The sequence below is a fragment of the Parasphingorhabdus sp. genome (assembly GCF_041748495.1).
Lineage (GTDB): Bacteria > Pseudomonadota > Alphaproteobacteria > Sphingomonadales > Sphingomonadaceae > Parasphingorhabdus.
On the sequence record NZ_JBGTDD010000123.1, the window covers coordinates 1 to 48,707 of the forward strand.

Here is a 48,707-nt window from a genome sequence, read left to right on the forward strand (position 1 = left end):
GCTTGATCTGCGGGACAGTCCTATCCTGTCCACCATCCATCTTGACGCGCCAGAGGCCTTGAGCCATGCGCTGCCGATGCGATTTTTCTCTGACAATGCCGCTTCGGTACACCCGCGACTTCTGGACGCAATTGCCCAGGCGAATGCGCCGGATAGCGCCTATGACGGCGACGCGCTGAGCATGCAGCTGAACGCGGCCTTTTCCGATCTGTTCGAAACCGAGGTCGAGGCGCTCTGGGTGGCGACCGGCACCGCCGCCAATTCGCTGGCGCTGGCCGCGATGTGCCAGCCGCATCAGGGCATCATCTGTCACCGGGAAGCGCATATCGAACAGGACGAGGCGGGCGCACCGGGTTTCTTCACTGGCGGTGCCAAGCTGATGCTGCTCGACGGCGACGGGGCAAAGCTCTCGCCGGAAACCGTGGAAGCGCATTGCGCGGCAATCCGCGACGATGTCCATCAGGTGCAGCCCGCCGCCGTTTCGATCACCAACGCCAGCGAATATGGCATGGTCTACCCTCCGCACGAAGTCGCCGGTCTGGCCGAAATCTGCAAGGCGCGCGGGCTCGGCCTGCATATGGACGGTGCGCGCTTTGCCAATGCCGTCGCCACGCTCGGCTGCTCCCCGGCCGATCTGACCTGGAAGGCGGGAGTCGACGCGCTCAGTTTCGGCTTTGTCAAAAATGGCGGGATGAGTGCCGAAGCCTTGATCTTTTTTGACAGGAAGCTGGCCGCCGACACCCATTATCGCCGCAAACGCGCCGGCCATTTGCAGTCAAAGGGCCGGTTTCTTGCGGCCCAGATCCTGGCGATGATCGAGAATGATCTGTGGCTCGACAATGCGCGGGCCGCCAATGTCGGCGCACAAAGCATCGCCGCTGCCGCCGGTGACCGGCTGATCTACCCGGTCGAGGCCAACGAGATCTTCCTCCGGCTGTCAGCGGACGAGGCGGCCAGGCTGCGGGGTCTGGGTTTCGACTTCTACGATTGGGGCAAGGGGCAGGCGCGGCTGGTGACCAGCTGGAACCAGAGCGCCGAGGATATCCGCCCGCTTGCCGATGCGATCACCGCGCTGTGAGCGACGAGGAGAGCGCTGAAGTCAGCCTGCTCACTCCCCGCATCCTGATCCCGTTCCTCTTGGTCTCGCTGATCTGGGGTTCGACCTGGCTGGTGATCAAGGACCAGATTTCCGAAGTCCCGCCCGGCTGGTCGGTCAGCTACCGCTTCCTGATCGCCGCTGCTGCGATGTTCGGACTGGCAGCGTTCAAGCGCTTGCCCTTCCGGCTCGACCGGACCGGCTATCTGCTGGCGCTGATATTGGGTGTCTTCCAGTTCACCTTCAACTTCAACTTTGTCTATAATGCCGAACTGTTCATCACCTCCGGCCTGGTCGCGGTATTGTTCGCGCTGCTGATGGTGCCCAATGCGATATTGGGACGGATTTTTCTCGGCCACAAGATCAGCGCACCCTTTCTCGGCGGCTCGGCGATTGCCGCGGTCGGCATCGCCATGTTGTTCTGGCACGAATATCGTGCCTCGCCGGCGAGCCTGGAACAGGTGCTGCTCGGTGGTGCGCTGACCTTTGGTGGGATACTGTCGGCCTCGGTTGCCAATGTCATGCAGGGGGGCGAGCGGCTCAAAACCTATCCGATCATCACCGTCCTCGCCTGGGCCATGCTGTTCGGTGCCCTGATCAATGTCATATTATCATGGATGACCGTCGGTCCGCCGGTTTATGAAATGCGCGCCGCCTATTGGGCCGGGATCGTCTATCTCGGCGTCATCGGCTCGGTCGTGACCTTTCCCCTCTATTTCGCCATGATCCGCGAAATCGGACCGAGCAAGGCCGCCTATTCCAGCGTGCTCGTGCCGGTGGTGGCGATGATCCTGTCGACAATATTCGAAGGTTATATCTGGACCTGGCTGTCGGCGGGTGGCGCAGCGCTCGCGATGATCGGATTGCTGGTGGCCTTGCGTGCCCGCAAACCGAAATTGCCCCGTATCCCGGCCTAGGGGTTCAGCCGAGCAGCGCCTGCAGGCCCGCCTTGTAATCGGGATAACGCGGCTCCCAGCGCAGCAGCCGCTTTGCCTTGCCATTCGCCACCCGGCGGTTCTCCTCATAAAATCCCAGCGCCGCCTGCGACAGATCGGCTTCTTCCAGCGTCAATAATGGCGGCACGTCCATGGCCAGAAGCCTCGCCGCATGGGCAATGACCGCATGCTGCGGCGCGGGCAGGTCGTCGGCAATATTGTACACGCCCGCCGGGCCCGCGAACGACGCCAAAACAGCCGCGACGATATCATCGACATGGATCCGGCTGAATACCTGCTCCGGCATGTCCACTCGCGTGGCCTTGCCGTCGCGCACCCGGTCGAGCGGGCTTCGCCCCGGCCCGTAAATGCCGGGCAGGCGAAAGACATGCATGTCGCTGCGCAGTTCCTGCCAGCGCTGATCGGCTTCGCTGCGCGCCTTGCGCCGGCCCGACCCGATCGGCGCGCTTTCGTCGACCCAGGCGCCATCGGCATCGCCATAGACCCCGGTCGATGACAGATAGCCGCTCCATCGCAGCGAGGCGGACTGGATCGCCGCGCCATAATGATCGAGCACGGGCTCGTTGCCGTCGCGGGCCGGCGGCACCGATGACAGGACATGGGTCGCGCCGGTCAGCGCCGACAATACCGATGGCTTGTCATCAAAGGCGATCGCGCCATCCTGCGCGACCCGCCGCGTCCCGATCACTTCCCAACCTTCGGCGCGCATCTGCTCCGCCAGTCGCGAACTGGTATAACCCATTCCGAAGATCAGCATGCGCGGCGTCATGGCTATTCCTGCTCCAGTTGGCCCGGATTCATCATTACCGGATTTTCAACATTGTCCGCTTTCCACTGCATCGCCATGCGCACCCGGGTTGCGCCGGAGGGATGATCAAAGAACAGCATTTCTTCCACCGTACCCGGTTCGATCTTGCGATATTCGGATAGTCGCATAGCCACTTTGGCAAAGCCGTCCGGTTTCCGCGCGGTATCGAGACCGAAGCGGTCGGCATCGCTTTCGTTGATCCGTATCAGACTGTTCAGCACCGGAGTCGCGGCAAAGAAATAGAGCGTCAGCAGGAGGCTGAGCAACGGGATCGCAGCAGGATCGGCGACGCTCCGGACTCCCCATCTGGCACCATGGCGTTCGATCAGGCGCGGGGCAAGACGTGCGACAATCCACAGCCCGACGGCCACGATCAGCGCCAATATCAGCACCGTGCGCCAGGTATGGCCGAGCACATAATGGCCCAGCTCATGGCCCATGACCGCCGCGACTTCGTCCGGACCGGTGCGTTCGAGCAGATTGTCATTGAGCGAGATCCGGATCGTCGGGCCGATGCCGGAAACATTGGCCGATATCCGCTTGTGCTGCCTGGACTGGTCAAACACATATATATGGTCCGCCGGAATATCATATTCTGCGGCCATCGCGACGATCCGGTCGCGCATTGGCCCGTCCGCCATTTCACTATAGTCGTTGAACAGTGGGGCGATGAATATCGGCCCGAGCAGCAGCGCGATAAACAGGAAACTTGCGATTACCCCGGTTCCCCAGATCCACCAGGTCTTGGGCGCGCGCCGGATCACTGCAAAAATCGCCATGACGAGCAACGGAAAGACGATCAGCGAGATCACGAGGCCGATCATCTGTTCGCCGAACCAGCTACCAAAATCCTGGCTCATCAGGCCATATTGCTGTTCCCGGAAAAAGTTGCGGTAAATCGTCCAGGGCAGGGTGAGCAGGAAGCCTGCAAAAATATAGGGAAGCGCATAAAGGCCAGGCTGCAGCCATTTTCTGCTGGTCACCCGTTCTGCCCAGTCCCGGAAGCGGGCCGAGAAGCGCGACTGGAGGATCAGGAAATCGACCAGGACACCAATCAGCGCCCCCCAGAAGATCAGCCAATAGCCGCCCTCGAAATAATTGTTGGATTTTTCAAGCTCTGCGCCCTGCAAGCTGTCGATATAGGCGCGGCTGGCCTGTTCGACATCAAAGCCCGAAGCAGCGGTTTGTGCGCCTACACTTTCCGTCGGCAGAACGACGATCAGCATGGCGGCGATAAAGAACAGCAATATTCTGGACATGACCCACTCCCTTGCCGCCAAGCCATAAACGCAATTGCGCGGGGTGCAAATGGCTCTTATGGCATGGGCCATGTTTGATATTCAAAAAACCACCAATTCCGAAATGGCTGATGCCGCGCCAGCACCCAAGGATCCCGCAACCATTCGCCGCGAAAATTATCGTCCACCGGCTTGGTTCATTCCGGAAGTGGAGCTCGATTTTGATCTCGATCTGGCGCGGACTCTGGTCCGTTCCAGACTCGATGTACGGCGCTCAGAAAGTGCGGCCGCAGACGAGCCGCTGGTCCTCCAGGGAGATGATATCACGCCGCTATCGGTGAAGGTTGACGGCGCGATCCGCAATGACTGGACGCTGGTCGAGGGTGATCTGGTCCTGCCATTGAGCGGGGCGTCGCACATTGTCGAGATCGAGGTCGAACTCGATCCCTCGACCAACACGCAGTTGATGGGCCTCTATGGCTCCAACGACATGTTGTGCACCCAGTGCGAAGCGGAAGGCTTTCGCCGGATCACCTTCGCGCCTGACCGGCCCGATGTGCTGAGCCGCTATCAGGTGCGGATGGAGGCCGACAAGGCGAAATTCCCGGTGCTGCTGTGCAACGGCGACAAGGTCGCCGAGGGCGAGGGCGACAATGGTCGCCACTGGGTGCAGTGGAATGACCCGTGGCCCAAGCCAAGCTATTTGTTCGCTCTGGTCGCGGGGGACCTGGTCGCCAACAATGACAGTTTCACGACCCGTTCCGGCAAGCCGGTCGAGCTCAATATCTGGGTCCGCGACGGCGATCTCGATCGTACCGGCCATGCGATGAAGGCGCTCAAGGATGCGATGCGCTGGGACGAGGAGAACTATGGCCGCGAATATGATCTCGGGCTGTTCAATATCGTCGCGGTCAGTGATTTCAACATGGGTGCGATGGAGAACAAGGGACTCAATATCTTCAACTCGCGCTATATTCTGGCCGATCCCGAGGTTGCCACCGACGCCGATTTCGACGGCATCGAGGGCGTTGTCGCGCACGAATATTTCCACAACTGGTCGGGTAACCGGGTAACGTGCCGCGACTGGTTCCAGCTCAGTCTCAAGGAAGGCTTCACCGTCTACCGTGACCAGAGCTTTTCCGCCGACATGGGCTCGGCGGCGCTGAAGCGGATCGAGGATGTGCGGATATTGCGCGCCGCGCAATTCCCGGAGGATGCTGGTCCGCTGGCCCATCCGATTCGCCCGGAAAGCTATCAGGAAATATCCAATTTCTATACCGCGACCGTTTATAACAAGGGCTCGGAAGTGATCCGGATGATGGCGACTTTGATGGGGCCGGAGCGGTTCCGCAAGGGTACCGATCTTTACTTCGACCGCCACGATGGCGAAGCAGCAACCTGCGAGGATTTTGTCACCGCCATGGAAGCGGGCGGTGAAATCGATCTCGGTCAGTTCCGCAAATGGTATGAGACACCGGGCACGCCGCGCGTGTCGGTGAAGCTGTCACACGATCCCCAGAGTGGCTCGGCGACTCTTCATCTCACCCAGAAAATCGCCCGGAATGGCGAGAAGCCACAACCGTCTGATTTGCTCATTCCGCTCCGCACAGCGCTGCTCGATCCGGAAACCGGCGCGCATGACGGGGAGCAGTTGCTGCTACTCGATCAGGCGGAACAAAGCTTCGTGCTCGAAGGGCACAAGGATCATCCGATTCTGTCGATCAACCGGGGCTTCTCGGCACCGATCATCCTCGAAAGCACCCAGAGTGCGGAGGAACTGGCGTTCCTGTCGGCGCATGATGACGATCCCTTTGCGCGTTTCGAGGCGATGCAGCAGCTCATGACCCGCTACTTGACTGCCAAGGTTTCAGGCACCCCGGTCGATCGCGACATCATCCTGCTGGCGGTCGCCAAGATACTCGCCGACCCCTCGCTCGATCCCGCCTTTCTTGCAGAGATCATCCTGCTGCCCAGCGAAGCCTTTCTCGGCGACCAGATGGCCGAAGTCGATCCGCAGGCGATCCACGACGAGCGTGAAAAATTGCGGGGCAAGATTGGCGTGCAATTCGAAAAGCAGTTCCGCAAGCTCTATAAATCCTGCGCGCCTGGCGAATTTTCGCTCGATCCCGAGGCACGGGCAAACCGCAAGTTGCGCAATGTCACGCTCGGCTATCTCGCCGCCTCCTACACTGAAAATGCGGCCGAGACCGCCTTCGACCAGTATCGCGAAGCTGACAACATGACCGCCATGCAAGGCGCGCTAAGCGTCTTGTCCCACGTCGAAGCCGAAGAGCGTACATTTGCGTTTGAAGATTTCTACAAGAGATTCAAAGCCAATCCTCTGGTTCTCGACAAATGGTTCAGCCTGCAGGTGATGTCGCAGCGGCCCGATACGCTGAAGCGCGTCGACGCCCTGTCGCGCCATCCCGACTTCACCCTGTCCAATCCCAACCGCGTGCGGGCACTTTATGGCGCATTCACCGGCAATCAGGTCCGCTTCCATGATCCGTCGGGGAAGGGCTATCAGCTGATCGCCGATATGGTGATCGCGCTGGATCAGCATAATGCACAAACCGCCGCTCGCTTCATCCCGCCGCTCGGGCGCTGGCGGCGCTATGAACGGGGCCGGTCCGGACTCATGCGACTGGCGCTGGAGAAAATTGCAGCACGGCCAGGCCTGTCAAAAGACACCGCCGAACAGGTGCACAAAAGCCTTGCTTGATATCGTCACGTCTCCTCTGCTTGCTGGCGTGACCCACGGTTTTCTGGGCCGGGCAGGGGGCGTTTCGGAAGGCATTTATGCGGGGCTGAATATCGGTCTGGGCAGCGATGATGATCGGGCGGCGATTATCGAAAACCGTCACCTCGCGGTCGCTGGACTGCTGCCGGAGGGCGAACTCGTCACCGTGCATCAGGTCCATAGCGCCGATGTCGTCACCGTCACCGCACCAATTCCCCTCGACCAGCGGCCGCAGGCCGATGCGATGGTCACCGACCAGCCAAACCTCTTGCTCGGCATATTGACCGCCGACTGTGTGCCGGTGCTGTTCCACGATCCCCATGCAGGGGTCATCGGCGCGGCGCATGCCGGCTGGAAAGGCGCGCTGGCCGGCGTGACCGACAATGTTGTCGCCGCAATGGAAGCGCTTGGTGCGGACCGCGACGATATCGCCTGCGCCATCGGCCCCTGTATCGCCCAGCCCAGCTATGAAGTCGACGAGGCCTTCCGCTCCAGATTTCTTGCCGCAGATCCGGCCAATGACCGGTTTTTTGCCATTGGCAAACCAGGCCATTATCAATTCGATATCGAAGCCTATGTCGCGGCGCGCCTTGATGCTGCGGGCCTCGCGAAAATAGCCAGACTCGACCTCGACACCTATGCCCATGAAGATCGTTATTACAGCTACCGCCGGTCTTGCCATCGCAATGAACCCGGCTATGGTCGCCAGATATCGCTGATCGGCATCGCTGAATAATATTGATTTCCCGGAGCACCCCAGCGAAGGCTGACGGCTGAACCTATCAGGCTGCTAGGAACGGACAATCGGTTTGGACGCCAGGCTTTGCTGGCATGACGGGGGCGACAGGAGGGGGCATGACAGCAGCACGGATCGGTTTGGTGGCGGGGCTTGTCCTGTTCATTGGCATGCTGCTGCTACCCGCGCCGGAATCGATGAGCGTCCAGGCCTGGCATGTCGCCGCGCTGACCATATTGATGGCGACATGGTGGATGACCCAGGCGATCCCGCTGACTGCGACCGCGCTGCTGCCGTTTCTGGCGCTGCCGACCATGGGCATCATGACCGCCGCCGACACTGCCAGTGAATATTATTCACCGATCCTGTTCCTGATCCTCGGCGGTGCCTTTCTGGCGCTGGCGATCGAGCGTGTCGGCCTGCACAAAAGGCTTGCACTGGCGATAATCGGGCTTTCGGGTAAAAGCGCCTGGGGCATATTATTCGCCTTCATGATTGCCACCGCTTTGCTGAGCATGCTGATCTCCAACACCTCTTCTACGCTGATCATGATCCCGATCGCCCTGGCGGTGCTGGCAGCCGGTGGCATCAAGCATGGCGAAACCGAAGGATTTTCCGGGGCGCTGATCATGGGCGTCGCCTTTGCTGCGTCGATCGGCGGGCTGGGCACGCTCGTCGGCAGCCCGACCAACGCCATTGCCGTCGGCCTGATCAACAAGACATTGGGCATGCAGATCGATTTCGTGGACTGGCTCAAATTCGGGCTACCGATTGTGGTTGTCGGTGTGCCGGTTTCAGCCGGGATATTGATATTCGTGCAAAAGGTTGCCCGGAACAGCTTCGATGGCGTCAAAGCCCGAAATGTGATCGGCTCCGCCGGGCCGTGGAGCCTGCCGGAAAAGCGGTTGGTGCCGGTCGTGGTCTTCGTCGTGCTCGGCTGGCTGCTCCTCCCGCAGATCGAGACTTTCTTTCCCGATGGCGCGCTGCACGACGGCAGCATCGCCATATTGGGCGGGCTGCTGCTGTTCATGCTACCCGACGGTACGGGACGAAAGCTGCTCAACTGGGATGAAGCTGACCGGGCACCCTGGGGCGTGATCATGATGTTTGGCGGCGGCCTCGCGCTGGCCGCGGGCATAATTGAATCCGGTCTGGCCGACTGGCTCGGCCTGATGCTGGAACCATTGAAGACCGTGCCGGTAATTGTCATCGCCATCGCGCTGGTCGCCCTGGTCATCCTGATTACCGAATTTGCCTCCAATGTTGCCACCGCCAGCGGTGTGATGCCTGTGGTCGCCAGTCTGATACTGGCCACCGGCGTCGATCCGGTACTGCTCGCGGTGCCGGCGGCCATGGCTGCCAGCTGGGGTTTCATGTTACCCTCCGGCACCGGACCCAATGCGATCGCCTGGGCCACCGGGCATATCGAACTGCCAAAAATGCTGAAGTCGGGCTTGCTGCTCGATCTTGCCGGAATTCCGATCATAATCGGCTGCATCTGGATGGTTTCCGTTGTAACCACTTAGCTTTTCGTCCATGGATTTGGCCGGTCTTACAGAGGTGGAGAAAATTATATGTCCGAGCATGATGATGACGCGGTAGCGATCCCGATCACCCGCCGGATGCCCAAGGCGCCAATCGAGGAAATTGCCGGACGCAGATTGAAACCGGCCACCCTTATGATGGGCCATGGCTATGATCCGGTCCTTTCCGAAGGTGCGCTCAAGCCCCCGATCTTTCTGACTTCAACTTTTGCCTTTGAAAATGCCGCTGCCGGAAAACGCTTTTTCGAGGGCATTACCGGCAAGCGCCCCGGCGGCGCTGATGGCTTGGTCTATTCGCGCTTCAACGGCCCCAATCAGGAGATACTGGAAGACCGTCTCAGCATCTGGGACGAGGCGGAAGACGCGCTGGTCTTCTCCAGCGGCATGTCGGCGATCGCGACGGTGCTGCTTGCCCATGTCAACCAGGGCGATGTCATCGTCCACAGCGGGCCTCTCTATGCCGCGACCGAAACCCTGATCAACAAGATATTGGGTCGCTTTGGCGTCACCTTTCTCGATTTCCCTGCGGGAGCGGCCCCAGGCGAGGTGGCCGTGATGCTCGAACAGGCGAAGCAGCAGGCTGCGGCAAATGGCGGCAAGGTCGCGCTCATCTATCTGGAAAGTCCGGCCAATCCGACCAATGCGCTGGTCGACATTGAAGGCGTTGCCGATGCCCGGCAGCAGGTATTCGGCGACGACGGTGCGCCGCCGATCGCGATCGACAATACGTTCCTCGGACCGCTCTGGCAGCAGCCGCTCAAACATGGCGCGGATATCGTGATCTACAGCCTGACCAAATATGTCGGTGGGCATAGTGATCTTGTCGCGGGCGGCGTCCTCGGCAGCAAGGCTTATATGGACCCGATCCGCGCGATCCGGAACACGATCGGCACGATCTGCGATCCCAATACCGCATGGATGCTGATGCGCAGCCTCGAGACGCTGGAACTGCGGATGACCCGCGCCAGCGAAAATGCTGAAAAAGTCTGCGCCTTCCTGCGTGACCATCCCAAGGTCGAAGGGCTTGGCTATCTCGGATTTATCGAGAACGAGAGCCAGAAGGATATTTACGAACGCCATTGCAGCGGCGCCGGTTCCACCTTCTCGGTGTTCATCAAGGGCGGCGAAGCGGAAGCCTTCCGCTTCCTCGACACGATGAAAATCGCAAAACTGGCGGTCAGTCTCGGCGGCACCGAAACCTTGGCCAGCCTGCCCGCGGCAATGACCCACCTCTCGGTGCCGGACGAACGCAAGGCCGCGCTCGGCATCACCGACAATCTGGTCCGCATCTCGATCGGCGTCGAGGACCCGGACGATCTGATCGCCGATTTCGACCAGGCGCTGGCGGCCGTCTGAGGGCGGCGCAGGAGTCGCGAACGAGTGGTTCGCTCAAGGAGCTTCTAGGCGGGGGCCAATGAATCGATCACCCGGGACAATTTGTCTCGAACGGTTTCGGCAGCCTTTTTCAGTTGCGGATTGTCGATGGCTTGCATGGACGCGGTCGGATTGATCGCGGCCACCTCCATCTTTCCATCCTCCTTTTGCTGCACCACCACATTGCAGGGAAGCATTGTCCCGACTTTGTCTTCCAGTTGCAACGCTTCGAAAGCCAGCTTCGGATTGCAGGCACCGAGAATTGTGTACGGCCTGAAATCCATATCGATTTTGGTCTTCAGCGTCTGCTGGACATCGACGCGGGTCAGCACCCCGAAACCCTCGCGCTTCAACGCCGCTTCCGTCAGCGCAATCGCTTCGTCAAAATCGGTCTCCAGTGTTGCGGCCATGTAATAGGTCATTATTCCCTCCTTTCCTTGTTCCTCGACAGATCGTGTCAACTGCCGCGCTCTGTCTCCGGATGTTCCGTTGCGCTGGCCGCACCTTAATGCTGCGCCCGCTATGGATCTGCAATATCCGAATTCCGGATCCACAATCAACCGGCGGTCCATTGGCGATCCACCCCGGCACCCGCGAATGCTGGCCTCGGGTCACACCGATTGGATCGATGTATGGCAGCCTCATCATTTCCCCTTTCCTACACCCCGCCTCATCGCTTATCCTCGCAACCGCTCCTTCGACAAGTTCAGGACAGGCTCTTTGACATTCTGGCTATAGTGGGGTCGTCGTCGCCCACGCGTCAGGAACCAGACCGTATTTGCCACTCCACTGGAAAGGTCACGCTCGGCGCCAGTCTGTCCCCCAGCAAAGCGTGAAATTCCGCGCCTCTGCAGCAAAGGTCACAGAAAATAAAAACGCGCTTTGGTGTCAACAGCCTGGCGATCCACGGCCACGGTTTTTGATCGCTTGACCGACTTGGGGCAATCCGGCCGCCCAGCGGAGCTTATGGCTGCGATCCCACTTCGATCGACAGGATTTCAATCGCATCCTCTCGATTCGCAAAATCACCGATATCTCCCGGTGCCAGGCCCATCAGCGCTCGGCTGATCGGCGCGGAGAAGGAAACCAGCGCCCTGGCCGGATCGGCTTCGTCATCCCCGACGATGGCGAGGATATTCTGCTTGCCATTGAGCAGGTAGGTCACCCGGGTACCGAATTCGACCGTCTCGCCGCTCGGCACCGGCAGCAGCTCGGCGGTCGATTGCCGCGTGTTCCAGTAACGAAGGTCGCGCTTGGCAATTTTCAACGCAGTTTCGTCGGTCAGCGCCGTGATATCGGCCTGTAACGCAGCGACACGTTCCTTGATCAACCGCAGTCCGCGCGGCGTTACCAGATTGGGACCCACGGGAATCGGATGCTCGAACTTGGGCTCAAGATGCTCGTCATCTCCCTCTCTGCGAAACGCTACGCTCATCGGTCAGGTCCCGACCTTCGGTGTCACCCAGATATCAACCGGTGCAACAAACCGGCCATGTGCCGGTGTCCCGACATCGATCCGCTCGGCGGTGACCCGCTCGCCGCTCTCGAGGGTGAAGGATGCCCATCGCTTGGGCATGCGGTTGAAGGTCATTTTCTGGATCGGCGCACCGGTGGCGCTGTTCATGATGGTGGCGATGATGCTCATGGCCAGCCGCTAGTGCCAGATGACCCGGACTGTCAACCGTGCGAGAGCGATGGCTGGCAGCGGATCAGCGCCAGTCGACGATTGGCCAGCCCCTCTGCTCGGCCAGCCGGCGCATTTTGGGGGTGGGAGTCGTCGCGATCGCCTCGTCGGCAAATTCCAGCATTGCCTGATCGCTGACATGATCGGAATAAGCGCGGACATGGCTTGCGGAACGCTGCCAGGCCTGTGCGGCAAACAGCGCCTCGATCCTTCCGATCTTGGCATCGTCATAGCAATTTTCGCCGATGATCCGGGGCCTCACCCTGCCTTCATCGTCGACCTCGAGCTCGGTGCCGATCAGGTGATCGAAGCCCAGGCGCCGGGCGATCGCCTCGGCATATAGTTCGTAGGAGGCGGTGACCAGCACCAGCGTCCGGCCGGCCGCGCGATCCGTTTCGATCTGGTCGAGCGCTTTCTGGTGGCGGTTGGAACGCAACACATGCTCGGCGAAACGCTCGATGTGCGGCTGCAGGTCGGCCAGTTTCGGGCCGCTGCCCATCAGCATCCGCTGGTTGAACGTCTTCAGCCGGCCGCGGCTGATCAGTTTAAGGCCGTAGCCGATAAAGCCGAATGGCAGCAGCGGCAGAAAGATCAGCCGCCACGGTGCCCGCGCAAACAGCAGGTGGAACAGGAAGGGCGTGTAGGTCCCGCGTACGGTGATCGTCCGGTCCATGTCGTAAAGCGATATCTTGTGCATGGCGTCCCGCGATTGCCGTTCGAGCGGTCCCATAGCACTGGCTGTGCAAAAGCGCCAAGTATTTGAGCGGTTTAATCGCTTGAGCTTTGCCGCATTTTCGGTCAATTATAGGGGCGATGGCAATACCCAGCGATTTTGTTGAAGAGACAGGCGAAGACGGTGCGGTCATTCTGCATTTTTCCGGCGACCTTTCGATCGCCAGCCTGGGAGATTTGCCGGAGCGACTGAGAGAATATGACGGCGATGCCAGTCGGCTCGATATTGCCAACACCGGCTATATCGATACGGTCGGTGCGTGGCTGATCCACCGTACGGCGCGGGATTGGGATGCGGAAATTGTCGGGGGCGATGACGATGCCCAGCGGTTGATCGCAGCTGTCGCTGGCGCCGACCAGCCGGCCGATATCCGGCCCGAGCCGGCAACCCCGGTCGTGCGGATATTGTCTGAGATTGGCGAGTCCACCACCATTGCCTTCACCACCATGGCGGGACTGATCGGCTTTTTCGGTGCGATCATCGTCGGCTTTTTCCATCTGGCCCGACACCCCCGGAAAATAAGATGGAACGCAGTGATCCAGCGCTTTGATATCGTCGGCGTTCGTGCGCTCGGTATCGTCGGGCTGATGAGTTTCTTGATCGGACTGGTGATTGCGCAGCAGGGCGCGGTGCAGCTGCGGCAATTTGGAGCAGAAGTCTTCACCGTCAATCTCGTCGGTCGACTGACATTGCGCGAACTCGGCGTGCTGATGACCGCGATCATGGTCGCCGGCCGATCCGGTTCTGCCTTTGCCGCGCAGATTGGTACCATGAAGCTCACCGAAGAGATTGATGCCATGCGGACCATTGGCGTATCGCCGATCGAGGCGCTGGTGCTGCCGCGTTTTATCGCCGCAGTCGTCATGCTGCCATTGCTCGGTTTCTACGCCTCGGTCGTCGCGATCATTGGCGGCGGTCTCTTGAGCTGGGTGCAGTTGGATATCCCGCCAGCGACATTTTTCTCCCGGATCCGCGAGGTAGTGCCGCTGACCGATGTCTATGTCGGGCTGGTAAAGGCCCCGGTATTTGGAGCGATCATTGCGGTTACCGGCTGTTATCAGGGTATGCAGGTCAAGGGCAATGCGGAGGATGTCGGCAAGCGGACCACGGCGGCCGTTGTTCAGGCCATTTTTCTGGTGATCGTACTCGATGCTTTTTTTGCGGTCTTCTTTAGCTGGATCGGATGGAATTGATGCTCGATTCACAGACCATTGCATATAATCCCGATTATGAAGGCCCGGTGGTCAGCGTCCATGGCCTGCGCAACAGCTTCGGGGATCAGGTGGTACACGAAAATCTTGATCTCGATGTCCGGCGCGGCGAAATCCTCGGCGTGGTCGGCGGCTCTGGCACCGGAAAATCGGTATTGATGCGTTCGATCATCGGGCTGCAGATACCGGACGAAGGCGAGATCAAGGTATTTGGCGAACAGATACTGGGCAAATCTGACGCCGAGACAATCGAGATGCGCAAACGCTGGGGCGTGTTGTTTCAGGGCGGCGCACTTTTCTCAACGCTGACCGTTGCGGAAAATGTGATGGTGCCAATCCGCGAATTCTATCCAGATATGGATCGGGATTTTCGGCGGGAAGTGGCGAAATACAAGGTCTGTCTTTCTGGCCTACCGGCTGACGCCGCTCCGAAATATCCGTCTGAATTGTCTGGCGGGATGCGTAAGCGCGCCGGTATCGCGCGGGCCCTGGCGCTTGATCCGGAACTGCTGTTCCTCGATGAACCGACCGCCGGTCTCGATCCGATCGGCGCTGCCGCTTTCGACAATCTGACCAAGGAATTGCAGCAGACTTTGGGACTGACGGTGTTCCTGATCACCCATGATCTGGATACATTGCACGCTATTTGTGACCGGGTCGCGGTACTTGCTGATCAGCATGTGATCGCGGTCGGCACGATCGACGAACTGCTCGCACTCGATCATCCGTGGATCCAGGAATATTTCAACGGTCCGCGCGGCCGGATGGCATCTGCCGGAAAAAAGTCGCTGGGATGAGAATGGCAAAGCGAAACAGAGAATTGTTGCAGGTGACGGCATGGCCCGTCATAGAGGTGAATTAGATGGAAACGCGCTCCAATCATATCCTTGTCGGTGTTGTCACTTTGGCGATGCTGGCCCTTGTCGCGGCCTTTCTGGTCTGGATCGTCCGCTTTGGCGACGGTACGACAAAGGAATATGATATTTTCTTTTCCCAATCGGTGGCTGGATTAGCCTCGGGAACCGGCGTAACATTTGCCGGCGTCCCGTCCGGGCAGGTGACCAAGGTCGAATTGTGGAAAAAAGATCCAAACTTTGTGCGTGTCCGTATTGCCGTCAGCGAAGACACGCCGATCTTGGAAGGCACCACCGCCAGCATTCAGAACGTCAGCTTTACTGCGCCACCCAATATCCAGCTCGATGGTGCCAAAAAGGGTGCGCCACCGATTACCGATCTCGGGCCCGAAGGGGTGCCGGTGATTCCGACCAAGCCGGGCGCACTGGGCGAATTGCTGAACAGCGCGCCCATGGTGGTCGAACGGCTGGCGACGCTGACGGAACGGCTTACTACGCTGCTGTCGGACGACAATCAGAAATCGATCAGCGGTATCTTGGCCAATACCGAAAAGATGACGGGAAGTCTGGCGCAGCAGGCGCCGGAACTGAAAGCCTTGATGGAAGAATCGCGGATTGCTATTCGCAATGCCGGGCAGACCGCAGAGAAACTCTCGCTCGTGGCCGACAATGCCAATGATTTTCTGACCAGCAACGGCGAGCCGCTCGCCAAAAACCTGGCCACTACCCTCGATGCTGCTGCCGGGAGCCTGCGCGCGCTCGAAGGCGTGTTGAACAATGCCCAGCCGGCGGCAGAGCGGTTTTCCAACAAAACATTGCCGGAAGTGGACCAACTGGTGGCAGACATGCAGGCGCTGACCAAATCCATGACCAGTGTGACCGAACGTCTGGATCAGGGTGGGGCCGGGTCATTGTTGTCATCACCCAAGCTGCCCGACTATGAGCCAGGACAATGAAGGGGCACATATGATACGCAATTTTCGACTGATGAAAGCGATTGGCCTGCTGGCCGCAATCCCGGCACTGAGCGCCTGTGTTAGTTTTGGCGGGGCAGAGCCGCCGCCGTCGCTGCTTTCGCTGTCGCCCGATCAGAAACTGGCGGCCGGAGCCATGCAGAGTGGCCCGCAATCCGGTTCGCTGGTGGTGGCACTGCCCGCCGCTCCGCAGAAGCTGAATACCATTCGGGTACCGGTGCAGACCAGCGGCGGTACCGGTATCGCTTATCTGAAGGACGCCGTCTGGGTCGATAAACCGGCCCGCCTGTTCCAGAATCTGCTCAGCGAAACGATCGCCGCGCGCAACAACCGGCTGGTGCTGACAGCCACCGAAGCGGGTGGCAATGCGCAAACCTATATCACGGGTGAATTGGTCAATTTTGGTCTGGACGGTCCCAGCCTGACCGTGACCGTCACCTTTGATGCGGTGAAGATGAGCACGGATCAGCCGGTCGCGAAAAAGCGTTTCGAGGCCAGTGGCCAAGTCTTTGCGGCAGAACCGGGCGCCGTCGGCGAGGGTCTGAACAAGGCAGCCAATGAAGTGGCGGTCGCCGTCGCCGAATGGGTCGGCTAACGGTTTAGCAATTCCTGCTAATCCTCACCATAGCTGAACCCCTCGGGTTCCGGCCAGTCGATCGCAGTCGCCGCCATCACCCGAAACAGGCACCCCATTTCATCGATATCTGTCAGCCGCTGATGCGCCGCCCGGATCATGTCGGCTTCTTTGGGAGACGCCGCGATCAGCGCCGCAGCGCGTTGATCAATGCCGAGTGACTTCAGCCATTGGCCCTGTTCCGCAGGTCCGTGCACGGCGAGCAAGCATGAACGGGCGATATTGGCTAAAGTGTGAAAATCAACATGGGCGGTCAGATCAGACATGCCCGGGCAGTCGAACGGACTGATCGGCATATGATCCTTCACCGCCTGCAGGGTGCTGCCGGTGCCCGGCTTCGTATAGCCATAATCGATGATCAGCAGAGTACCCCCCTGTTTTGCCAGCCGGCTGGCCAACTGGCCAACCCATTCCACGCTGACCGGCGAGCGTTCCAGAATCGTGCCGTCCGGAAAGCGGTGGGCGGTGCTGCCCAGATGATCCGCTGCGGCTTCGCTACTGGGCAACGCGATAAATTTACTGCGGTCCCGGGCCACCATCTGCCGCCGCCAACCGTCGGCTGTCGCAATAAATTGCTCGACCGGCAGGGCGTCGAAAAATTCATTGGCGACGATCAGTAGCGGCCCGTCGGTTGGCAGGCTCGCTAGATCGTCATGCCATATTGCTGCAGGATGCAGTTCCGCCTGCTTGGATTTGAGAACCGGACTGGTCTCGACAAAATGAACCGGTGGACGACAGCCGAATCTGGCCATGGACCGCAGCGCATCATCTGCCAACGTGCCTCGTCCGGGTCCAAGTTCTACATAGTGACAATGATCGGGTGATCGCTGGCGCAGCCACAGGTCGGCCAGCCAGATGCCGATGATTTCTCCGAACATCTGGCTAATTTCCGGTGCGGTGACGAAATCACCTTCTTCGCCCAGCGGATCCTTGCTTGCATAATAACAAGCATTGGCGATCGCCATATAGTCGCCCAACGGGATCGGACCGTCCCGATCGATCCTGTCCGCGATGATATGCGCTGCGCTGGGAAGGTCCGCCGTGCTGCCGTCAGGCAATGCTCTTGTCTCCGGCGACCGGTTCGACGCGTGCGCGTCTGCCTTTCGCGGTATAGACCAGCCAGGCGCCGAGCAGGATCATCGGTACCGTCAGCCATTGACCCATGCTGAAACCCGATTGTTCGACCAGCCAGGTAAGCTGGGCATCCGGTTCACGGAAAAATTCGACGGTGAACCGGCTCAGCCCGTAGACCAGCAATCCGGTCCCCACCAGTTTGCCGGGCTGATAGCGGGCATCGGTTTTCCAGAACAGCAGCGAGAGTATGATGAAATAGAGCAGCCCCTCCAGGCCCGCTTCGTAAAGCTGGCTGGGATGGCGCGCGACTTCGCCACCCATCGGGAAGATGATTGCCCAGGACACATCGGTCGTGCGGCCCCACAGCTCGCCATTGACGAAATTGGCCAGCCGTCCGAAGAACAGCCCGAACGGAATCACGCAGGCGACATAATCGCACATGCGCAGAAAATCGAGCTTCTCGCGTCGTGCGGTCCACCACAGGGCAAGCACAACGCCGACGGTACCGCCGTGCAGCGACATCCCGCCGTTCCAGACCTGCAATATCTTGATCGGTTCGAGCAGGGTCTCTGGGCTGTAGAAAAGCACATAGCCCAGTCGCCCGCCAACGATGATCCCCAGCGTCGCCCAGAAGATCAGGTCATCGGCATGGCGGCGGGCCATCGGCGAACCCGGCTGGTCAACCAGTTTGGTCAAATACCAGTAGCCGAGCAAAATCCCGGCGAGATAGGCAAGGGAGTACCATTTGAGCTGGAAAAATCCGAGGTCGAGCGCATTGGGGGAGAGGCCAAGCTCCACAAACCGCGTAAATTGCGCTGCATTGGCCAAGATAATATCAATCAACTCTTTTCCCCGTGTGGTTTCCTGTCCATATAAAGGGAAATTCCCCTATACCAAGAGGGAACAACGGGAGACTGGAATAATGGCGACCTCTGAACTGGATTTGGTAATCGATAAAACGCTGGAAGCCCTGACCCAGCCTGGTCAGTTGCTGGAACTTGCCACAGTCAACAAATATGGCGTTGATATGCCGATCTTCAAAAATGCACCGCAGAATGTTTCTGACTTTTTTGCCTATTTTTGTCACCAACATGCCGACAAGGAATTCTTGGTCGATGGCGACATTCGCCTGACCTTCGGAGAGGCTTATGCTGCCGCCCGCGCTTTGGCGGGAGGGCTGGTCGAAGGCTATGCTGTCCGGAAAGGAGACCGGATCGGTATTGCTGCGCGCAATTCGGCCAACTGGGTCATTCTCGACATGGCGATCACCATGGCGGGCGGCATTTCGACCAAATTGAACGGCTGGTGGCGAGGTGATGAACTGGCCGACGGGATCGAGGATGTCGGCTGTACTTTCGTTTTTGCCGACTATCAGCGGGCGCAGCGCCTGGTCGAATCCAAACGCGATCATGGCGCCGAACTGCTGATCTTTGAACATGACAAATTGCCTCTCGGGGGTCTGAAAGTCATGCTGGAAAAAGGCGGTGGCGCGGAAACGCCGCTGCCGCAAATGGCGCCGGAAGACAATGCGACGATCCTGTTCACGTCCGGTTCCACCGGCCGTTCGAAGGGCGCTTATGCCGAGCATCGTGCGGTGGTGCAGGGCGCGATGAGTTTCGTCGGAACGGTGCTGGTGCTGGTCAACATCATGACAAAGGCCGGCACCATGCCGGAAGGCCAGCCGACCGCGATGGTTTGCGTGCCTCTGTTCCATGTCACCGCGTCGGTGCCGCTGGTGCTGGTCAGCTACGCGATCGGACGAAAGCTGGTGATGCTGAACAAATGGGATGCAGAAGACGCGATGCGACTGATCGAGAAGGAACGGGTTACCTATTTTGTTGGCGTCCCGCTGATGAGCATGGAAATCTACTCGCACCCGCATTTCGATAAATATGATCTCAGCAGCTGTGTCACCATGGCCGCCGGCGGCGCACCGCGTCCAGTCGAGCATGTGCGGCGGATCAAGGAGAAAATGGGCAATGGTTATCCGGTGATCGGCTATGGCCTGACCGAAACCAATGGCGTCGGCTGCTCCAACCAGAACGAGAATTATCTGGCCAAGCCGGACAGCACCGGCCGGGCCACGCCGCCGATTGTCGATGTTGCGATCCTCGACGATGACGGCAACAAGTTGGCGCAGGGCGAGCGCGGTGAAGTCTGCATCCGCACCGCCGCCAATTTCACCGGCTATTGGAACAATGAAGAGGCAACCCGGGACTCCTTCACCGATGACGGCTATTTCCGTACCGGCGACATCGGCTTTCTCGATCCCGAGGGCTATCTCTTCATCGTTGACCGGAAAAAGGAAATCATCATCCGCGGCGGCGAAAATATCAGTTGTCAGGAAGTGGAAGCGGCTGTCTATGCCAATCCTTCTGTAGCGGAAGCCTGTATTTTCGGGGTTCCCGACGAACGGTTCGGGGAAGTACCTGCCTTGGTTTATCACACCAAAGATGGCCACAATCTGCCCGAGGATGAACTGCTGGAATCGCTCAAGCACCAGCTCGCTCCATTCAAATTGCCGGTGCATATCTGGCAATATGATGAGCCGTTGCCCAAGCTCGGCACTGCAAAAATCGCGAAAATCGTGCTGGCGAAAAAGCATCGTGCCGAACTGGCCGCAACCGGATGAACTATCGCGCCGATATCCCGACTGCACCGCCTAATCCGGCTACAAGGATCGGCCGCCAGCGCGATATTATCAATCGTCGGCTGCTGGCGGAAGAAATAGACGGCCTGATCGCGGAACATGGCATGCAGCAGGCGCGTGCCAAGATTCTGCCACTGCTGCAGGATGCGCTCGACAAGGGCCGCGCAGAAATCAGCGCGCGTTTGCTGAAAAGACCATCGGCGGGCCACGAAATGGCGGCAGCACAATCCTTTCTGGTCGATCAGCTGGTTCGTCTGATCCATGATGTCGCGGTATATCATCAATATCCGGTGAGCAATCCGTCGTCGGGAGAGCGGATCGCGGTGATGGCGGTCGGCGGCTATGGACGCGGAGAGATGGCACCGCACAGCGATGTCGACATTGCATTTCTGACCCCGCACAAGACCAACAGCTGGACCGAACAGGCGGTCGAGGCCATGCTCTACTGGCTCTGGGATCTTGGCTTCAAGGTCGGTCAAAGCAGCCGCTCGATCGACGAAATGGTGCGCATGGCGAAGCAGGATCTGTCGATCCGCACAGCCTTGCTGGAGGGTCGCTATATCTGGGGCGATACCGGCGTCTATGAAGAAGCCAAGCAGCGTTTCTTCCACGACGTCGTCGCTGGCACCGACAGCAGCTTTGTGGCGCAAAAACTGGCCGAGCGCGACGCGCGGCATGTGAAAATGGGGGACAGCCGCTATGTTGTCGAGCCCAATGTGAAAGAAGGCAAGGGTGGTTTGCGCGATTTGCAGACGCTCTACTGGATCGGAAAATATATCCACCGGGTGACGTCCGCCGGAGAACTGGTCGATGTTGGCCTGCTCACCGCCGATGAATTCAAGCGCTTCCGCAAGGCGGCCAATTTCCTGTGGGCGGTGCGCTGCCATATGCACGACATCACCGGCCGCGCCGAAGACCGGCTGACCTTCGATCTCCAGCCAGAAGTCGCTCGGCGCATGCGCTTTGCCGACCGGCCCGGCAAATCCTCGGTCGAACGGTTCATGCAATATTATTTCCTGAACGCGAAGGTAGTTGGCAACCTGACCGGTGTGTTCCTCGCCCATCTCGACGAAACGCATAACGCCGGGGTGCGCCGATTCCTGCCGTCAATGACCCGCAAGCCCAAGAAACTCAATGGCTTCGTGCTGGATCGCGGGCGACTTGCGTTGCCCAATGAAAAATTCTTCGAGCAAGATCCGGTCCGCCTGCTGGAAATTTTCTGGCTGGCAGACAGGCACGAGCTGGAAATCCATCCTCTGGCGATGCGATCGGCGCGGCGGGATTCCAAATTGATCGACAATAATATCCGCAAGGATGCCCGCGCCAACAAGCTGTTTCTTGACGTGCTCTGTTCGCCGCGCGATCCCGAGCTGGTGCTGCGCTGGATGAACGAGGCTGCGATATTTGGCCGCTTCATACCCGATTTCGGCCGTGTTGTCGGGCAGATGCAGTTCGACATGTATCACCATTATACTGTCGACGAGCACAGCATCAGGGCGATCGGCCTGCTGGCAAAAATCGGCCGGGGTGATCTGGTGGCCGACCATCCCAACAGCACCGCGACGATGGAAAAACTGCAGAACCGACGCGTATTGTTCGTCGCAACGCTGCTCCACGATATTGCCAAGGGCCGCGGCGGGGACCACAGTATCTTGGGCGCGGATGTAGCAATGAAGCTGTGCCCGCGACTCGGCCTGAAACCGCATGAAACCGAACTGGTCGCCTGGCTGGTGCGCAATCATCTGCTGATGTCAGCGGTGGCCTTCAAGCGCGATCTGTCGGATTTCAAGACCATTCAGGATTTTGTCAGCCAGGTAAAAAGTGTCGAGCGCCTCCGCCAGCTCACCGTGCTGACCGTCGTCGATATCCGCGCGGTCGGGCCGGGGGTCTGGAACAGCTGGAAACGGCAATTGCTGACCGACCTGTTCGAAGCCGCACAGGAAATGCTGTTGCTCGGCCACAAGCAGCGGGGCCGCAAGGAACGGATCGAAGAGAAGAAAGCGGTTCTGGGCGAGGCGTTGAATCTGCCTGAGGCCGAGTTCAGGAAACTGGCGAAGCGGTTCACCGATGCCTATTGGATCGCCGAGCCGGATGATATCATAGCGCAGAATGCCCAGCTGGTGCTGGAAGCCGGGAATACGGATCTGGCGATTTTCGCGGATGTCTATCCCGAACGCGGTGCCACTTTGATCACGGTCTACGCCGCTGATCATCCGGGACTATTCTACCGGATCGCGGGGGGCATCCATGTGTCTGGCGGCAATATTATCGACGCGCGCATCCACACCACTCGGGACGGCATGGCACTGGACAATTTCCTTGTCCAGGACCCGCACGGCAAGCCTTTTTCCGAGAAAGGGCAATTGGACCGGCTCAAACGCGCGGTGGAAGATGCCCTCGCCAACCGGTCAAAACTTTCCACCAAGCTCGACGCCCGGCCGCTGACCCATTCGCGGGCCGGCGCTTTCGAGATCACGCCTTTTGCTCTCGTCGACAACGAGGCTTCGAACCGGTTCACGGTGATCGAGGTCAACGCACAGGACCGACCGGCTTTGCTCAACGAACTGGCCTATGCACTGTTTGAATCGAAGGTTACCGTGCACAGCGCGCATATCGCGACTTATGGTGAACGGGCAGTGGATACTTTCTACATTACCGATCTGCTGGGCTCTAAAATCACCAGCAAGCAAAGGCTGCACGGATTGCAGAAGCGCCTGACCAATGCCGCGGAACGCAAGTCCGGTAAGGAACCGGCCTAGGGCAGCTTGTCCTTCAGCGCCGCCAGCACGCCGAACGGCCCGGCCTCCTCTTCCGACTTGAGGACCTCCCGGGCCACAATATCGGCATTGGGGCCGCGCGGGAAAGGTTCGAGTGCGAGATAGAGGGTTTGCGCAATGGCTTCGCCCAGATCGATCTGGCCATTGTCATATTCGATGATATCGCAATCTTCTTCGGTCAGTTCGATCTCTTCGTCGACACCTTCAATTTCCACTTTTGGTGTGAAGGCAATGTCAAATTCCTCGCGCAGTCGGACCTGAAAGCTCTCACCGGTGACGGAACAGCGCTGCTGCAGATCGGATTCCAGTCTGCCGGTAAAAGCGATCCGGTTCTCGCCTGCCAGCAATGTGTAGCTTGCATCCAGCGTGGTAATTTTTGGCAGATCAAATCTCAGCGCCAGCTTGCTCCGTTCTTCCTCGCTGGTGGACAGCGTGCCGGTCCGCGGCGTCGATCCGATCTCCGATAGCTTGACGATATGGGAAAATTCCGGTGTTTCCATCATGCAGCCGGTCTGCTGACCGGCAGATGGCCGGCAATGACGTCGTCGGTGTCGCATGCTTGCAGCGCGACATGATAGGCAGCCAGCCGGTTTGCAAGAATGTCCAGCGCCGCCTCCTCCGGTTGTTCACCACGAAAAATATTGCGGACAATCGCCTCGCGCAGGTCTGCACCCTGCTCCAGCGCTTCCCGATAGGCCCCGACCCGGCCACCGAGTGCGCCGACCATGCGGCCGACATGCTTGCCGACGATCATGTCGCCAATACCGATCTGGCGCATTTGCCCGTCCATGTCCTTGATGAAAATTTCGGTCAGCCAGGCGATGTCCTGACCCTGGCGGTCATCCTTTTCCAGCCTGATCAGCACCAGCGAGAATATCGCGGCGATCATGTCGAACCGGCCGTCGAGACTGTCGGGCACCTGCGCCTCTTCATACCATGCCAACTGCCGCCCTTCACTGACAATCGCATTGTACAGCGGCTGCATTTTTACATTGGGATTGTCTCTGGAAAAAATCTTGCTGAAAAAGGACATTGCTGGTTCCGCTGGTTGGTTCGTAAGTTTATGGAAGATCGCGTGCTTTGTTAAGTCTGGATACAGGGCATATTGATATTTATGGCGCGAGATGCAATGGGCGATGACTGTCAGCCACCGATACGGTGCTGGCTGTATAGTGGAGAATGAGTTTGATGGTCGGCAATATCAAAAAAAGCAGCCTGTGGCTTGGGCTTATCGCTGGGACCATGATGATGGCTGGCTGTGCCCAGGTGCGCGGTCATCAGGGATATATTGCCGATGAAGTGCTGATGTCGGCGATTCAGCCCGGCGTCGACAACCGTCAGTCGGTGGAAGCATCGCTCGGCCGTCCGACCTTCACAGGGCAGTTTGACGACAATACCTGGTATTATCTGTCCCGCGAAACTCGCCAATATGGCTTCAACAACCCGCGCCCCCGCGAACAGCAGGTGATGCGCATACAATTTGACGCGTCCGGAAATGTCGCCGCAATCGATCGGACCGGCTTGGAACTGGTCGCAAGCATCAGTCCGGATGGCAATAAAACGCCGACTCTCGGTCGTGACCGCACCTTTTTCGAAGAGCTTTTCGGCAATATCGGCGCGGTCGGCGCACCCGGCGCGCAAGGCGCCAGCAACGACCCCACTCGACCGTAGCGGCTTCGCCTATTTGGCGATACCGCTGGCAGCGAGGACCGCCAGAGTCACCAGTTCCGATGCGCTGGATGCCATCGTGGCAATCTGCACCGATTTTTCCAGTCCGACGAGCATCGGTCCGATCACCGAATCACCGCCCAGTTCGCGTAGCAATTTCGCGGACAGGTTAGCTGACTGCAACCCGGGCATCACCAGAACATTGGCAGGCTGGGACAGGCGGCTGAACGGATAATTGGCCATCAGCTTGGGATTGAGCGCCACATCCGGTGCCATTTCACCTTCATATTCAAAATTGACCCGCCGCTGGTCGAGCAGCGCTACGGCTTCCCGCAGATTTTCCAGCCAGCGGCCTTCGGGATTGCCAAAGGTCGAATAGCTGAGGAAGGCGACGCGCGGTTCATGCCCCATCTGCCGGGCAACCGCTGCCGTCTGCTCGGCGATATCCGCCAGTTCATGCGCCGTTGGCCGTTCGTTGACTGTCGTATCGGCCATGAAAACCGTATGATGCTGGCCGACCATGATATGGATGCCGAAAGCGGTGCGGCCCTTTTCGACATCGATCACCTTGGCGACATCGCGGAAAGTTTGCGAATAAGGCCGGGTTACCCCGGTGATCATCGCGTCACCCTGGTCCATGGCGAGCAAGGCCGACCCAAAGATATTGCGGTCCTGATTGACCATCCGCTTGATATCCCGTTCCATATAGCCGCGGCGATGGAGGCGCTCGTACAACATGGTGACCATTTCGGGCACCAGCGGGCTGTTGCGACTATTGTGTATTTCAAAACTGTCCGGATTGCGCACGCCGAGTTCTTGCAGCTTTTCCCGGACGCGATCATCGCGGCCGACCAGCACAGGTGTGCCATAGCCGCCATCCTGGAACTGGATCGCTGCGCGCAGCACGACATCCTCTTCCGCTTCGGCAAAAATAATCCGCTTGGGTGACAGACGGCAGGCCTCATAGGCCTGGGTCAGCACCGACGTGGTCGGGTTGAGACGGGCTTTCAGGCTCTGGCGATAGGCGTCCAGATCCTCGATCGGTTTCTGGGCGACACCGCTATCCATCGCAGCCTTGGCCACCGCGGCAGAGACCACATCCATCAGGCGCGGATCAAAGGGCGCCGGAATGATATAATCGACGCCAAAGGTCGGTGCGTTTCCGCCATAGGCAACCGCGACTTCTTCCGGAACCTGTTCCCGTGCCAGTTCGGCAATCGCATGAGCGGCAGCCACTTTCATTTCCTCGTTGATTCGGGTGGCCCGCACATCCAGCGCGCCGCGGAAGATGAAGGGAAATCCCAGGACGTTATTGACCTGATTGGGATAATCGGAGCGTCCGGTGGCGATAATCGCGTCCGGACGTGCCGCTTTTGCATCCGGAGGGGTAATCTCCGGATCGGGATTGGCCATCGCGAAAATGATGGGTTGAGCCGCCATATCCTTGACCATCTCCGGCTTCAGGGCACCGGCGGCGGACAGGCCGAGAAACACGTCAGCTCCGGTAAGCGCCTCGGTCAATGTGCGGGCCTCGGTATCGATCGCATGGGCGGATTTCCATTGGTCGACGTCGTCGCGCCCGCGATAGATGACACCCTTGCGGTCGCACATGGTCAGATTGTCATGCCGGACGCCGAGGCTCTTGATCAGCGAGGCGCAGGCTATGGCAGCGGCACCGGCGCCATTGACGACAACCTTGATATCCTCGATCTTCCGGTCGGTCAGCAGACAGGCATTGATGATTCCGGCCGCGGCGATAATCGCTGTGCCATGCTGGTCGTCGTGGAATACCGGAATGTTCATCCGGTCGCGCAAGGTCTGTTCGATGATGAAACAGTCGGGAGCAGCAATATCTTCCAGATTGATACCGCCAAAACTGGGTTCCATGATCTGGACGGCGTTGATGAAGGTTTCCGCATCTTCCGTGTCGAGTTCCAGATCGATCGAATCGACATCGGCGAAGCGCTTGAACAGCACGGCCTTGCCTTCCATCACCGGCTTGGCGGCGAGCGCGCCGAGATTGCCAAGGCCAAGGATCGCGGTGCCGTTCGATATCACCGCAACCAGATTGCCTTTTGCGGTATAATCATAGGCTTTCGAAGGATCTTCGGCGATCGCCCGGACCGGGACGGCTACGCCGGGAGAATAAGCCAGGCTGAGATCGCGCTGGGTAGCCATCGGCTTCGAAGCAATGATCTCGATTTTTCCGGGTCGGCCATGGGAGTGAAAAAGCAGGGCTTCCCGTTCGGAAAATTCCAGATTGCTATCTTTCTTGTCGGCCAAATTATATCTCCGTATATCATTAGTCGGCTTGTTTGCGCCGATCGGATGGTCACGTCCCGCCGCACGGCTTACTCGCTTTGACGCAGGGCCGCAATATCAAGTAAATTTCCTCAGAAACGGCTCGCCGCGCTTTTATGTCCGGCTGCACTCGGCTATCGCTGCCCCATGGCAATCCAGACTCAGGACATAGCGAAAAAGCGGGAGAAAGCACCTGCGTCGGCAGCGGACAAGATCACGCCAATGATGGAGCAATATTTTGGTCTGAAGGAAAAGGCCGGCGATTGCCTTCTATTCTACCGAATGGGAGATTTTTTCGAGCTGTTCTACGAGGACGCGAAACGCGCCGCAGCGGCGCTCGATATTGCGCTGACCTCGCGCGGCAAAAATGCCGGCGATGCGATCCCGATGTGCGGCGTACCGGTCCATGCAGCGGAAGGCTATCTGGCTAAACTGATCCGGGCCGGGTTCAAGGTGGCGATTGCCGAACAGGTTGAAACCCCGGCCGAGGCCAAGGCACGCGGCGGCTACAAGGCCTTGGTCGCAAGGGATATCATCCGCTATGTGACCGCCGGAACGCTGACCGAAGACACTTTGCTCGACGCGCGCAGCAACAATATGCTGGTCGCGCTGGCCGAGGTTCAGGGCGAGATCGGTCTGGCGGCGGCGGATATATCGACCGGCAATTTCGAACTGACGACGATATCCGATGATGCTCTGGACGCAGAGCTGGCGCGGCTTGCACCATCAGAAATCATCTGTTCGCCATCGTTTTTGCCACGGCTGCACAAAGCGACCGGCTGGGCAAAGGAGAATTTCGACAGCAGCCGGGCTGAAAAGCGGCTGCGCGAGCATTTCGGTGTAGCGACGCTCGATGGCATGGGCGAATTTTCGCGGGCCGAACTCGCGACCGCAGGCGGGCTGATTGCCTATGTTGATCATGTTTCGCAAGGCCATGCGCCCTATTTGCATCCGCCGAAAAGGCGCGAAACAAGAGAATATCTGTCGATTGACGGACCGACCAGAGCGAGTCTGGAGATCGACCGGACGCTCGCCGGCGGACGCGAGGGCAGCCTGCTCCATACCATTGATCGCACGGTAACACCGGCGGGCGCACGCTTGCTGGCGAGCGACCTGTCCGCGCCCTTGTTCGCGGAGCAACCGATCAATCGCCGGCTGGGGCTTGTGCACTGGTTTCATGACGGCTCGGCAATCCGCGACGATGTCCGCGGCGAGCTCAAGGCGCTGCCTGATATCGGCCGGGCGCTCGGCCGGGTGTCGGCAGGGCGGGGCAGTCCGCGCGATCTTGGCCAGATTCGCGATGGTCTCGCTGGCGCGCGGATCTTGCGCGAACGGTTGGCGCTGGCGCTCGGTCTTCCGGAACTGCTGGAAAATCTGCTGCCAGCGCTCGATGGTCATGGAGAATTGGTCGATCTGCTGTCCCGCGCCCTGGTCGAGACGCCACCGACCGAAATGGCCAATGGCGGCTATATCGCGCCGGGCTATGATCCGGCGCTTGACGAGTTGCGCAGCGCCGGTTCCGACGGCCGCCAGGCGATCGCGAAGCTGGAGGCACGCTATCGCGAGGCAACCGGAATCAGCACGTTGAAGATCAAGCATAATGCCGTGCTGGGCTATTTTATCGAAGTCCCCGCGCGCCATGGCGACAGCCTGATGGCCGAGAACAGCGGCTTTACCCACCGGCAGACGCTTGCCGGGGTGGTGCGGTTCAATTCAACCGACCTGCATGAGGAAGCGGTGCGCGTGTCGCAGGCCGGTGCACATGCTCTGGCTGCGGAAGCCGCGCATTTCGAGCAACTGGTCAACAAGCTGCTGGAGCGCAAACAGGCGATCAGCGAAAGCGCCGACGCCCTGGCCCGGATCGATGTCTCTGCTGCGCTCGCCGAACGCGCTGCCGAGGGGCAATGGTGCCGTCCGCAATTTGTCGATGGCAACATCCTCGATATCCTTGCCGGTAGTCATCCCGTGGTCGAGGCGGCATTGGCGGCCAAAGGCGAGGCCTTTGTTGCCAATGATTGCGCCCTGGCCGATTCGGAGCGGCTGTGGCTGGTGTCCGGCCCGAATATGGGCGGCAAATCGACCTTCCTGCGGCAAAATGCGTTGATTGTCATTCTGGCGCAGGCTGGCGGCTTTGTCCCCGCCTCGTCGGCGAAGCTCAGTCTCGTCGACCGGCTGTTCAGCCGGGTCGGTGCCTCCGACAATCTCGCCCAGGGCCGGTCGACCTTCATGGTCGAGATGGTCGAAACCGCAGCGATCCTGTCGCAGGCGACCGAGCAAAGCTTCGTCATTCTCGATGAAGTGGGCAGGGGCACCTCGACCTATGACGGACTGGCGCTGGCCTGGGCAGTGGTAGAGGCGGTGCACGAGACCAACCGCTGCCGCTGTCTGTTCGCGACCCACTATCACGAACTGACCCGGCTTGCCGACCGACTCGACTCGCTGTCGCTGCATCATGTCCGCGCGCGCGAATGGAAAGGCGATCTGGTGTTGCTGCACGAACTTGCCAAGGGCCCGGCTGATCGCAGCTATGGTCTGGCAGTGGCCAAGCTGGCGGGCATCCCCAAGCCGGTGCTGGCGCGGGCCAAGTCGGTGCTCGACAAGCTGGAAGCGGGCAAGGCCGAAACCGGTGGTCTCGCGGCCGGACTCGGTGATCTGCCGCTGTTTGCGGCGAGCCTTGCAGAAGTCGCAGAAAAATCCGATAGTCTGCGTGAGGCCATCGGTGCGCTCGACGTGGATGCGCTTTCCCCGCGCGAGGCACTGGACCAGCTTTACGCGCTGAAGGCGCAACTCGAGCAGGAATGACGATATGAAGAAATGGATATTGATATTGCTGGCCGTGGCCATCGTCGGCGGCGGCACCTTTGTCTATCAGACCCGCAATGCCAATGCCGAACCGCTGGAAGTCGGCGCTACCGCGCCCGATTTCACCACAACCGGTGCGCTCGCGGGAGAGGAATTTCAATTCTCGCTTGCGGACAAGCTGAAAGACGGTCCGGTCGTGCTCTATTTCTTCCCCAAAGTGTTCACCGAGGGCTGCACGATCGAGGCGAACATGTTTGCCGAGGCCACCGCCGAATTCACCGCAGCGGGTGCCACCGTCATCGGCATGTCGAGCGACGATATCGAGGGACTGAAGAAATTCTCGGTATCCGAATGCCGCAACAAATTCGCGGTTGCGCAGGCGGATGACAGGATCATCGCCGACTATCAGGTCCGTATGGCACCCGGGCTGGCGATGACCAATCGCACCAGCTACGTCATCGACCGGAATGGCAAGATCGCTTTCGTCCACAGCGCGATGAAACCCGAAGGCCATGTCACCGGCTCGCTGGAAAAAGTGAAGCAGCTCTCAAAAAGCTGATTAAAGGCTTGCTTTTGCCGCACCTCTGGACTGAAAGACGCCCATGACCGATCATGCACCCGATCCCGCCATGCTCGCAAAGGCGGAAACGCTCACCGATGCCCTGCCTTACATGCAGCGCTATGCTGGCAAGACCTTCGTCGTGAAATATGGTGGCCACGCGATGGGCGACGCCGTGCTGGCCCGCAATTTTGCCGAAGATATCGTGCTGCTGAAGGCGGTCGGGATCAATCCCGTTGTCGTCCACGGCGGCGGCCCGCAAATCGGCGCCATGCTGGAGCGGGTCGGCGTCGAAAGCAAATTTGTCGATGGCTTGCGGGTGACCACCAAGGAAACCGCAGAAATTGCCGAAATGGTCCTGTCCGGTGCAATCAACAAGGAACTGGTCAGCTGGATCGAGCGGGCCGGCGGCCATGCGATCGGCATTTCCGGCAAGGACGGCGGGTTCGTCAAGGCGGCGAAGCTGCGCCGCACCGAACGCGACCCCGACAGCAATATCGAACGGATCATCGATCTCGGCTATGTTGGCGAACCGAAGACGGTGAACCGCAGCGTCGTCGACATGATCTCTTCTGCCGGCATGATTCCGGTGATCGCCCCGATCGGCGTCGGTGACGATGGCCATACCTATAATATCAACGCCGACACGATGGCCGGAGCGGTCGCTTCGGCGTTGCGCGCCGCTCGCCTGTTCCTGTTGACCGACGTCGCCGGCGTGCTCGACAAGCAAGGCGAATTGCTGACCGATCTCGCACCGCGGGCGATCATTGAACTGGTCAGGGATGGCACCATCTCAGGCGGCATGATTCCAAAGCTCGAAACCTGCGTGAAAGCGGTTCAGGAGGGAGTCGATGCGGCGGTCATTCTGGATGGCCGGATACCGCACGCGATGCTGCTCGAAATCTTCACCAGCAAGGGCGCCGGTACATTGGTGCGGGATGATCTTGAATCGGTTGATTAAACGGCCGACTGTCTTATATAAATGATACAGTAAATTTCTGCTGTTACCGGCGACAAACCGCTAGCCGGTCCGACAGATAATCGATAAAGGTTCTGCCATGGCATTCGAACTCATCAACATTATCCAGTTTCTTCTTGGAATTGTAATCACCGTTATCATCGTGCAGGCGATTATGAGCTGGCTGCTCGCTTTCAACGTCATCAATTTGCAGAATGACATAGTGCGCGCCATCTGGACGGCACTCGATGCACTGACCACGCCTGTTTACCGACCGATCCGCAAGATCATGCCTGATTTTGGTCAGATCGACCTGACTCCCATGGTGGTAATCATTGGGATCATCATCATGCAGCGGTTATTGGACGGCGTCCAATATGAGATGATAGCGGGATAAATATAGATGACCGCCCAGATCATTGACGGCAAGGCTTTCGCCGCCGGTCTGCGCGAACGGATCAGGGAGGCAGTCCCTGCATTCATCAACCAGGCTGGCCGCGCACCCGGTCTGGCGGTCGTGCTAGTCGGCGAAGACCCCGCAAGTCAGGTCTATGTTGCATCCAAACACAAGGCGACGATCGCTGCCGGTATGGAAAGTTTCGAACACCGGCTCCCCGCCGATGTCGCTCAGCAAGACCTGATCGCGCTGGTCGAGCAGTTGAACGCCGACGAAACCGTGGACGGCATTCTGGTACAACTGCCGCTGCCTCTGGGATTGGACGAAAAAGCCGTGGTCATGGCGATCGATCCGGACAAGGACGTCGATGGTCTGCACGTGATCAACGCTGGTCGGCTGGCCAGTGGAGAGGAGGCGCTGACCCCTTGCACGCCGCTGGGCAGTCTGATGCTGCTGAAACACACGCTGGGCGATCTAACGGGGCTCGACGCCGTCGTGGTGGGCCGTTCAATTCTGGTTGGCAAGCCGATGGCACAGCTACTGCTCGCCGAAAATTGCACCGTAACCATGGCCCATAGCCGGACGCGAAACCTTCCCGAGGTGGTCCGCCGCGCCGATATAGTTGTCGCCGCCGTCGGCCGCGCCGAGATGGTCAAGGGCGACTGGCTGAAAGCCGGAGCCGTGGTGATCGATGTCGGTATCAACCGGCTGAACCCGGAACCGGGCGCGGAAAAGGGCCGGCTGGTCGGTGATGTCGCCACCGCCGAGGCGATTGATCATGTGCGGGCGATTACGCCGGTGCCGGGAGGGGTTGGTCCGATGACCATTGCAGTGCTATTACGCAATACGCTGGTCGCTGCTTCTGCGCGCGCCGGTTTGGAAAAACCAAAGGGACTGTGATGCGAATATTTGCCGCCACCGGAATCGCACTGCTGCTGGCCAGTTGCGCCGGCGGCGGTCGTCTCAGCGACCGCGAACGTTATGACCGGGTAATGGGTTCACCTGTCGCCAATCCAAGCGCGGTGGTGCAGGAGGAGCTGGCCTTTGCCCGGCTGGCACAGGAAAAGGGCCAATGGACCGCCTTCCGCGAAACCGCCGCCGATGACGCGATCATGTTCACTCCCGATCTCGTCAACGCCCGGCAATGGCTGAAGGACAAGGCTGATCCAGCGCAAGCCGTCACTTGGCAACCGCATCATATCTATATGTCCTGCGACGGCAGCACAGCGGTTTCCACCGGTGCCTGGCAGAATGCGAAAGGCGAAGCGGGCCATTTCACCACCGTCTGGAAACAGCAGGATTTCAGCCAGCGCCGTCCGGACAGGAAGGTCGAATGGAAATGGGTTTTTGACGATGGCCAGCCGCTGGATACGCCGCTTGCCGAGCCCGACTATGTCGAAACCGAGGTCGCGTCATGCAAGGCCGGGAATCCTGCTGCTTTTCCGCCAACCGGACTGACCGACAAGGGCAAGACCGGGACTTCCGCTGACCGCAGCCTGATCTGGAGCTCCACCTTTGCCGCCGATGGGTCGCGCTTCGTCTTTGTTGAACTGGCGCAAGATGATGGCAGCTTCAATCGGGTACATGAATATAAAATCCCTGTGCCAGGCCCATGATCGAACTGTTCATTTCCGCGTTCATCACCTTCTTCGTGGTGATTGATCCGCCAGGGTGCGCCCCGATCTACGCCAGCCTGACCAGCGATGCGTCGCCACGCGAGCGCCGGATCATGGCATTACGCGCGATCGTGGTCGCGGCGATCATATTGCTGGTCTTTGCGCTGTTCGGTGAACAATTGCTGAGTGCGCTGGGCATCAGCCTTGATAGTTTCCGGATTGCCGGTGGCATCATGCTGTTCCTGATCGCACTCGAAATGGTCTTCGAAAAGCGTACCGAACGCCGCGAGGACCGGGCGCAGGAAATTATCGAACAGCCCGAGATCGAGGATGTATCGATATTCCCCATGGCGATGCCGATGATTGCCGGGCCCGGTTCGATTGCCGCAGTCATGCTCCTGACTTCCAAGCATGATGGTCTCGAAAATGCCGTTACCATCTTGGCTGCTCTGGGAACGGTGTTGTTGCTTACGCTGATCGGACTGATCGCGGCCGGACCGCTGATGCGGATATTGGGCAACAAGGTCGAGGCGGTCATCACCCGGGTGCTCGGAGTGATTTTAGGCGCGCTCGCCGTGCAATTTGTGGTCGACGGACTGAATGGAAGTTTTTAATTCGCCATGTCGGCGGCTAAGCCAAGATAGATATACCGCCCGATATGGTTTGAAACTGTTCCAGCCCTGACACGCATGACCGGATTTGGGTGTTCGGTCAGTCGCCGATCACTTTGGTCCGCGAGAGCAATTGGATGGCGCGCTCGGCCAGCAACGGGTTGGGGACCAGGCGCCGGATCAGCTGCTCGTCGCTTTCCACCTTGTCGTTTCCATAAGCAGCGACCAGCCGGTCCCAGGACGCCCGCGAATCCTCGATCCGGCCATTCTTGGCATAGACCATAGCCATGGCGACATCATAATATGGGCCGGCTCCAGTGCTGGACGGAACAATTTTCTCGGCCGCTTCCAGCGCCGCCTTGTCCTTGCCTTCCGCCAGCAGGGTCAGCACCAGCGCTGTCTCTGCGAGTATCGAGCCACGCGGGTCCAGCACCAAGGCTCGCCTCAGATATCTGTTGGCATCAGGATCGGCACAAGCATAGAGAAAGGCCCCGGTCTGGGCCTGGATATTTGCTTCATACGGGTCCAGCTCAGCGGCTTTCTCGGCGAATTCCTTTCCCCGGCTGCAATTGCCGTTGAAGAAACTGGCTCTGGCAAGAGCAAAATTCGCCGACGCGTCTTCTCTGCCGCGCACCATCGCGCGGCGCGCATATTCCAGTCCTGCCTCCGGATCCGGCTTTCTGCCTGCAGCCTCTTCCCGCAAAAAGGAAAAGAATGAGGCTGCCGCAAGAATAGGGCTGTCCAGGGGGTCGATCGCCAGCGATTTTTCAATACAGGATTCGACAACCGGCAGTAAATCGGGATCACGATTGGCCCGATAACTCTCGAACCGGAGCAGACAGGCATAGCCGATCATGGCATCATCGGGCAGGTGCTTGCGCTGATCGGTCGCGATTACGCCATAAATACCACTGATGCGGCCGGCAATTGGGCCGAGTTTTTCGCTATAGTCAGCAGCGGAATCGGGCATCGCAATGCTTGTCGACCATATTGTCTCGTTCTCCTTTACCGATGTCAGCGAAAAATTGATGGCGGGGCCGGTCGGGCCTGTCACCAATATGCTGTTGAAGAGATAGGCATTTTCTCCCTTTTCGATCGCAACATCTGTGCCGTTCGCGACCGCCAGTCGAACCTGGGCCGAACGGGCAAAAGCATCTTCAAAAAAATGACGTATCTCGGTGGCTGTGCCGCTGTTTGCCGAAGAATTTTCTTGTTGCCCGACCGCGATATAGATTTTTGGTGGTAGCGAAAATTGCTCCGAAGGCGCAGCGATATCCGATGTATCTGGCCCGGGTTCGTTCAGCATCCAGACCAGGCTGATGGCGATGATGAGCAGAAAGGCAGCCAGGCCGAGTGTGGTCTGGCGATTATTGAACCACCGACGCCGCTCCGTCCTCGCGGTAGACGGTGGGTCCAGTTCCCCATCATTCGGTCCCGCAACATTCTGCCCATCCGCCAGCGCATCCTCATCCACTTCAATTTCTACGGCATAATGGCCAATCGGGATATGCAGCCGGCTCGCGCTATCGCGAGCGGCATAATGGGCGGCGAGCATCTTGCGGAGCCTGCCCACTTGCACCCGCGGATAGCTGTCGGCCTGCACGTCAAAATCTTCGGTGCGGCCCAGTCCGTCCACGGCAACCTGATAGGCTTTGGGTGGGCGACCCGGATTGGAAATGGCTTCTTCGACCAGATAGTTCAACAATTTCGACATGACGGGTGAGCGGATGAAATCAGGCGATCGCAACAGCACATGGGTTTCCGCGCGGAGCAATTCGGCGCGCCGCTCATCCGAAGTCGGCGAGGACATTATTCCGGTCTCCCTTTGACAATATCCTTACCAGATATAATCTGGCCGTGCATGGGCAAAATGATCACTGGAACATGACCCAGTCGCGCAGACTGATCCAGCCTTCGCTGCCGACGATGATATGGTCGTGCACGGTCAGCTCGAGTTCTTGCGCTGCCTTGAGCAGCCTGCGGGTGGCGTCAATATCCCCTTCGCTCGGGCTGGGGTCGCCGGATGGATGATTATGTGCAAGGATCAAGGCGGTCGCGTCCAGCGCGAGCGCGCGTTTCAATATTTCTCGCGGATATATCGGTGCTTCGGAAATCGTTCCTCTGCTCACGACTTCGTCGCTGATCAGACGATTTTTGCTGTCCAGGAACAGCACGCGCACTTCCTCGACCGGCAACCGTGCCATCGCGACGACAAGATATTCGATCACGTCCGCGGCCTTGGACAGATAGATGCGGTCCAGCATTTCATCCTTGGACGAAACCAGCATCGCTTCCCGCACCAGAGACAGGATCGCCCGGGCGGGATTGCTTCCGGCGGTCCGGGAATCAGCGTGCAATACCGCTCCGATTGATCCGAATTCGGTGATCAGAGAATCTGCGACAGCAGATGCATTCTCTATGTAGGCGAGGTTGAAAAGTCGCTCCAGGATCTGTCGACCCCGTATTGCTGAAGCCGTTGCTGATGGCGGTACGTGCCGACTGTCAATACGATCAGCATCGGATAGGCCCAGATTGCCGCGGTTATGTAATAAGCTTGCGGCAGCAGTTCGGGAATGAGCATTATCGGGATATGCGATAGAACTTGAATCACCTGCATGGAGCAAATCCATAAAGTCCAGTACCTCTCTGCATATAGGGCCAGCATCACAAAGGCTGACAACATTGCCAAATCAACAATCAGGATTCCGACTTCAGGGTGGGTGAATCTCTCGATCGACGGAGCAGGCGCAAGAATTGTCAGGACGATACCGACAACCAAGATTATCACGGCCCGTCTTTCGGGCTGACCACCCCTGATGGCAGAATATAAACAAACGATCATCAGGAAAGTGAGGAAAAAGTCTATGCGGGTCATAGGCTGACCGGACCAAATAACAGTTGCCCGGTCAAGCCTATCTTGCCTTGCTAGGCGCTTTCGACGACCCGAAGTGGCGGCGATACCTCTGTGGCAGCACTGGCCGAGTCAGGCGGACATTCGAAAACATCACCCCAGCTGACGGTTTGCAATCCTGCGTCATTCCGGTCTTCAGCCAGATGGCCATGGGCTTCGACGACTTCCCGGTAGCTACGTGCGGTTTTGTCCGCCGCGGCGATCAGTTTTTCCGATGCATCCATTCCGGCGGTCAGGGAAAAGCGCGTGCCGGGGGCGAGGCGAGCGGCCGCAATGCTGCTCATCAGCTCCCCCATCTGGATCATCGTCAGGTTCAGGGATTTTTCGACCTCATGGATTTTCCGGGCGATGGGGCGGGCGGCTTCGATGCGTTGGTTCAACATGTGACTCTCCAGACGCCGGATGACCCCGACGTCGATCAGGTGCTAAAATTTCAGGGATTAGTTCGGGTTGATCAATCGGCTCAGAAATATGGCTGCGAGACAGACAAAGGCGAAGGCAAAGGCGAGTTTGACCGAAAGGTCGACGATCGCCCAGATTCGCGCTTCCTTGCTTAGATCATTATCCAAATCTCCCTGCTTGCGAAACGGCACGGACAGGAGCGGGTTGGAGAAACTGGCATAAGATTGATATGCCGATTGCGCTTCCCTGACCCTGTCGGATGACGCTGCCTGTTGTCCAGGCAAGGGGTAAATTGCGCCGGATTTGGGCTGGGGAGCAATCCCAATATTCTTGGGCACAAAAAATTTGGGTTCATATCCCTCATGCTCGGCGAGCATGCGAGCGGCGGCCTTGCTGCTCGTCACTTGCAGCTTCTGTCGCGCCGACCGCAGCCGTTCGTTTATGACATTGGGGGTCACGCTGATTTCCCGGGCGGCAGTTTTTGCATCATGCCCGAGCAGAAGCAGATGCAGCGCCTCCTTCTCATTCTCGTTAAGATTGTCGCACAAAATTCTGGTCATGTCCTCATCATATGTCAGGGGCGATCATTTGGCAAAAAATATGGACCACATATTTGCAACCCGTCCGATTCCGATGGGACTGGATTATACTGCGAATGTTTATGAGATGTTTAAATCACATGTTACCGCTACAGAAAGTTAATATTTATCGCCAATATCGCGCTCATCTTGATGGATTTCTGCCAGTTTCCAGGTGAAATCGTTAATCCGCTCCGCCGGTCCAACTGGTGAAACGGGTTGAAACTCGAGAATGCCCGCCAACCCGCCCATAATGGCAGACGATTGGCACGAAGCCCGTGGTGATGGTTTGTTTGGAACGGCGGTACGAAGGTTCTGGTCCCCCTGAATGCGAGTCCGCCGCCCGGTAAACAGCCAGCATTGGGAGCAAAGGGAATATTCTGGTCAGTATTCCCGCGCTCCGACAGGTTCTCCTGCCGATCCGAAAGAGTTGTGCAAACCCGCATCATTTCTTTTGATAATCAGATTCGGGTCGATCCCTCATCTCCCATGACCGGATCGGCCCGATGATGAGCCTTTGTCCAGGCCGACGGAGTCGTGGACGATATCGCTGTGTCCCGGATAGATTTGTTGCGTAGAGATGGTAGAAATGATGTTTGATCCCGACAAGAATGACGCCAGCGACAGAGACAGGGAATTGTTTCTGGGCCATCTGGTCACGTGGGGCTCGATCATTATCGGTCTGGGCCTCGCGATTGCCCTGGCCCCGGTGCTCGCTGCGGATCAGGATCAAGGCGAGTCAATCTCCCGTCCCGAAGCGGCGTCTGCGAATGACAAAAGCGTCGAGGATTGAAGGCCAGCGCATTCCCGGCAGCCAATCATCCTCTAATCCTGTAATTTCCGCGCTTCTTCGACCAGCATCACCGGCATGCCGTTGCGGATCGGATAGGCGAGGCCGGCGGCTTCGCTGATCAGCTCCTGCGCACCCGCATCATGGACCAGCGGTGTTCGCGTCAGCGGACAGACCAATATATCCAGCAATTCGGGATCGATCGTGCGTATCTCGTCATTCACTGCAAGGTGACCCGGTCATCGTCGCCGTCCTGCCGTCCGAAAAACTGCAACAGCTGGATGATCAGTTCGGCGCGATTGGCCAGACCATCGACTTCGAGCAGCGCCTGTTTCGACGCCGCGTCAAAGGGCGCGATCTGGGCGATGCCGTTGACAAAGGCCATGTCATCGAGCCGTCCGATACTGTCCCAGTCAACCTGATAGCCCTGCAGTTCGGCAAATTTGCGGGATTCGATTTCCAGCGCGGCGCGTTCGGCGCTGGCCAGCACCTCGTCGATTTCCCGGTCCGCCTCGATCTCGGCCCGAACCTGGCGGAACGCCGTAGAGGCGTCGATTTCCTCGATCACCCGGAACCGGGCGACGCCTTCCAGCACGACATTGAAGCGGCCGTCCTCAAGCGCCTCGATATCGATGATCTTGCCGAGGCAACCGACATCGAACAGGGCAGGGTGGCTGCCTGATTCCTTGGGCTGGATCATGCCGATCTGCCGGTCACGGGCCATCGCGTCATTGATCAGCGCCCGGTAGCGTTCCTCGAATATGTGCAGCGGCAGGTGCATGCCGGGGAACAGCAGGGCACCGGCCAGCGGAAAGATCGAGAGGCGCTTGGTCTCGCTCATCCGAACAGGAGCGCGCTGAGCTTGCGGCGGGTAGTGGCCACCCATTCATCCTCGAGGCCGACCATTTCGAACAGCGACAGCAGCTTGTGCCGGGCCGCGCCGTCGTTCCAGGCCTTGTCGGCGGCAATAATCGTCAGCAGATGGTCGGCCGCGCCGTCATGATTGCCGGTAGCGATCAGCGCCCCGGCCAGATCATAGCGCGCCTGATGATCCTTGCCATCGGCCGCGACCGCGGCTTCCAGCGCGGCCATGGTTTCCGCATCCGGCCGGTCCTTGGCCAGTTGCAGAGTGGTTCGGGCGCGTTCCAGCGCCGGATCGCTGCCCAATTCCTCCGGCAGCCCGGCCAGCGCCGCTTCCGCCTGATCGAGATGATCGGCGGCGACCATCGCCCGAATCAGTCCGCCGAGGGCTTCGGCATTGTCGGGAAGCATCTCGGCGATCTGTGCGAATATTCCGGCGGCGCGCTCGGCATCGCCGCCAGCCAGCATTTCTTCGCCCATCGCCAGCATCGGCGCGATATCCTGTTCCGGTTCCTCGCCGCCACCGACTGGCAGTTGCGCGAGCAGCTGGTCGAGCGCGCCGGTCAGCTGACTCTCGCTGCGCGCGCTGGTCAGGTCGGCGACCGGCTTGCCCTGGAAAATTGCGTAGACGGTGGGGATCGACTGCACCTGAAATTGCGCGGCAATGAACTTGTTCTCGTCGACATTGATCTTGGCCAGCACCACGCCCTTGTCGGCATAAGCAGCAGCGACCTTCTCCAGCAGCGGCGTCAGCGCCTTGCACGGTCCGCACCATTCGGCCCAGAAGTCGAGGATGACGAGCTTGTCCATGCTCGGTCCGACGACCTCCCGCTGGAAAACCTCTACTGCTTTTTGTTCTTCGACCGTCAGTCCTGCTGTTGCCACATCATGCTCCTGTTACGGCGCCGGGCCACGGCCCGGATTCGCGCCCAATTCATTCATCCAGAGCGCTTTATGTGGGGTCCGGCGCGCCAATGCCAAGCATATTTTTGTTTTTGCTTCCGGACGCAGGACAAATGGGGCTTGCGGGGTGGGAAAACCCATGCTAACCGCGCGCCTCAATCTGCTGATGACGATACCCATGTCACAGCCGCCGAGCGGGCGTAGCTCAGGGGTAGAGCACAACCTTGCCAAGGTTGGGGTCGAGAGTTCGAATCTCTTCGCCCGCTCCAGTTTTTCTAAGCAAAATCATGGATTTGGTAAAATTGAAAAAGCAGAATTCCTTGCTTACATTTGATTTGAACTTCCGAATGTAAGCATTATGTAAGCAAGTGAGTGAGCAGAATCGCAAAATTTGGCGTAGTTTCGCCCTGCGGTTAAAACTTCTCCATATTTTACCGCTACCCTATTTGGATTTGGGGGAGAGGGATTTTCTCAGCTTTTCCGCGCGTCTTGAAACGCCGACCTGCGGATCAATCGCCAGAGCATTGTCATAAGCCTTTAATGCTTCTGCTGGCTCATCGGAGGCTTCGTGAATTTCGCCAAGCAATCTTAACGCGCGCGCCTGCTGCCAACATTCTCCCTGCTCGATTGTGCGGTATAGCCCATCAATCATGGTGCTCCGAAGCTTGCTGTCCGGTTTGCCCTTGGTTTCCAAAAATACCTTACGGATGATATTGATATCGCCATCGGCTATTTTCCGCTGTTGCCATCCGTCACGGTCAACCATCTTACCTTCGAAATTGTAGCCAACGCGCTCATCACCTTCGCATATGATGAATAACCGCCGATTTACGCTGTCAAATTCATAGCCGCTCGCCCATCCGGTTTCAGGCTCCCATCGCGCCATCTCCCGCGCTTCCTCAAGATCGAGCAGGATGTAGCGGCAACTGTCATCGCTGCCAGGCGCATTGGCCGTCTGGCAAATGGCATATCGGCCATCTTTGGACAGACCATTGCTTGAAAGGTTGGCTGCTAGCTCTTTCGCAATGAGCTGCGTTCCATCCACAGAGAAGGCGTGGAAACGCCCCTTCAATCCGTCTCCAAACATCCAGTCGTTGAAAATGAAAGCACCATTGTCAGCTACCTGTCCGTCGTTTGGCCGTTCGAGCCGGCCTTCCGCAATTATCTGATCCTGCGATAGCAATGCCCAGGATCCATGCCCTTCATAGCGATGACCGCCTCTCGTACCTTCGGGATTTCTATCAGACCAAATAAGGCGATAACGTCCATTTGGCGATTTGGAATAACGACCTATGTAATCGAGCGCGTCGATTGAGATAAGGCCATGGCCAAGTTCTTGGATTTCTAAAATGCGAGATGTCGCAGGCTGTTTCTTGGTTTTGGAACCAGTATCGGTCCCAAATATTCGCTTGAGGAATGATTTCATTTCGCGGCTCTTGCCCAGTCGGTCATGCGGCACCGTTGAGGGTTTGCTGGAGCTCTGCAATTTCCTCGATGATTGCATCAAATGGCGGCGGGTCGCCAAAGATCATCGTGTTCATCGCTTTATAATCCTGCCGAAGATCGTCAACCATTCCTCCTTCGGGGCAGAGCGCAAATGTCGGGGGTTGTGCGGAAGCAAGATCAAAGGGCGGACGGTTGAAAAACATGCGGGCGTGTGCGACGCAATCCTCGCCCAATGCCTGGTTTTTGGTAGCCGATTGTCCCGCCTCCGACGGGATCAGGCGGTACAAATCATAATAGTGGCGCGAAATACGCTGGCCATTGCCGCGCAGTTGACCACGGATTTCATACCATCGGCGTAGCCCGTGCAGTATCACCACCTTGTCCCAGAAGGTTCGCTCGGCATCGACAATGGTGACATTGGGAACCGCAAGATCAATCCCTGGAACATCGGCATCTACATAAGGCGTTATCGACCTGTTTGAGTTTGGATCGAGTGCCGATTTAGCACCCGATTCAATTTTCACTGATTTGGCGATATAGGCGTCGGTCGGTGTTATGCTGGGATAGATGACTAACAAGGTTTGACGGTCGGCAGGATCCACCTCTATCCGGATCGTATTTTGATCCAGATCATTTCTGGTGCAGGCCTCTTCTGAAATCGCCGCAAGGCGCTGCATCAGCGGGCCGTTGATATATGCTTCGCAAGCGTCTTTGATTGCATCGAGCGCTTTCTCGCGCTTTTTGCCGCTCAACCCGGCCAGTTCATCGATCGAGGCGGGAACGCCGAGATCGTCTCGAAAAACTGTGACGTCGATGTCCTCTGAAAAGCGCTGTATCAATCCGAACCCCTTGGAAAGCGAGGTGCCACCTTTGAACAGTAGGCGCGGACCTTCGCTGATGCCGTTGAACAGGGCATCGAGCGTCCAGCAGACCCAGAAATCCTTTTCGACATTTTGCGGGGTTGTTCCCATGCGTTGAGCCGTTGTGGTGAATAGACCTTGGCGCGTATCAATATCGGCCCGCAAGATATCGTCAAAAGCTGGATTCATGCGGACGGCGTTTCGTTGGAAACAAGCGGACGGAGCAATTCCTGCATCCAGGCCGGAAGGGTGGACATACCATTGGTCAGATCAGCACGCAGCTTCGTCCCCTGCTTTGGGTCTTTGAGCAGGATAGATAGTTTGTTCTTCCAACTTGCCATATCGTCACCCGGCATCGTGTCGCGCAGCCAGTGAAGGGCTTGGACGATGCGCATCGCGGGGCGGCCTGCCCAGAAAAGTTTGCTTGGAGCTGTCTGTTTGAAATAAATGGTAAGATTTCCGAGGTTGATCTTCTTGGAGCGCGCTTCGCTATGGACGATGATCTTGGCTGGCACCGCATTGGTAAAACCGAGATCGTTAGCCGCGGTCATCCCGTCAACCAGCACTCGTATTTGATCGCGCCGCACGACGGCGTCGATAACGGCCTTTGGATTTGGCGGGTTATCCTGCTGTGTAAGTTTGTTGGTTCGGGGTTTATCATAGAGGCCCCTGTCGATTCTGCGCAATTCTTCCGTACGGACGAGACGTTGCAGGGTTTTATCGACGACATCACGGCTACCAAGGTCAAGAAAATCGCTCGGTGTCCAGACCGTGGTCGTTGCCCCGCTTTTGATTCGAGCAAGAATTTGCTCTTTCAGACTGGTGGATGGCTTGTTCATGTCCGAAATATGTAGCATGATTTCGGACAATGTCGAGTTAGAAATGTCCGAAATATGTAGCATGATTTCGGACATTCTTTACTTAACTGCCATGTCAGAACTAACGGCCCATTTGGGAAGGCGTCCAAGGTCATCCAATTCTGCTCTTACTAGACCATCCAGCACTTCCGGGAAAAGCCGAGCCATCGCCCGCCAAACCGGATGCTCGTTATCGATTTGCGCTTCAGTATCATCGGCCTGTTTGATCATTCGCCTCAATGATGGGCGTTCCGCCAGATCGGCCAGCGCAGTCGACCGAACGAAGCTATCTATGAGATTCGCACAATGCTTGAAATCGCCGCTACTCAGTTTGCTATTGAGCATGGCGAGAACCGCGCCTTCCCCTTTATATTTTGTAATATAGACATTTTCCGTGCCTGTGTCGGCACTGTGTGCGACTGAGCAAAGGATCGCAAATAACATGGCTACATGCGCTTGGCCTCTGTCGGAACGTGCTTCCCAGAATTCATCCTTCCACGTTTCAAGCCCCGGTACCTTCAATAGTAGTGAATCCCAGGCAGGTGCAAATGCCGTGCTGTAAAATGGCGAATGGGGCTTGTCATTTTGTGCTCGTTGAAATGCTTTCCACCAGCACGATCGTTCCTCCTTGCTGCTTGCTACCAGCAAATCGCTCCGCCGGTCCTCAATAAATGCCGACCGGCCATAGCCAGTTTGCAGATCATCCAGCGTTACCAGTCGTGGTTCGAGCCAACCGCCTTTACCGTTTTCGAGATAGCATTTCAGGACCAGCGTTCCGCGTTCGATTGAAGCCGCCTGTGCATCATCATCGAACAGGAACGCATTGCCTCGCTGCATCGTGATGACATCATGGAAGCCTTGCGGCAGCGGGACTTCAAGGACATTGAAAATCCATACCAGCCTGACGCCTTCATTGTCATAGTGAATATGGCGTGCAGCAATCTCCGGCGCAAAGGGCTTGGAAAGCTGGACTTCGAGTGCAAATTTGCCCAATTCTCCAAATTCAAGATACACATCTGGCCAGCGTCCACGCTTGTGGATCTCGGGCCGCAGATAAGTGTCCACCGCCGAATGTGTGCAGCGGGTATCGGCGTTGGCCAGTTGTTCGATTGTTACGCATAACTGACGGTGAAGTGCTGATTCCTGATGCCCCTGATATTGCGCGGCGCGGGCGTCATCCGGCTGTAAAGTCCGGCCCTCGTACCAAGGACAATCCTTGGAACCTTCTGGAAAATGAACAAACATTGGCACATGATCGGTCTTCGTCGCCTGCGAGCGAATGAATACACCAGCCTCGCAAAGCCTACACCGGGCCAATGGCACTGATGAGTCAGATTGACGTCGCAGATTGATCTGCGAGCGCAAATGTTCCCAGCTTGCCCGCGACATAGTCATGAGCGCCCCGATTGTTACTGGACCTCGCGGCAGTTCAAAGTCGGCAATCCGGATAGTGCGTTGATGATCTGCCATGATCTTATCAAGCGGGCGGTTCTGGTCTGGCGATCCAGTCCAGCGATTCAATACCAGAGGCTATTTCTCCACCGAGTTGCCGGAGGTGGACGACGCGGAAGCTGTCAATTTCCTCGGTACGAACCAATTCCTCCTTTTCGAGACGATCAAGTAAATCCTGAAGGTCGCGGCGGGAGATGCCCAAACCTATCCTGCCAAGCCAATCACGTAGAATTTGGCTGTTGGTGCTTCTTCCGTAATTCAATATGCGTAGAATTTCACTGGCTTGATGGGCAACACGGATAGCTTCAAACTGATCGGGTCGGTTGGACAAATTGCTCATCGGAATATCGTAGCTTGTTCACTGACAGAGGTAAAAACATTTCAAGAACATTGTTTGAAATTTGGTGATAACGGGAGGGCCTTCCCCCCAGCCGAAGGCGCTATGCTGTTTCCAGCTATCCCTTCTGCGGGCCGTTTCGCGGCAGAGGGAATCGGGATGGATAGCGATTAATATGGGCGGCGCGGACGCGCCGGCGAGGTTTTTGGCTCCAGAGAGAGGGGGTGGGTGGCGCGTTCGGCTAAAAGAAGATGGTGCCGTGTTGGCAGTCTGGATCGTGCTAGTAAAGACTAACAAGATTTGGGGATAGGCCTCCCCTTATCGAAGAAGCGACATCATTGCGGCAACCAGTAACCTCTTTTGCGAGAGGAGCCTATTGTCATGCAAACCCATCTTCGACCAAAGCGGCCATTCGATCATGTGGATTTTGCGCAGGAGTTTCTCAGACGAAATCCTGATTACCAGGCACAATATCGAAATATTATCAGTGGGAACAAACAGCGCGCGACTCGGGATGAGAACATGATGATGGCCAGAACCTGGGGGTTGGAGTTTCCCCGTCCCTCACAATCGTGATGCATCGGCTCAACCAGCAATCTGGCGAGCGGCACAAACGCCATCGATCATCATTTTTCGAGAAGATATGCGCGGCGTTCAAGCCATTGTGAGCAGGGCGGCTGCGGTCGGTCTTCATATCGCAAAAGAAGCCACCAACCACGAAGGTCGTCATATGGTATTTGAGGGAAATTACCGCCGCTACCGAATATTGATCAAGCCGGCACGACTCGGATTGGAGAGCGGATTCATCATACAACACGACTCGTGGCTTGAGGCTCGCATCAGCGCGATAAGGGAATTCAACAAGGCACTGGAAGGCGCTGAAATTTTGAAACCGACGAGGCCTACCAATTATCAGCGAAGACGACTGGAACTTCTCTTGGCGATCCTCGACAGTCTATTTTTGCCCGATGGCCGTCGGCGGACACTGCGCCAGCTGGCCCAAACAGTCATATATCCAAGATCTGATCTGGGGCGAGCAATAGAATGGAAGTCATCATCCGAACGGCGACATACACAGCGTCTGGTAAGCGAAGCACATCATTTGATGCGGGAGGGGTACAGGGCGCTGCTCCAAACAGGAGCCTTTGCTCGTCTTCGATAATTTGAATAAGGCATATGGATAAATAGAAGTGTACTTTGACAGAAACGGTAACATTCTTGATAGTTAGCTGACATTATTTATTTTCGTTGCATGGTTGCTGACGTAGCAGTGTGTTCGCCAGCATCGATAGGAGGGTCGCAGCTCTCGCTCGGGGTATAGGCTTAAACAAACCGGAAAAGCGGATTGGAACCTGCCGTCCGGGATAACCAGGCGATTGAACGGCAGCGTGTTGGTGGCGCACCGCTAAATCGGACGGTTGATCTATGCGTGTTCGGTTTGCTCAAGAGTTCGGCGCTTCATTATTTGACATCGAAACGGCGAATGATTTGAAAGATGCGCTCAAGCAGGCTTCGCAGCGACTGGGCTTTGATCACTTTGCTCTTTCACTTGAAGCCCGAACGAGTGACGACGCTGATACTCAAATGCTGCTGCATGACTATCCGGATGAATGGGCTAAAGTATACACGAGTTTCGACCTTGCCGGCCGCGATCCGGTCCGACGGGCATGCGACAAGGCTTTTGGCGGTTTCACATGGGAACGGATCGGTCAACTCATTCCAATGACGCGAGGCGATCGGCAAATGCTCGCCGTAGGCAAGGAATGCGGCATCGGCGACGGCTTTACCATACCGCGGCATCTGCCGGGTATGGCCAGGGGCACATTCACGTTTGCGGTAGCACCCGACAGAAGCCTGCCGCATCGGTGGCTCATTGCCGCGGAATATCTGGGTACGCTCGCGCTTACTAGCGCGCTGAAGATCAGTGGTATGTCGCGGCCAGTTGCACTCCCTAGATTAAGCGATCGGCAGCGAGAATGCCTGTTGTGGGTTGCCCGAGGCAAAACTGCTGCCGAAACGGCTATCATTCTGGGCATTAGCGCAGAAACCGTGATTCAACATCTGAAGATGGCACGCGAACGATATGAAGTGCATTGCTCTCAGTCCCTGATCCTTGCAGCGATGTTCGATGGGTTGATCGGCTTCGGGGATGTCTTCAAGTGGCAGGGACATGTCCGACGTTGAACTGGGACTTTTTGGCGGCGCTTAGCCACAAATACGGTTCCTGTCGGCATGCCCATCGTTATCCCCATTTCTTGGTATAGCGTCTAATCGCGCAAGCTGGTGTCATGTCGTCACGTCCAACATGACAGGTGACATCTATGCCGCTCAGTTCCTCCCAATCCGTCCCACACAAATCGGACCCTGCTCTTCGGTCCATGTTCGAAGCCAGAAAAAGGGTATTTGTCGATCTTCTGAAATGGGACGTGCCGGTTCTCGACGGGCGGTTCGAAGTCGACCAGTTTGATACGCCCGAGGCGGTATATCTTGTTTTGGCGGATGAAAGTGCAAATCACCGGGCATCCGCGCGGTTGCTGCGCACTGATCGTTCGCATATATTGGGGCAGCTGTTTCCGTGCTTGTGCGAAGGGACTATCCCGTCAGGTCTGCAAACACGAGAAATTACGCGGTTCTGCATTGACCCCGCTCTCTGCCGGACGGAGCGGGGTAGGACGCGTAACGAGCTCGTGTCGGCGCTCGTGGATCATGCGCTGCGTTGGAATATCACCGATTACACGGCCGTTGCCAATATGCAGTGGTTCCGCCAAATCTCGCGGTTCGGATGGAAATGCCGTGCGCTTGGGCCGCAGCGCTTGATTGGCACCGAGTTGCTCATTGCTCTCCACATCGAAATTGATGATCAGACGATTCCGCAACTCCAGGATCGTGGAATCTATTCACCGCCGCGATATCAGTCCACCGAAATGGCGGGGCTGCAATGACCTACGTTGTAGAAACCGATCAATGGCTGGATCAACTCGCGTCCGTTGGATATTGCATAATTCCCGATCTGCTTCCCAGGTCGATCCTTAGGGACCTGGAGGCTGATCTCGAAAGGGATTTTCAGCAGACGCCATTCGGGTACGGTGATTTTTACGGATATCGCACCAAGCGCTTTGGTAGCCTCCTGCGGCGATCCCGGTTTGCTGCAGATCTGGTTCGCGAGCCGACAATCATGGCGCTTGCGGAAACGATTTTGAAACCGGCCTGTGAGCGCATCCAGCTCAATGTTGCGCAGGCCATCGAGATCCACCCTGGCGAGATCGAGCAATTCCCGCATTGCGATCAGGATATGTGGCCGGGAGACAAAGGCGG

At 58.0% G+C, this 48,707-nt stretch carries 50 protein-coding genes and 1 tRNA gene; 27 read left to right on the plus strand and 24 right to left on the minus strand.

Features of this window, described 5'->3' with window-relative positions; translation table 11 throughout:
* Window positions 1–76: 76 nt before the first annotated feature.
* Together ACEW8J_RS10980 and ACEW8J_RS10985 are read left to right on the plus strand one after the other, a co-directional pair.
* Window positions 77–1,078, plus strand: a complete 1,002-nt coding sequence (locus ACEW8J_RS10980) for a low specificity L-threonine aldolase (protein WP_373491729.1) — start codon at window positions 77–79, stop codon at window positions 1,076–1,078.
* Window positions 1,075–2,013, plus strand: coding sequence for a DMT family transporter (locus ACEW8J_RS10985; protein ID WP_373491684.1), 939 nt, complete (start codon window positions 1,075–1,077; stop codon window positions 2,011–2,013). Before ACEW8J_RS10980 ends, ACEW8J_RS10985 begins: the two co-directional genes overlap by 4 nt.
* A 4-nt stretch (window positions 2,014–2,017) precedes the next feature.
* Here the strand turns inward: ACEW8J_RS10985 and ACEW8J_RS10990 are convergent, their stop codons facing one another.
* Both ACEW8J_RS10990 and ACEW8J_RS10995 read right to left on the minus strand, forming a co-directional pair.
* The gene (locus ACEW8J_RS10990; RefSeq protein WP_373491685.1) at window positions 2,018–2,821 is read right to left on the minus strand and encodes an SDR family oxidoreductase; all 804 of its coding nucleotides are present in this window, start codon (window positions 2,819–2,821) and stop codon (window positions 2,018–2,020) included.
* Window positions 2,822–2,823: 2 nt separating this feature from the next.
* On the minus strand, window positions 2,824–4,119 hold the full coding sequence (locus ACEW8J_RS10995) for a M48 family metallopeptidase (RefSeq protein ID WP_373491686.1): 1,296 nt from the start codon (window positions 4,117–4,119) through the stop codon (window positions 2,824–2,826).
* A 103-nt stretch (window positions 4,120–4,222) separates the two neighbouring features.
* On the opposite strand from ACEW8J_RS10995, the gene pepN reads away from it, so the two are divergent.
* The 4 genes from pepN (at window position 4,223) to ACEW8J_RS11015 (ending at window position 10,474) form a co-directional block, all read left to right on the plus strand.
* Complete coding sequence (pepN, locus tag ACEW8J_RS11000) at window positions 4,223–6,820, plus strand: aminopeptidase N (protein WP_373491730.1); 2,598 nt, start codon at window positions 4,223–4,225, stop codon at window positions 6,818–6,820.
* Window positions 6,813–7,574, plus strand: coding sequence for a peptidoglycan editing factor PgeF (gene pgeF, locus ACEW8J_RS11005; RefSeq protein ID WP_373491687.1), 762 nt, complete (start codon window positions 6,813–6,815; stop codon window positions 7,572–7,574). Before pepN ends, pgeF begins: the two co-directional genes overlap by 8 nt.
* A gap of 119 nt (window positions 7,575–7,693) precedes the next feature.
* Complete coding sequence (locus ACEW8J_RS11010; RefSeq protein ID WP_373491688.1) at window positions 7,694–9,100, plus strand: DASS family sodium-coupled anion symporter; 1,407 nt, start codon at window positions 7,694–7,696, stop codon at window positions 9,098–9,100.
* A 48-nt stretch (window positions 9,101–9,148) separates the two neighbouring features.
* Complete coding sequence (locus tag ACEW8J_RS11015) at window positions 9,149–10,474, plus strand: cystathionine gamma-synthase family protein (protein WP_373491689.1); 1,326 nt, start codon at window positions 9,149–9,151, stop codon at window positions 10,472–10,474.
* Between the two features lie 44 nt (window positions 10,475–10,518).
* Here ACEW8J_RS11015 and ACEW8J_RS11020 read toward each other — a convergent pair whose 3' ends face one another.
* The 4 genes from ACEW8J_RS11020 to ACEW8J_RS11035 form a co-directional block, all read right to left on the minus strand.
* Window positions 10,519–10,914 (minus strand): DUF302 domain-containing protein, encoded by a 396-nt coding sequence (locus ACEW8J_RS11020; RefSeq protein WP_373491690.1) that lies wholly within the window; start codon window positions 10,912–10,914, stop codon window positions 10,519–10,521.
* Window positions 10,915–11,456: 542 nt separating this feature from the next.
* Complete coding sequence (locus ACEW8J_RS11025; RefSeq protein ID WP_373491691.1) at window positions 11,457–11,927, minus strand: GreA/GreB family elongation factor; 471 nt, start codon at window positions 11,925–11,927, stop codon at window positions 11,457–11,459.
* Between the two features lie 3 nt (window positions 11,928–11,930).
* Window positions 11,931–12,137: a hypothetical protein gene (locus ACEW8J_RS11030; RefSeq protein WP_373491692.1), complete on the minus strand. Its 207-nt coding sequence runs from the start codon at window positions 12,135–12,137 to the stop codon at window positions 11,931–11,933.
* Window positions 12,138–12,201: 64 nt separating this feature from the next.
* Window positions 12,202–12,906 (minus strand): HAD family hydrolase, encoded by a 705-nt coding sequence (locus ACEW8J_RS11035; protein ID WP_373491693.1) that lies wholly within the window; start codon window positions 12,904–12,906, stop codon window positions 12,202–12,204.
* A gap of 83 nt (window positions 12,907–12,989) precedes the next feature.
* Here ACEW8J_RS11035 and ACEW8J_RS11040 point away from each other — a divergent pair, with 83 nt between their 5' ends.
* The 4 genes from ACEW8J_RS11040 (at window position 12,990) to ACEW8J_RS11055 (ending at window position 16,543) form a co-directional block, all read left to right on the plus strand.
* On the plus strand, window positions 12,990–14,102 hold the full coding sequence (locus tag ACEW8J_RS11040; RefSeq protein ID WP_373491694.1) for an MlaE family ABC transporter permease: 1,113 nt from the start codon (window positions 12,990–12,992) through the stop codon (window positions 14,100–14,102).
* On the plus strand, window positions 14,102–14,917 hold the full coding sequence (locus ACEW8J_RS11045) for an ABC transporter ATP-binding protein (RefSeq protein WP_373491695.1): 816 nt from the start codon (window positions 14,102–14,104) through the stop codon (window positions 14,915–14,917). The genes ACEW8J_RS11040 and ACEW8J_RS11045 overlap by 1 nt, the downstream gene beginning before the upstream one ends.
* Before the next feature lie 65 nt (window positions 14,918–14,982).
* The gene (locus ACEW8J_RS11050; RefSeq protein WP_373491696.1) at window positions 14,983–15,930 is read left to right on the plus strand and encodes an MlaD family protein; all 948 of its coding nucleotides are present in this window, start codon (window positions 14,983–14,985) and stop codon (window positions 15,928–15,930) included.
* 10 nt (window positions 15,931–15,940) lie between these two features.
* On the plus strand, window positions 15,941–16,543 hold the full coding sequence (locus ACEW8J_RS11055; RefSeq protein ID WP_373491697.1) for an ABC-type transport auxiliary lipoprotein family protein: 603 nt from the start codon (window positions 15,941–15,943) through the stop codon (window positions 16,541–16,543).
* 17 nt (window positions 16,544–16,560) lie between these two features.
* Here the strand turns inward: ACEW8J_RS11055 and ACEW8J_RS11060 are convergent, their stop codons facing one another.
* Together ACEW8J_RS11060 and lgt are read right to left on the minus strand one after the other, a co-directional pair.
* On the minus strand, window positions 16,561–17,640 hold the full coding sequence (locus ACEW8J_RS11060) for a class I SAM-dependent methyltransferase (RefSeq protein ID WP_373491698.1): 1,080 nt from the start codon (window positions 17,638–17,640) through the stop codon (window positions 16,561–16,563).
* Entirely contained in the window at window positions 17,633–18,499 is an 867-nt protein-coding gene (lgt, locus tag ACEW8J_RS11065; protein ID WP_373491699.1) for a prolipoprotein diacylglyceryl transferase, read from the minus strand. Before lgt ends, ACEW8J_RS11060 begins: the two co-directional genes overlap by 8 nt.
* A gap of 79 nt (window positions 18,500–18,578) precedes the next feature.
* Between lgt and ACEW8J_RS11070 the strand changes: the two genes are divergently transcribed.
* Both ACEW8J_RS11070 and ACEW8J_RS11075 read left to right on the plus strand, forming a co-directional pair.
* Window positions 18,579–20,288 (plus strand): class I adenylate-forming enzyme family protein, encoded by a 1,710-nt coding sequence (locus ACEW8J_RS11070; RefSeq protein ID WP_373491700.1) that lies wholly within the window; start codon window positions 18,579–18,581, stop codon window positions 20,286–20,288.
* Entirely contained in the window at window positions 20,285–23,065 is a 2,781-nt protein-coding gene (locus ACEW8J_RS11075) for a [protein-PII] uridylyltransferase (protein WP_373491701.1), read from the plus strand. The genes ACEW8J_RS11070 and ACEW8J_RS11075 overlap by 4 nt, the downstream gene beginning before the upstream one ends.
* Here ACEW8J_RS11075 and ACEW8J_RS11080 read toward each other — a convergent pair.
* Together ACEW8J_RS11080 and ACEW8J_RS11085 are read right to left on the minus strand one after the other, a co-directional pair.
* Entirely contained in the window at window positions 23,062–23,586 is a 525-nt protein-coding gene (locus ACEW8J_RS11080; RefSeq protein WP_373491702.1) for a DUF177 domain-containing protein, read from the minus strand. The two genes, ACEW8J_RS11075 and ACEW8J_RS11080, sit on opposite strands and share 4 nt — an antisense overlap.
* Window positions 23,583–24,116 carry a ubiquinol-cytochrome C chaperone family protein gene (locus ACEW8J_RS11085; protein WP_373491703.1) on the minus strand — a complete coding sequence of 178 codons (534 nt, stop codon included), beginning with the start codon at window positions 24,114–24,116 and terminating at the stop codon, window positions 23,583–23,585. Before ACEW8J_RS11085 ends, ACEW8J_RS11080 begins: the two co-directional genes overlap by 4 nt.
* A 146-nt stretch (window positions 24,117–24,262) precedes the next feature.
* Here ACEW8J_RS11085 and ACEW8J_RS11090 point away from each other — a divergent pair, with 146 nt between their 5' ends.
* A complete protein-coding gene (locus ACEW8J_RS11090; protein ID WP_373491704.1) occupies window positions 24,263–24,754 on the plus strand; it encodes an outer membrane protein assembly factor BamE in 492 nt (163 codons plus the stop codon).
* 9 nt (window positions 24,755–24,763) lie between these two features.
* Here the strand turns inward: ACEW8J_RS11090 and ACEW8J_RS11095 are convergent, their stop codons facing one another.
* Entirely contained in the window at window positions 24,764–27,034 is a 2,271-nt protein-coding gene (locus ACEW8J_RS11095; RefSeq protein WP_373491705.1) for an NADP-dependent malic enzyme, read from the minus strand.
* A 240-nt stretch (window positions 27,035–27,274) separates the two neighbouring features.
* Here ACEW8J_RS11095 and mutS point away from each other — a divergent pair, with 240 nt between their 5' ends.
* The 7 genes from mutS to ACEW8J_RS11130 all read left to right on the plus strand — a co-directional run bounded on the left by mutS (window position 27,275) and on the right by ACEW8J_RS11130 (window position 33,998).
* A complete protein-coding gene (gene mutS / locus ACEW8J_RS11100) occupies window positions 27,275–29,854 on the plus strand; it encodes a DNA mismatch repair protein MutS (RefSeq protein WP_373491731.1) in 2,580 nt (859 codons plus the stop codon).
* Window positions 29,855–29,858: 4 nt separating this feature from the next.
* Entirely contained in the window at window positions 29,859–30,413 is a 555-nt protein-coding gene (locus ACEW8J_RS11105; protein WP_373491706.1) for a peroxiredoxin, read from the plus strand.
* Between the two features lie 43 nt (window positions 30,414–30,456).
* On the plus strand, window positions 30,457–31,374 hold the full coding sequence (gene argB / locus ACEW8J_RS11110) for an acetylglutamate kinase (RefSeq protein ID WP_373491707.1): 918 nt from the start codon (window positions 30,457–30,459) through the stop codon (window positions 31,372–31,374).
* Window positions 31,375–31,471: 97 nt separating this feature from the next.
* On the plus strand, window positions 31,472–31,768 hold the full coding sequence (locus ACEW8J_RS11115) for a YggT family protein (protein ID WP_373491708.1): 297 nt from the start codon (window positions 31,472–31,474) through the stop codon (window positions 31,766–31,768).
* A gap of 6 nt (window positions 31,769–31,774) precedes the next feature.
* Window positions 31,775–32,668 carry a bifunctional methylenetetrahydrofolate dehydrogenase/methenyltetrahydrofolate cyclohydrolase FolD gene (gene folD / locus ACEW8J_RS11120; RefSeq protein WP_373491709.1) on the plus strand — a complete coding sequence of 298 codons (894 nt, stop codon included), beginning with the start codon at window positions 31,775–31,777 and terminating at the stop codon, window positions 32,666–32,668.
* Entirely contained in the window at window positions 32,668–33,384 is a 717-nt protein-coding gene (locus ACEW8J_RS11125; RefSeq protein ID WP_373491710.1) for a hypothetical protein, read from the plus strand. Before folD ends, ACEW8J_RS11125 begins: the two co-directional genes overlap by 1 nt.
* Complete coding sequence (locus ACEW8J_RS11130) at window positions 33,381–33,998, plus strand: MarC family protein (RefSeq protein WP_373491711.1); 618 nt, start codon at window positions 33,381–33,383, stop codon at window positions 33,996–33,998. The genes ACEW8J_RS11125 and ACEW8J_RS11130 overlap by 4 nt, the downstream gene beginning before the upstream one ends.
* A gap of 97 nt (window positions 33,999–34,095) precedes the next feature.
* Here the strand turns inward: ACEW8J_RS11130 and ACEW8J_RS11135 are convergent, their stop codons facing one another.
* The 5 genes from ACEW8J_RS11135 to ACEW8J_RS11155 all read right to left on the minus strand — a co-directional run bounded on the left by ACEW8J_RS11135 (window position 34,096) and on the right by ACEW8J_RS11155 (window position 37,868).
* Window positions 34,096–35,805 (minus strand): hypothetical protein, encoded by a 1,710-nt coding sequence (locus ACEW8J_RS11135; RefSeq protein ID WP_373491712.1) that lies wholly within the window; start codon window positions 35,803–35,805, stop codon window positions 34,096–34,098.
* Between the two features lie 64 nt (window positions 35,806–35,869).
* Window positions 35,870–36,526, minus strand: coding sequence for a RadC family protein (locus ACEW8J_RS11140; protein WP_373491732.1), 657 nt, complete (start codon window positions 36,524–36,526; stop codon window positions 35,870–35,872).
* Window positions 36,412–36,870 (minus strand): hypothetical protein, encoded by a 459-nt coding sequence (locus ACEW8J_RS11145; RefSeq protein ID WP_373491733.1) that lies wholly within the window; start codon window positions 36,868–36,870, stop codon window positions 36,412–36,414. The genes ACEW8J_RS11140 and ACEW8J_RS11145 overlap by 115 nt, the downstream gene beginning before the upstream one ends.
* Before the next feature lie 50 nt (window positions 36,871–36,920).
* Window positions 36,921–37,289 (minus strand): hypothetical protein, encoded by a 369-nt coding sequence (locus ACEW8J_RS11150; protein ID WP_373491713.1) that lies wholly within the window; start codon window positions 37,287–37,289, stop codon window positions 36,921–36,923.
* Between the two features lie 57 nt (window positions 37,290–37,346).
* A complete protein-coding gene (locus ACEW8J_RS11155; RefSeq protein ID WP_373491714.1) occupies window positions 37,347–37,868 on the minus strand; it encodes a helix-turn-helix transcriptional regulator in 522 nt (173 codons plus the stop codon).
* Window positions 37,869–38,475: 607 nt separating this feature from the next.
* On the opposite strand from ACEW8J_RS11155, the gene ACEW8J_RS11160 reads away from it, so the two are divergent.
* Window positions 38,476–38,679: a hypothetical protein gene (locus tag ACEW8J_RS11160; RefSeq protein WP_373491715.1), complete on the plus strand. Its 204-nt coding sequence runs from the start codon at window positions 38,476–38,478 to the stop codon at window positions 38,677–38,679.
* A gap of 32 nt (window positions 38,680–38,711) precedes the next feature.
* Here ACEW8J_RS11160 and ACEW8J_RS11165 read toward each other — a convergent pair whose 3' ends face one another.
* The 3 genes from ACEW8J_RS11165 to ACEW8J_RS11175 are packed head-to-tail and all read right to left on the minus strand — an operon-like array spanning window position 38,712 to window position 40,422.
* Window positions 38,712–38,900, minus strand: coding sequence for a Trm112 family protein (locus tag ACEW8J_RS11165; RefSeq protein WP_373491716.1), 189 nt, complete (start codon window positions 38,898–38,900; stop codon window positions 38,712–38,714).
* Entirely contained in the window at window positions 38,897–39,517 is a 621-nt protein-coding gene (locus ACEW8J_RS11170) for an LON peptidase substrate-binding domain-containing protein (RefSeq protein WP_373491717.1), read from the minus strand. Before ACEW8J_RS11170 ends, ACEW8J_RS11165 begins: the two co-directional genes overlap by 4 nt.
* The gene (locus tag ACEW8J_RS11175) at window positions 39,514–40,422 is read right to left on the minus strand and encodes a tetratricopeptide repeat protein (protein ID WP_373491718.1); all 909 of its coding nucleotides are present in this window, start codon (window positions 40,420–40,422) and stop codon (window positions 39,514–39,516) included. Before ACEW8J_RS11175 ends, ACEW8J_RS11170 begins: the two co-directional genes overlap by 4 nt.
* A 212-nt stretch (window positions 40,423–40,634) precedes the next feature.
* On the opposite strand from ACEW8J_RS11175, the gene ACEW8J_RS11180 reads away from it, so the two are divergent.
* A tRNA-Gly gene (locus ACEW8J_RS11180) sits at window positions 40,635–40,709 on the plus strand.
* A gap of 173 nt (window positions 40,710–40,882) precedes the next feature.
* On the opposite strand, the gene ACEW8J_RS11185 is transcribed toward ACEW8J_RS11180, so the two are convergent.
* Genes ACEW8J_RS11185 through ACEW8J_RS11205 form a run of 5 tightly spaced genes read right to left on the minus strand, consistent with a single transcriptional unit; the run spans window position 40,883 to window position 45,395 of the window.
* Entirely contained in the window at window positions 40,883–41,866 is a 984-nt protein-coding gene (locus tag ACEW8J_RS11185) for a tetratricopeptide repeat protein (RefSeq protein WP_373491719.1), read from the minus strand.
* Window positions 41,867–41,888: 22 nt separating this feature from the next.
* Entirely contained in the window at window positions 41,889–42,935 is a 1,047-nt protein-coding gene (locus tag ACEW8J_RS11190; protein WP_373491720.1) for a nucleotidyl transferase AbiEii/AbiGii toxin family protein, read from the minus strand.
* On the minus strand, window positions 42,932–43,660 hold the full coding sequence (locus ACEW8J_RS11195) for a DUF6088 family protein (protein WP_373491721.1): 729 nt from the start codon (window positions 43,658–43,660) through the stop codon (window positions 42,932–42,934). The genes ACEW8J_RS11190 and ACEW8J_RS11195 overlap by 4 nt, the downstream gene beginning before the upstream one ends.
* A 3-nt stretch (window positions 43,661–43,663) precedes the next feature.
* Entirely contained in the window at window positions 43,664–45,073 is a 1,410-nt protein-coding gene (locus tag ACEW8J_RS11200) for a hypothetical protein (protein ID WP_373491722.1), read from the minus strand.
* Window positions 45,074–45,080: 7 nt separating this feature from the next.
* A complete protein-coding gene (locus tag ACEW8J_RS11205; RefSeq protein ID WP_373491723.1) occupies window positions 45,081–45,395 on the minus strand; it encodes a hypothetical protein in 315 nt (104 codons plus the stop codon).
* A gap of 378 nt (window positions 45,396–45,773) precedes the next feature.
* Here ACEW8J_RS11205 and ACEW8J_RS11210 point away from each other — a divergent pair, with 378 nt between their 5' ends.
* The 5 genes from ACEW8J_RS11210 to ACEW8J_RS11230 all read left to right on the plus strand — a co-directional run.
* Window positions 45,774–45,968 (plus strand): transcriptional regulator domain-containing protein, encoded by a 195-nt coding sequence (locus ACEW8J_RS11210; protein WP_373491724.1) that lies wholly within the window; start codon window positions 45,774–45,776, stop codon window positions 45,966–45,968.
* A gap of 67 nt (window positions 45,969–46,035) precedes the next feature.
* Complete coding sequence (locus tag ACEW8J_RS11215; protein WP_373491725.1) at window positions 46,036–46,554, plus strand: DUF2285 domain-containing protein; 519 nt, start codon at window positions 46,036–46,038, stop codon at window positions 46,552–46,554.
* Window positions 46,555–46,817: 263 nt separating this feature from the next.
* Complete coding sequence (locus tag ACEW8J_RS11220) at window positions 46,818–47,576, plus strand: LuxR family transcriptional regulator (RefSeq protein ID WP_373491726.1); 759 nt, start codon at window positions 46,818–46,820, stop codon at window positions 47,574–47,576.
* A 137-nt stretch (window positions 47,577–47,713) separates the two neighbouring features.
* Entirely contained in the window at window positions 47,714–48,334 is a 621-nt protein-coding gene (locus ACEW8J_RS11225; RefSeq protein WP_373491727.1) for an acyl-homoserine-lactone synthase, read from the plus strand.
* Window positions 48,331–48,707: phytanoyl-CoA dioxygenase family protein (locus ACEW8J_RS11230; protein WP_373491728.1), on the plus strand; the 377-nt coding region annotated here is incomplete at its 3' end. The genes ACEW8J_RS11225 and ACEW8J_RS11230, both read left to right, overlap by 4 nt.

Excerpts from the sequence above, each read along its gene's own strand:
- folD (WP_373491709.1), top strand. The coding sequence starts at position 31,775 with ATGACCGCCCAGATCATTGACGGCAAGGCTTTCGCCGCCGGTCTGCGC.
- ACEW8J_RS11070 (WP_373491700.1), top strand. The coding sequence starts at position 18,579 with ATGGCGACCTCTGAACTGGATTTGGTAATCGATAAAACGCTGGAAGCC.
- ACEW8J_RS11015 (WP_373491689.1), top strand. The coding sequence starts at position 9,149 with ATGTCCGAGCATGATGATGACGCGGTAGCGATCCCGATCACCCGCCGG.
- ACEW8J_RS11130 (WP_373491711.1), top strand. The coding sequence starts at position 33,381 with ATGATCGAACTGTTCATTTCCGCGTTCATCACCTTCTTCGTGGTGATT.
- ACEW8J_RS10995 (WP_373491686.1), bottom strand. The coding sequence starts at position 4,119 with ATGTCCAGAATATTGCTGTTCTTTATCGCCGCCATGCTGATCGTCGTT.
- ACEW8J_RS11055 (WP_373491697.1), top strand. The coding sequence starts at position 15,941 with ATGATACGCAATTTTCGACTGATGAAAGCGATTGGCCTGCTGGCCGCA.
- ACEW8J_RS11045 (WP_373491695.1), top strand. The coding sequence starts at position 14,102 with ATGCTCGATTCACAGACCATTGCATATAATCCCGATTATGAAGGCCCG.
- ACEW8J_RS11125 (WP_373491710.1), top strand. The coding sequence starts at position 32,668 with ATGCGAATATTTGCCGCCACCGGAATCGCACTGCTGCTGGCCAGTTGC.
- ACEW8J_RS11150 (WP_373491713.1), bottom strand. The coding sequence starts at position 37,289 with ATGTTGAACCAACGCATCGAAGCCGCCCGCCCCATCGCCCGGAAAATC.
- ACEW8J_RS11115 (WP_373491708.1), top strand. The coding sequence starts at position 31,472 with ATGGCATTCGAACTCATCAACATTATCCAGTTTCTTCTTGGAATTGTA.
- ACEW8J_RS11185 (WP_373491719.1), bottom strand. The coding sequence starts at position 41,866 with ATGAAATCATTCCTCAAGCGAATATTTGGGACCGATACTGGTTCCAAA.
- ACEW8J_RS11135 (WP_373491712.1), bottom strand. The coding sequence starts at position 35,805 with ATGTCCTCGCCGACTTCGGATGAGCGGCGCGCCGAATTGCTCCGCGCG.
- ACEW8J_RS11090 (WP_373491704.1), top strand. The coding sequence starts at position 24,263 with ATGAGTTTGATGGTCGGCAATATCAAAAAAAGCAGCCTGTGGCTTGGG.
- ACEW8J_RS11145 (WP_373491733.1), bottom strand. The coding sequence starts at position 36,870 with ATGACCCGCATAGACTTTTTCCTCACTTTCCTGATGATCGTTTGTTTA.
- ACEW8J_RS11220 (WP_373491726.1), top strand. The coding sequence starts at position 46,818 with ATGCGTGTTCGGTTTGCTCAAGAGTTCGGCGCTTCATTATTTGACATC.
- ACEW8J_RS11025 (WP_373491691.1), bottom strand. The coding sequence starts at position 11,927 with ATGAGCGTAGCGTTTCGCAGAGAGGGAGATGACGAGCATCTTGAGCCC.
- ACEW8J_RS11105 (WP_373491706.1), top strand. The coding sequence starts at position 29,859 with ATGAAGAAATGGATATTGATATTGCTGGCCGTGGCCATCGTCGGCGGC.
- ACEW8J_RS11160 (WP_373491715.1), top strand. The coding sequence starts at position 38,476 with ATGATGTTTGATCCCGACAAGAATGACGCCAGCGACAGAGACAGGGAA.
- ACEW8J_RS11050 (WP_373491696.1), top strand. The coding sequence starts at position 14,983 with ATGGAAACGCGCTCCAATCATATCCTTGTCGGTGTTGTCACTTTGGCG.
- ACEW8J_RS11010 (WP_373491688.1), top strand. The coding sequence starts at position 7,694 with ATGACAGCAGCACGGATCGGTTTGGTGGCGGGGCTTGTCCTGTTCATT.
- argB (WP_373491707.1), top strand. The coding sequence starts at position 30,457 with ATGACCGATCATGCACCCGATCCCGCCATGCTCGCAAAGGCGGAAACG.
- ACEW8J_RS11225 (WP_373491727.1), top strand. The coding sequence starts at position 47,714 with ATGCCGCTCAGTTCCTCCCAATCCGTCCCACACAAATCGGACCCTGCT.
- ACEW8J_RS11210 (WP_373491724.1), top strand. The coding sequence starts at position 45,774 with ATGCAAACCCATCTTCGACCAAAGCGGCCATTCGATCATGTGGATTTT.
- ACEW8J_RS11030 (WP_373491692.1), bottom strand. The coding sequence starts at position 12,137 with ATGAGCATCATCGCCACCATCATGAACAGCGCCACCGGTGCGCCGATC.
- ACEW8J_RS11190 (WP_373491720.1), bottom strand. The coding sequence starts at position 42,935 with ATGAATCCAGCTTTTGACGATATCTTGCGGGCCGATATTGATACGCGC.
- ACEW8J_RS11195 (WP_373491721.1), bottom strand. The coding sequence starts at position 43,660 with ATGTCCGAAATCATGCTACATATTTCGGACATTTCTAACTCGACATTG.
- ACEW8J_RS11155 (WP_373491714.1), bottom strand. The coding sequence starts at position 37,868 with ATGACCAGAATTTTGTGCGACAATCTTAACGAGAATGAGAAGGAGGCG.
- ACEW8J_RS11215 (WP_373491725.1), top strand. The coding sequence starts at position 46,036 with ATGCGCGGCGTTCAAGCCATTGTGAGCAGGGCGGCTGCGGTCGGTCTT.
- ACEW8J_RS10980 (WP_373491729.1), top strand. The coding sequence starts at position 77 with ATGCGATTTTTCTCTGACAATGCCGCTTCGGTACACCCGCGACTTCTG.
- ACEW8J_RS11205 (WP_373491723.1), bottom strand. The coding sequence starts at position 45,395 with ATGAGCAATTTGTCCAACCGACCCGATCAGTTTGAAGCTATCCGTGTT.
- ACEW8J_RS11085 (WP_373491703.1), bottom strand. The coding sequence starts at position 24,116 with ATGTCCTTTTTCAGCAAGATTTTTTCCAGAGACAATCCCAATGTAAAA.
- ACEW8J_RS11170 (WP_373491717.1), bottom strand. The coding sequence starts at position 39,517 with ATGAGCGAGACCAAGCGCCTCTCGATCTTTCCGCTGGCCGGTGCCCTG.
- pepN (WP_373491730.1), top strand. The coding sequence starts at position 4,223 with ATGGCTGATGCCGCGCCAGCACCCAAGGATCCCGCAACCATTCGCCGC.
- ACEW8J_RS11040 (WP_373491694.1), top strand. The coding sequence starts at position 12,990 with ATGGCAATACCCAGCGATTTTGTTGAAGAGACAGGCGAAGACGGTGCG.
- ACEW8J_RS11035 (WP_373491693.1), bottom strand. The coding sequence starts at position 12,906 with ATGGGACCGCTCGAACGGCAATCGCGGGACGCCATGCACAAGATATCG.
- ACEW8J_RS11080 (WP_373491702.1), bottom strand. The coding sequence starts at position 23,586 with ATGATGGAAACACCGGAATTTTCCCATATCGTCAAGCTATCGGAGATC.
- mutS (WP_373491731.1), top strand. The coding sequence starts at position 27,275 with ATGATGGAGCAATATTTTGGTCTGAAGGAAAAGGCCGGCGATTGCCTT.
- ACEW8J_RS11075 (WP_373491701.1), top strand. The coding sequence starts at position 20,285 with ATGAACTATCGCGCCGATATCCCGACTGCACCGCCTAATCCGGCTACA.
- ACEW8J_RS11200 (WP_373491722.1), bottom strand. The coding sequence starts at position 45,073 with ATGGCAGATCATCAACGCACTATCCGGATTGCCGACTTTGAACTGCCG.
- ACEW8J_RS10990 (WP_373491685.1), bottom strand. The coding sequence starts at position 2,821 with ATGACGCCGCGCATGCTGATCTTCGGAATGGGTTATACCAGTTCGCGA.
- ACEW8J_RS11020 (WP_373491690.1), bottom strand. The coding sequence starts at position 10,914 with ATGACCTATTACATGGCCGCAACACTGGAGACCGATTTTGACGAAGCG.